53 protein-coding genes are annotated in these 51162 nt (G+C 54.9%); 33 read left to right on the top strand and 20 right to left on the bottom strand.

Annotation, left to right across the window (positions count from 1 at the left end):
• From HMPREF2796_RS11345 to HMPREF2796_RS03920, 6 genes are all read right to left on the bottom strand, one after another.
• On the bottom strand, nucleotides 1-536 hold a 536-nt coding region (locus HMPREF2796_RS11345; RefSeq protein WP_070631157.1), incomplete at its 3' end, for a phage baseplate protein.
• Between the two features lie 2 nt (nucleotides 537-538).
• Nucleotides 539-1711, bottom strand: a complete 1173-nt coding sequence (locus HMPREF2796_RS03935; protein WP_070631156.1) for a tape measure protein — start codon at nucleotides 1709-1711, stop codon at nucleotides 539-541.
• Nucleotides 1708-1839 (bottom strand): hypothetical protein, encoded by a 132-nt coding sequence (locus tag HMPREF2796_RS11755; protein WP_256374339.1) that lies wholly within the window; start codon nucleotides 1837-1839, stop codon nucleotides 1708-1710. Before HMPREF2796_RS11755 ends, HMPREF2796_RS03935 begins: the two co-directional genes overlap by 4 nt.
• A gap of 29 nt (nucleotides 1840-1868) precedes the next feature.
• Nucleotides 1869-2318, bottom strand: coding sequence for a phage tail assembly chaperone (locus HMPREF2796_RS03930; RefSeq protein ID WP_070631153.1), 450 nt, complete (start codon nucleotides 2316-2318; stop codon nucleotides 1869-1871).
• Nucleotides 2318-2746, bottom strand: a complete 429-nt coding sequence (locus tag HMPREF2796_RS03925) for a phage structural protein (RefSeq protein WP_070631151.1) — start codon at nucleotides 2744-2746, stop codon at nucleotides 2318-2320. Before HMPREF2796_RS03925 ends, HMPREF2796_RS03930 begins: the two co-directional genes overlap by 1 nt.
• Before the next feature lie 60 nt (nucleotides 2747-2806).
• Nucleotides 2807-3346, bottom strand: coding sequence for a DUF3383 family protein (locus HMPREF2796_RS03920; RefSeq protein WP_141757565.1), 540 nt, complete (start codon nucleotides 3344-3346; stop codon nucleotides 2807-2809).
• A 230-nt stretch (nucleotides 3347-3576) separates the two neighbouring features.
• Here HMPREF2796_RS03920 and gyrA point away from each other — a divergent pair, with 230 nt between their 5' ends.
• The 3 genes from gyrA to HMPREF2796_RS03905 all read left to right on the top strand — a co-directional run bounded on the left by gyrA (nucleotide 3577) and on the right by HMPREF2796_RS03905 (nucleotide 7619).
• Nucleotides 3577-6324 carry a DNA gyrase subunit A gene (gene gyrA / locus HMPREF2796_RS03915; RefSeq protein ID WP_070631146.1) on the top strand — a complete coding sequence of 916 codons (2748 nt, stop codon included), beginning with the start codon at nucleotides 3577-3579 and terminating at the stop codon, nucleotides 6322-6324.
• Nucleotides 6325-6612: 288 nt separating this feature from the next.
• Nucleotides 6613-7071, top strand: coding sequence for a D-aminoacyl-tRNA deacylase (gene dtd / locus HMPREF2796_RS03910; RefSeq protein ID WP_064088848.1), 459 nt, complete (start codon nucleotides 6613-6615; stop codon nucleotides 7069-7071).
• 203 nt (nucleotides 7072-7274) lie between these two features.
• Nucleotides 7275-7619 carry a hypothetical protein gene (locus tag HMPREF2796_RS03905; RefSeq protein ID WP_070631145.1) on the top strand — a complete coding sequence of 115 codons (345 nt, stop codon included), beginning with the start codon at nucleotides 7275-7277 and terminating at the stop codon, nucleotides 7617-7619.
• Nucleotides 7620-7790: 171 nt separating this feature from the next.
• On the opposite strand, the gene HMPREF2796_RS03900 is transcribed toward HMPREF2796_RS03905, so the two are convergent.
• Nucleotides 7791-8426, bottom strand: coding sequence for a hypothetical protein (locus HMPREF2796_RS03900; protein ID WP_070631142.1), 636 nt, complete (start codon nucleotides 8424-8426; stop codon nucleotides 7791-7793).
• Nucleotides 8427-8537: 111 nt separating this feature from the next.
• Between HMPREF2796_RS03900 and HMPREF2796_RS03895 the strand changes: the two genes are divergently transcribed.
• From HMPREF2796_RS03895 to secF, 5 genes are all read left to right on the top strand, one after another.
• Nucleotides 8538-8885: an arsenate reductase gene (locus HMPREF2796_RS03895; RefSeq protein ID WP_070631141.1), complete on the top strand. Its 348-nt coding sequence runs from the start codon at nucleotides 8538-8540 to the stop codon at nucleotides 8883-8885.
• Between the two features lie 3 nt (nucleotides 8886-8888).
• Nucleotides 8889-9623 carry a UDP-2,3-diacylglucosamine diphosphatase gene (locus tag HMPREF2796_RS03890; protein WP_070631139.1) on the top strand — a complete coding sequence of 245 codons (735 nt, stop codon included), beginning with the start codon at nucleotides 8889-8891 and terminating at the stop codon, nucleotides 9621-9623.
• 309 nt (nucleotides 9624-9932) lie between these two features.
• Complete coding sequence (gene yajC, locus HMPREF2796_RS03885) at nucleotides 9933-10235, top strand: preprotein translocase subunit YajC (protein ID WP_070631137.1); 303 nt, start codon at nucleotides 9933-9935, stop codon at nucleotides 10233-10235.
• A 67-nt stretch (nucleotides 10236-10302) separates the two neighbouring features.
• The gene (gene secD / locus HMPREF2796_RS03880; protein WP_070631135.1) at nucleotides 10303-12135 is read left to right on the top strand and encodes a protein translocase subunit SecD; all 1833 of its coding nucleotides are present in this window, start codon (nucleotides 10303-10305) and stop codon (nucleotides 12133-12135) included.
• A gap of 1 nt (nucleotide 12136) precedes the next feature.
• Nucleotides 12137-13078, top strand: a complete 942-nt coding sequence (secF, locus tag HMPREF2796_RS03875) for a protein translocase subunit SecF (protein WP_070631132.1) — start codon at nucleotides 12137-12139, stop codon at nucleotides 13076-13078.
• A 389-nt stretch (nucleotides 13079-13467) separates the two neighbouring features.
• On the opposite strand, the gene HMPREF2796_RS03870 is transcribed toward secF, so the two are convergent.
• Complete coding sequence (locus HMPREF2796_RS03870) at nucleotides 13468-13953, bottom strand: diacylglyceryl transferase (protein ID WP_246826860.1); 486 nt, start codon at nucleotides 13951-13953, stop codon at nucleotides 13468-13470.
• Nucleotides 13954-14148: 195 nt separating this feature from the next.
• Here HMPREF2796_RS03870 and HMPREF2796_RS03865 point away from each other — a divergent pair, with 195 nt between their 5' ends.
• The 4 genes from HMPREF2796_RS03865 to HMPREF2796_RS03850 all read left to right on the top strand — a co-directional run bounded on the left by HMPREF2796_RS03865 (nucleotide 14149) and on the right by HMPREF2796_RS03850 (nucleotide 17700).
• Nucleotides 14149-14748: a CDP-alcohol phosphatidyltransferase family protein gene (locus HMPREF2796_RS03865; protein WP_070631131.1), complete on the top strand. Its 600-nt coding sequence runs from the start codon at nucleotides 14149-14151 to the stop codon at nucleotides 14746-14748.
• Nucleotides 14749-14758: 10 nt separating this feature from the next.
• Nucleotides 14759-15166 (top strand): hypothetical protein, encoded by a 408-nt coding sequence (locus tag HMPREF2796_RS03860; protein WP_070631129.1) that lies wholly within the window; start codon nucleotides 14759-14761, stop codon nucleotides 15164-15166.
• An 87-nt stretch (nucleotides 15167-15253) separates the two neighbouring features.
• Entirely contained in the window at nucleotides 15254-15877 is a 624-nt protein-coding gene (locus HMPREF2796_RS03855) for a DUF2238 domain-containing protein (protein WP_070631127.1), read from the top strand.
• A gap of 80 nt (nucleotides 15878-15957) precedes the next feature.
• The gene (locus HMPREF2796_RS03850; protein WP_070631126.1) at nucleotides 15958-17700 is read left to right on the top strand and encodes a bifunctional alpha/beta hydrolase/class I SAM-dependent methyltransferase; all 1743 of its coding nucleotides are present in this window, start codon (nucleotides 15958-15960) and stop codon (nucleotides 17698-17700) included.
• Nucleotides 17701-17748: 48 nt separating this feature from the next.
• Here HMPREF2796_RS03850 and HMPREF2796_RS03845 read toward each other — a convergent pair whose 3' ends face one another.
• Nucleotides 17749-18117: an ACP-like domain-containing protein gene (locus HMPREF2796_RS03845; protein ID WP_070631124.1), complete on the bottom strand. Its 369-nt coding sequence runs from the start codon at nucleotides 18115-18117 to the stop codon at nucleotides 17749-17751.
• Between the two features lie 262 nt (nucleotides 18118-18379).
• Between HMPREF2796_RS03845 and HMPREF2796_RS03840 the strand changes: the two genes are divergently transcribed.
• The 5 genes from HMPREF2796_RS03840 to HMPREF2796_RS03820 all read left to right on the top strand — a co-directional run bounded on the left by HMPREF2796_RS03840 (nucleotide 18380) and on the right by HMPREF2796_RS03820 (nucleotide 23358).
• Nucleotides 18380-19786 (top strand): phosphatase PAP2/dual specificity phosphatase family protein, encoded by a 1407-nt coding sequence (locus tag HMPREF2796_RS03840; RefSeq protein ID WP_070631122.1) that lies wholly within the window; start codon nucleotides 18380-18382, stop codon nucleotides 19784-19786.
• Entirely contained in the window at nucleotides 19783-20163 is a 381-nt protein-coding gene (locus tag HMPREF2796_RS03835) for a hypothetical protein (RefSeq protein ID WP_070631121.1), read from the top strand. Before HMPREF2796_RS03840 ends, HMPREF2796_RS03835 begins: the two co-directional genes overlap by 4 nt.
• 4 nt (nucleotides 20164-20167) lie before the next feature.
• Entirely contained in the window at nucleotides 20168-20902 is a 735-nt protein-coding gene (locus HMPREF2796_RS03830) for a lysophospholipid acyltransferase family protein (RefSeq protein WP_070631119.1), read from the top strand.
• Entirely contained in the window at nucleotides 20899-21888 is a 990-nt protein-coding gene (locus HMPREF2796_RS03825; RefSeq protein ID WP_070631117.1) for a phosphatidate cytidylyltransferase, read from the top strand. The genes HMPREF2796_RS03830 and HMPREF2796_RS03825 overlap by 4 nt, the downstream gene beginning before the upstream one ends.
• A 201-nt stretch (nucleotides 21889-22089) precedes the next feature.
• Complete coding sequence (locus HMPREF2796_RS03820) at nucleotides 22090-23358, top strand: NRAMP family divalent metal transporter (protein WP_003824858.1); 1269 nt, start codon at nucleotides 22090-22092, stop codon at nucleotides 23356-23358.
• A 111-nt stretch (nucleotides 23359-23469) separates the two neighbouring features.
• Here the strand turns inward: HMPREF2796_RS03820 and HMPREF2796_RS03815 are convergent, their stop codons facing one another.
• Nucleotides 23470-23805, bottom strand: coding sequence for an NADH dehydrogenase (locus HMPREF2796_RS03815; RefSeq protein WP_070631115.1), 336 nt, complete (start codon nucleotides 23803-23805; stop codon nucleotides 23470-23472).
• Between the two features lie 166 nt (nucleotides 23806-23971).
• Nucleotides 23972-25603, bottom strand: a complete 1632-nt coding sequence (locus HMPREF2796_RS03810; RefSeq protein ID WP_070631113.1) for a CTP synthase — start codon at nucleotides 25601-25603, stop codon at nucleotides 23972-23974.
• Between the two features lie 210 nt (nucleotides 25604-25813).
• On the opposite strand from HMPREF2796_RS03810, the gene gmk reads away from it, so the two are divergent.
• The 4 genes from gmk (at nucleotide 25814) to HMPREF2796_RS03790 (ending at nucleotide 29644) form a co-directional block, all read left to right on the top strand.
• Entirely contained in the window at nucleotides 25814-26428 is a 615-nt protein-coding gene (gene gmk, locus HMPREF2796_RS03805; RefSeq protein ID WP_246826859.1) for a guanylate kinase, read from the top strand.
• A gap of 85 nt (nucleotides 26429-26513) precedes the next feature.
• Nucleotides 26514-26720 carry a DNA-directed RNA polymerase subunit omega gene (gene rpoZ / locus HMPREF2796_RS03800; RefSeq protein WP_003824851.1) on the top strand — a complete coding sequence of 69 codons (207 nt, stop codon included), beginning with the start codon at nucleotides 26514-26516 and terminating at the stop codon, nucleotides 26718-26720.
• 2 nt (nucleotides 26721-26722) lie between these two features.
• Nucleotides 26723-29251: a RelA/SpoT family protein gene (locus tag HMPREF2796_RS03795; protein WP_246826858.1), complete on the top strand. Its 2529-nt coding sequence runs from the start codon at nucleotides 26723-26725 to the stop codon at nucleotides 29249-29251.
• A 108-nt stretch (nucleotides 29252-29359) separates the two neighbouring features.
• Nucleotides 29360-29644 carry a DUF3079 domain-containing protein gene (locus tag HMPREF2796_RS03790; RefSeq protein WP_070631110.1) on the top strand — a complete coding sequence of 95 codons (285 nt, stop codon included), beginning with the start codon at nucleotides 29360-29362 and terminating at the stop codon, nucleotides 29642-29644.
• A 129-nt stretch (nucleotides 29645-29773) separates the two neighbouring features.
• On the opposite strand, the gene HMPREF2796_RS11495 is transcribed toward HMPREF2796_RS03790, so the two are convergent.
• Together HMPREF2796_RS11495 and cls are read right to left on the bottom strand one after the other, a co-directional pair.
• On the bottom strand, nucleotides 29774-30202 hold the full coding sequence (locus HMPREF2796_RS11495; RefSeq protein ID WP_070631108.1) for a hypothetical protein: 429 nt from the start codon (nucleotides 30200-30202) through the stop codon (nucleotides 29774-29776).
• A 278-nt stretch (nucleotides 30203-30480) separates the two neighbouring features.
• Nucleotides 30481-31938, bottom strand: coding sequence for a cardiolipin synthase (cls, locus tag HMPREF2796_RS03780; protein ID WP_070631106.1), 1458 nt, complete (start codon nucleotides 31936-31938; stop codon nucleotides 30481-30483).
• 312 nt (nucleotides 31939-32250) lie between these two features.
• On the opposite strand from cls, the gene HMPREF2796_RS03775 reads away from it, so the two are divergent.
• Complete coding sequence (locus tag HMPREF2796_RS03775; RefSeq protein WP_070631104.1) at nucleotides 32251-33189, top strand: D-2-hydroxyacid dehydrogenase; 939 nt, start codon at nucleotides 32251-32253, stop codon at nucleotides 33187-33189.
• 124 nt (nucleotides 33190-33313) lie between these two features.
• On the opposite strand, the gene HMPREF2796_RS03770 is transcribed toward HMPREF2796_RS03775, so the two are convergent.
• On the bottom strand, nucleotides 33314-34477 hold the full coding sequence (locus HMPREF2796_RS03770) for a 5-(carboxyamino)imidazole ribonucleotide synthase (protein ID WP_070631102.1): 1164 nt from the start codon (nucleotides 34475-34477) through the stop codon (nucleotides 33314-33316).
• Between the two features lie 415 nt (nucleotides 34478-34892).
• Here HMPREF2796_RS03770 and kdsA point away from each other — a divergent pair, with 415 nt between their 5' ends.
• From kdsA to HMPREF2796_RS10720, 11 genes are all read left to right on the top strand, one after another.
• Nucleotides 34893-35744: a 3-deoxy-8-phosphooctulonate synthase gene (gene kdsA / locus HMPREF2796_RS03765; RefSeq protein WP_070631101.1), complete on the top strand. Its 852-nt coding sequence runs from the start codon at nucleotides 34893-34895 to the stop codon at nucleotides 35742-35744.
• Nucleotides 35745-35789: 45 nt separating this feature from the next.
• A complete protein-coding gene (locus HMPREF2796_RS03760; RefSeq protein WP_003824837.1) occupies nucleotides 35790-36215 on the top strand; it encodes a DUF4870 family protein in 426 nt (141 codons plus the stop codon).
• 102 nt (nucleotides 36216-36317) lie between these two features.
• Nucleotides 36318-36977, top strand: coding sequence for a uracil-DNA glycosylase (gene ung, locus HMPREF2796_RS03755; protein ID WP_070631098.1), 660 nt, complete (start codon nucleotides 36318-36320; stop codon nucleotides 36975-36977).
• A gap of 12 nt (nucleotides 36978-36989) precedes the next feature.
• Entirely contained in the window at nucleotides 36990-37679 is a 690-nt protein-coding gene (locus tag HMPREF2796_RS03750) for an energy-coupling factor ABC transporter permease (protein ID WP_070631096.1), read from the top strand.
• A gap of 344 nt (nucleotides 37680-38023) precedes the next feature.
• Complete coding sequence (locus HMPREF2796_RS03745; RefSeq protein ID WP_070631167.1) at nucleotides 38024-39424, top strand: DEAD/DEAH box helicase; 1401 nt, start codon at nucleotides 38024-38026, stop codon at nucleotides 39422-39424.
• Between the two features lie 395 nt (nucleotides 39425-39819).
• A complete protein-coding gene (dnaB, locus tag HMPREF2796_RS03740; protein WP_070631093.1) occupies nucleotides 39820-41208 on the top strand; it encodes a replicative DNA helicase in 1389 nt (462 codons plus the stop codon).
• Between the two features lie 60 nt (nucleotides 41209-41268).
• Nucleotides 41269-41925 (top strand): GspH/FimT family pseudopilin, encoded by a 657-nt coding sequence (locus HMPREF2796_RS10730; protein ID WP_240070318.1) that lies wholly within the window; start codon nucleotides 41269-41271, stop codon nucleotides 41923-41925.
• 19 nt (nucleotides 41926-41944) lie between these two features.
• Nucleotides 41945-42508 carry a type IV pilus modification protein PilV gene (pilV, locus tag HMPREF2796_RS03735; RefSeq protein WP_070631091.1) on the top strand — a complete coding sequence of 188 codons (564 nt, stop codon included), beginning with the start codon at nucleotides 41945-41947 and terminating at the stop codon, nucleotides 42506-42508.
• A 6-nt stretch (nucleotides 42509-42514) separates the two neighbouring features.
• Nucleotides 42515-43606 carry a PilW family protein gene (locus HMPREF2796_RS10725; protein ID WP_083308637.1) on the top strand — a complete coding sequence of 364 codons (1092 nt, stop codon included), beginning with the start codon at nucleotides 42515-42517 and terminating at the stop codon, nucleotides 43604-43606.
• Nucleotides 43588-44109 (top strand): pilus assembly PilX family protein, encoded by a 522-nt coding sequence (locus HMPREF2796_RS03730; RefSeq protein ID WP_070631089.1) that lies wholly within the window; start codon nucleotides 43588-43590, stop codon nucleotides 44107-44109. The genes HMPREF2796_RS10725 and HMPREF2796_RS03730 overlap by 19 nt, the downstream gene beginning before the upstream one ends.
• A gap of 12 nt (nucleotides 44110-44121) precedes the next feature.
• A complete protein-coding gene (locus HMPREF2796_RS10720; protein WP_083308636.1) occupies nucleotides 44122-44556 on the top strand; it encodes a type IV pilin protein in 435 nt (144 codons plus the stop codon).
• Between the two features lie 66 nt (nucleotides 44557-44622).
• Here HMPREF2796_RS10720 and pheT read toward each other — a convergent pair whose 3' ends face one another.
• From pheT to HMPREF2796_RS03700, 6 genes are all read right to left on the bottom strand, one after another.
• Nucleotides 44623-46983, bottom strand: a complete 2361-nt coding sequence (gene pheT / locus HMPREF2796_RS03725) for a phenylalanine--tRNA ligase subunit beta (RefSeq protein ID WP_070631087.1) — start codon at nucleotides 46981-46983, stop codon at nucleotides 44623-44625.
• 134 nt (nucleotides 46984-47117) lie between these two features.
• On the bottom strand, nucleotides 47118-47423 hold the full coding sequence (locus tag HMPREF2796_RS03720) for a hypothetical protein (RefSeq protein WP_070631085.1): 306 nt from the start codon (nucleotides 47421-47423) through the stop codon (nucleotides 47118-47120).
• A 52-nt stretch (nucleotides 47424-47475) separates the two neighbouring features.
• Nucleotides 47476-48468, bottom strand: a complete 993-nt coding sequence (gene pheS, locus HMPREF2796_RS03715; RefSeq protein WP_070631084.1) for a phenylalanine--tRNA ligase subunit alpha — start codon at nucleotides 48466-48468, stop codon at nucleotides 47476-47478.
• Nucleotides 48469-48619: 151 nt separating this feature from the next.
• Nucleotides 48620-49063: a DNA polymerase III subunit chi gene (locus tag HMPREF2796_RS03710; protein WP_070631165.1), complete on the bottom strand. Its 444-nt coding sequence runs from the start codon at nucleotides 49061-49063 to the stop codon at nucleotides 48620-48622.
• A 313-nt stretch (nucleotides 49064-49376) separates the two neighbouring features.
• Entirely contained in the window at nucleotides 49377-50324 is a 948-nt protein-coding gene (gene trxB, locus HMPREF2796_RS03705) for a thioredoxin-disulfide reductase (protein WP_023887948.1), read from the bottom strand.
• 97 nt (nucleotides 50325-50421) lie between these two features.
• Nucleotides 50422-50898, bottom strand: coding sequence for a ComEA family DNA-binding protein (locus HMPREF2796_RS03700; RefSeq protein WP_246826857.1), 477 nt, complete (start codon nucleotides 50896-50898; stop codon nucleotides 50422-50424).
• Nucleotides 50899-51162: the final 264 nt, after the last annotated feature.

Here is a 51162-nt window from a genome sequence, read left to right as displayed (position 1 = left end):
GCCTGCCGCCCGGCAGCCTGCCTACTGGTAACACGGCCTGCCGGTTTTCGCGTTTCCCCCGCCTTGCCTGCCGCATTCTGCCGCACCTTACCAGGCGGAATATCTGCCTCTCGGGTTTTGGCCTTGCGGATTTTGGTCAGGCTGATGCTGATATGCAGTTTCTCGCCGTCGTCCGCGCTGCGCGAAATATCGCAGCTCTCCATTGCAAAGTTCGGGTAAACGTCCAAGCCGGTAACGACGGTAATCGGCTGCCGCTGCTCGTTAATCACACGCAAGGCCTCCTTAGCTTCAATCATTTTGCTGCGGCCATGCACTCCGAACAGGCTCACGCTTGCGCCGGTTACCACTCCTTCAATCGTCAGCTTTTCTGCTTCGCTTGAGATGTGGTCGCTGACCGGCGCCCCTTCCTCCACCGCGTATTGCGTTACTCCGTTGGACAGAGAGGTTTGCTCGCTGATTAGCGCATCCAACTGCAACGCGCCAATCATGGTTTGCGGCGCATCTTTCAGGCGGAACACCATGTCGATTAATGCCATTTTTACTTTCCTAAATATGGATTGGACAGGTTGAATCGAGCGTTGATATTAGCCGCCGTCCTACCGGGGTCTCTTGCACCGTGAACCGTGGTGTTAAAGGTTTGGGTTACATTACCGCCACCGTTCGGCATGGGGGCTTTGCCGCCGAAGCCGGAGAATGAGAACCCGCCGGATACCAGGTTTTTCAGGTTGTTCCAGCTTTGCACGATGTTGTCAATCCAGCCGGTAACCGCCTTGATAGCACCTTCCCAAGCTGTACGGACAAAATCCGTTACCGCCTGCACCGCCGTCTTGATGCCGTCCCAAGCGGCGCGACCTCTACTTAGCACCCAATCCCACGCCGCAGCAGCCGCAGCCTTGATGCTGTTCCATGCGGAAAGCGCCTTGGCTTTAATCCAATCCCAAGCCGCCGCCCCTGCTGCTTTGATGTCGTCCCAGTAGTACCAAATCAGCAGTAGCAGGCCGATGATAATCATCAGAATAGCAACAATCGGATTGGCTATCATTAGGGCATTGATAACTGCCACCATCATTCTGATGCCGCGTAAAACCGCAAACACCACACCGAACGCATCGGCAATCGCCTGCGCCAAACGCGGGGATTGTTCGAGAATAGAGTTCAGCTCATCGCCGCGCAGCGTGCCTGAGCTCAAAGCCTGCCCCAATTGCAGCAAGGCCGCCTGTTGCGCTCCGGCATCGCCGCCACCGATAACCATCGATTTGCCGATAACGTCCGTCAGTTGCAGCGTTTGGTCGGTGGACAAACCCAAGTCGTCTTTGTTGCGGGCTACTTTTTGGAACAGGTCGGCGGTAGCGGTAAATTCCTGCCGGTTGCGTTGTGCGGACTTGAACAGCTCGTCCATCACATACTTCTGCTCTTCCACGCTCTTAGTGGTCAGCGACACACGGCCTTCCACGCTCGCCCAGTCGTCGGCCATGCCCATCAGCATACTCAAGCCGATGCCGCCCAATACCGCCCGCACGATGCCGCCCAGGCGCGAATAGGCCGCCGCCGCTTGGTTTGCCCCGCGAACGGCGGTATTGTTGCTTTTCTGTATTGCCTCGCCGTAGCTCTGTGCCGATTTGCGCACCTGTTGTACAGCGGCGCGATAGCGCCCGATGCCGGACTGTTCCAGCTTGAAACGCAGCAGCGTTACCAGTTCTTGTGCAATCATGATTTGTGCCTTGCCATTGCCGCCGCTTCTGCGGCTTCCTGTGCATCCATTACCGCGTTAATCTTCATCAGGTCAATCAGGCTCGCCGTCCCGTTTTTGACTTCCGAGAGTGTGATATGGCCTGCCATCACAGGCCGCCATATCACAAACTCCGCCGTCAGGTCTTCGCGGAAGCTGCCGACTGGATTTTGTCTTTCAGCTGTGCTTCCAGTCCAGAACGGGCGAGCCATTGCATCAAAGGGTCGGCGAAATTCTCCCGAATCACGGCCACCATCAGTTCCAAAATTTCCACCGCATTGTCGAACACCATTTCGCGGCGGTCGGCAGTCAGTTTTTCCAACACGCCGTCTTCGTTTTCCACCGAAATGTAGTCCGGGTCTAGCAACCGGTTTGCCCACTTGGTCAGCGATTTGCCGGACAGGCTACCTGAAAGGGCAGACAACGCCTGAGCGGTGCCGTCCTGTTCGCCTTCCGGCTTCATCAGGCCGCCGAGAGCCGGAAGCAGTTCTTTTTGCAAATCGCCGAACACTTCCAGCGCAGAAAAAGCATCCATGCGGGCAATGCCGAATTGATAGCCGCCGATGGCTACGATTTTTGGTTTACGCATCAGTTACCCCCTACGGTGTAAGTGGCTGAAGCCGTTTCAAATACCCATTCGCGGCTGCCGACTTCCTTGCCGAATTCGCTGTTGGGTTTTTTCACAATCCACGCTGCCCCGGCCATGAACAGCGTATCGCCGCGCAGGTCTTTAATCATCAGCGGCAACGGCATCGCGCCGCCGGAAGCAATGTCCGCATCGTGGAACGAGCTCAATGCAGAATTGGACGAACTGGTTTGTTGCAGGGTAATGGTTACCTTGCAACGTTTGTCCGCACTCATGGAGCGGGCTACTTCGCCGTCCGCGCCCGCCTGGCTGGTAATGCCGTCCGCCATCTGCTCAATCGAAACGAACGTGCCGTCTGTCATGCCCTTGACGCTGTGCGCGCCGAACGTAACCGCCACGCGGTCGCTTGCATACGTTTTTACGTCTGTCATTTTGATTCTCCAAGTAAATAAGCTACCTGAAAATTTCAGGTAGCCTTGTTTCAGGTAGCGTTACAGCGTATAGCCCAGGCTGAATTTGATTTCCACCAAATGCACTGCCCCGGCCAAGCGGGCGGAGCCGCCAATATCCTGCAAGATGCGGGATGCTTTGCGGTTCGGGCTGATTTCCGAAGCGCGAGGGTAGGTAATGCGGAATGATGGGATAACGGCATTGTTTTCGTCCAATTCCTCTTCCGCAATGCCGCCGCGCCGAACGCCCAGCACCAAACTCTGCTGCATGGCATTGACGATGACTTGGATGCCCTTGTCGGTGTAGGGGATTTTCCCGCCGGCGTTAATCAGCGCATAGGCAACGTCTGCCTGCATGGTGGCCTTCAGCCAATCGCGGAAGCGGATAACGTCTATCCATTCGCCCGCTGCGGTCTTGCCGCCCTGCGAAATAGCGAAACTGCCGAAGGTTTCAAAGGTCGTGCCGTTCTTTTTCTGCACCACCAGCACATCGCCCTCCGGTAGGCGGTCAGCGGTAATGCCGTTGAGCTTCACGTTTGCCCAAGTCTCGCTGCCCGGATAGTAGGTAAAGCGTTCGGCCATCAGCGCCACTTCGGGATATTCCGCCGCCGCTTGGGTGTGATATCCGGCGCGGTAAAATTCTTAAGCCACTGAAATAGCGTTTTGCGGAACGCTTCTGAAAATTGCGGAAATATAATGGCTGCCAAAAGATGAATTCTATTTATGCAGTATGTATTTATCTATGGCAGCCGTCTTGATGATTGATTATGTGATAAAATAACGCGTTTTAATCGATTGGGCTTTAAATCTCCATGAGCAGCACCCACGACCACCGGTTTGCCAAAGAAACCATCCCCGTCAGCCTCGAAGAGGAAATGCGCAAAAGCTATCTCGATTACGCCATGTCGGTAATCGTCGGCCGCGCGCTGCCCGATGTGCGCGACGGCCTAAAACCCGTGCACCGCCGCGTGCTCTACGCCATGCACGAGTTGAAAAACAATTGGAACTCGTCTTATAAAAAATCCGCCCGTATCGTGGGCGACGTTATCGGTAAATACCACCCGCACGGCGACAGCGCGGTGTACGACACCATCGTGCGCATGGCGCAGCCCTTCTCCATGCGCTATATGCTGGTAGACGGCCAGGGCAACTTCGGCTCGGTGGACGGCGACGGCGCGGCAGCCATGCGTTACACCGAAATCCGCATGGCGAAAATCGCCCACGAAATGCTGGCCGATATTGAAGAAGACACCGTAAACTTCGGCCCGAACTACGACGGCAGCGAACAAGAGCCGCTGGTGATGCCCACCCGCTTCCCCGCCCTGCTGACCAACGGCTCGGCCGGTATTGCCGTGGGCATGGCCACCAACATCCCGCCGCACAACTTGGGCGACACGGTGGATGCCTGCCTGCAACTCTTGGCCGACCCCGATACATCTATCGACGCGCTCATCGACACCATCAAAGCCCCCGACTTCCCCACCGGCGCCACCATTTACGGCCTCACCGGCGTGCGCGAAGGCTACCGCACCGGCCGCGGCCGCGTGGTAATGCGCGGTAAAACCCATATCGAGCCCATCGGCAAACACGGCGAGCGCGAAGCCATCATCATCGATGAGATCCCCTATCAGGTAAACAAAGCCAAGCTAGTGGAAAAAATCGGCGAGCTGGTGCGCGAGAAAACGCTGGAAGGCATTTCCGATTTGCGCGACGAATCCGACAAATCCGGTATGCGCGTGGCGATCGAACTGAAGCGCAACGAAAACGCCGAAGTCGTGCTCAATCAGCTCTACAAACTCACCCAGCTGCAAGACAGCTTCGGCATCAACATGGTGGCTCTGGTCGACGGTCAGCCGCGCCTGTTGAATTTGAAGCAGATTCTGGCCGAATTCCTGCGCCACCGCCGCGAAGTGGTTACCCGCCGCACCCTGTTCCGCCTGAAAAAAGCGCGTCATGAAGGCCACATCGCCGAAGGCAAAGCCGTGGCGCTTTCCAATATCGACCCGATGATTCAGCTCATCAAAGAATCAGCCGATGCCGCCGAAGCCAAAGCCAAACTGCTGGTGCGGCCGTGGCAATCGGGCCTAGTGGGCGACATGCTCAGCCGCACCGATTTGGATTTGAATATGGCGCGCCCCGAAGGGCTACCTGAAAACCTCGGCCTGCGCGAAGACGGCTATTATTTGAGCGACTTGCAAGCCGACGCCATCTTGCGCATGAGCCTGCGCAACCTCACCGGCCTCGACCAAGACACCATCCTCGCCGACTACAAAGCCATCATGGCGCAGATTATCGATTTCCTGGATATTTTGGCCAAGCCCGAGCGCATCACCCAAATCATCCGCGACGAGCTCATCGAAATCAAAACCAACTTCGGCGATCCGCGCCGCAGCGAAATCAACCCGTTCGGCGGCGATATTGCCGACGAAGACCTGATCCCGCCGCGCGAAATGGTGGTTACCCTCACCCACGGCGGTTACATCAAAACCCAGCCCACCACCGACTACCAAGCCCAGCGGCGCGGCGGACGCGGCAAACAGGCCGCCGCCACCAAAGACGAAGACTTCATCGAAACCCTGTTTGTGGCCAACACCCACGACTACCTGATGTGCTTCACCAACCACGGCCGCTGCCACTGGATTAAAGTTTATAAATTGCCAGAAGGCGGGCGCAACTCTCGCGGCCGCCCGATCAACAACGTTATCCAGCTGGACGAAAACGAAAAAGTCTCCGCCATCCTGCCCGTGCGCGACTTCCCCGAAGACGAATACGTTTTCTTCGCCACCGCCATGGGCGTGGTGAAAAAAGTGCAACTTTCCGCGTTTAAAAACGTGAGCAAAGTCGGCATCAAAGCCATCGCCCTCAAAGAAGGCGACAGCCTGGTGGGCGTGGCACGCACCTCCGGCAGCAACGACATCATGCTCTTCTCCAACCTCGGCAAAGCCATCCGCTTCAACGAATATTGGGAACGCAGCAGCGACGACGAAGAAACCGGCGACGACAACGACACCGAAATTTCAGGTAGCCAGGAAGATGACAACGCCGAAAGCGCCCCCATCAGCGGCAAACACGGCGTGCGCCCCAGCGGCCGCGGCAGCGGCGGCCTGCGCGGCATGAGACTGCCCGAAAACGGCCGCATCGTCAGCCTCATCACCTTCGCCCCCGAGTGCGAGCAGAGCGAACTGCAAGTGCTCACCGCCACCGCCAACGGCTACGGCAAACGCACCCCGATTGCCAGCTACAGCCGCAAAAACAAAGGCGGCCAAGGCAATATCGCCATCAACACCGGCGAGCGCAACGGCGACCTAGTGGCCGCCACCCTGGTGAGCGAAAGCGACGACCTGATGCTGATCACCAGCGGCGGCGTACTCATCCGCACCAAGGTGGAACAAATCCGCGAAACCGGCCGCGCCGCCGCCGGCGTGAAGCTGATTAACCTGGACGAAGGCGAAACCCTCGTCAGCCTCGAGCGCGTAGCCGAAGAAGAGGACGACGAAGCACAAGCCGCCGAAACCCAAACCTCAGCCGAAAGTCCGAGCCAAGAACAAGGCGAGGCTTAAGCGCCCGCCAAGAAAAGGCTACCTGAAAGCAAAGTGCCAACGAAGTTAAACCCGGCTCTGCACTATTTTCAGGTAGCCTTTTGTTTATCCATCCACTCTAAACCATCATCCCAGCAATAGCAGGCGACTAAGCGGCAAGCCGTAGGCAGCATACCCGTATAGTGAATTAAATTTAAATCAGGACAAGGCGGCGAGCCAACGCTGTACTGGTTTAAATTTAATTCACTATACAACAAGGCCAAGCCGCACCCTACTCCTTGGGAACAACCAGAAAGGCTACCTGAAACCATGCGTGCCGTTATTCAAAAAGTCAGCCATGCCCACATCGCCGCCGCCGATGCGCCCGATGCACCGTTCAGCCAAATCCCCCACGGCCTGTGCGTGCTGCTCGGTGTGGGCGGCGAAGACAGCGAGGCCGACGCCCGCTATATCGCCGACAAAATCGCCCACCTGCGCATCTTTGAAGACGAAGCCGGCAAACTCAATCTGTCGGTGAAAGATACCGGCGGCGAAGTGCTGCTGGTATCGCAATTCACCCTCTACGGCGACGCCCGCAACGGCCGCCGCCCCTCCTTCAGCCAAGCCGCCCGCCCCGAACAGGCCGAAGCGCTGTATCAGCAAGTAGCCGCCCTCTTGCGCGGCCACGGCGTGAACGTGGCCGAAGGCCGCTTCCGCACCCATATGCTGGTCAGCCTGTGCAACGACGGGCCGGTAACCATTTTGCTGGATTCGCAAAAAACGTTTTAAATCGGCACGATAAAGGCTACCTGAAAACTACGGCTGCTTTTCGGCGGTTTCCAAACTCTAAACAGCCTGTAGTTTTCAGGTAGCCTTTATTAGAGTTAATGCCGGGCCTCAATTCAGCCTACGTTTGCCGACATGATTGAGGTATCATTTATTATTGCTCATAATCGAGCAAGGAAATTTTTAAATGAATATGGAGATGTGAAATGATTCACGAACAGACCAAGATATTAAATCAATTAGCAAGTTATTTGCATAATGGGACTAGTTTAGAATATGACACAGCATATTTGGAATATAGATTCAATCCAGAAGAGAAATGGTATTCAGTTATTTCATGGTATGAAAAAGATGGGAAAAACTTCCCAGCCGAAGAGAGTGAGTTTGATTTTATCTGCAGCAATTCTATAAAGTTATGCCAAGATTTACATGAAATTATGTTTAATAAAACTGGTGGAGACTGGCGAAAGTTTGTTTTAACGCTTAATAGCGAAGGAGAGTCCAATACCCAGTTTATATATGACAAACAATCTCGACTTGATAGTTTTTAGTAAGCATCGGGCGTGTGCAGTACGAGCACAGTTTCAGGCTACCTGAAAAACTGCATGACAGCCGCATATCGAATTCTTGAATCCGACATCTCACTTAGAAAAACACACGGCGGCATTTCCATGCCGCCGTTTTAATATGCCATTCTGTTTTCAGGTAGCCTGAAACCTGTGCTACTGCGCAGTCTGCGCCACGCCTTCCACAGGCGGCAATTCGCGCATATCGCGCCAGCCGTCGTTGGTTTTCACCAACGTGGCCTGCTCCACCCGCTTCAGCGGCAGGCGTTCTTGCCAGGCTTCGCTGCCGTGGCGTATCAGGCGCTTGCCCCAGCCGTCCATCGTGATGCTGCCTTCATACACCACGCGGGATACAGTAAGCCCGGCGGCGTTGGTGGCCGGCTCGGTGTAGTACTGCACTTTGTCCACATGCTCGCGCCCCAGGCAGAACAGCGGCCCGTTTAGGCCGGCGCGAGTGTGTTTGCGCCCGTTTTCGGTGAGTGCGAACACCAGCGCCACATCGTCATCACCCTCTTTCAAGCGCTCATACAAACCGGCGCTCTCCAAAGCCCGCATCTGCTTGACGGCTGCTTCATTGATGCGTTTATCTTCCACATCACGGCGCGGCAGCACAATCCGCTCCGAGCCCAGCAGCGGCGCAGCTCCATCGGCATCCAAAGCCAGCGGCAGGCACACTTCATTTGCCGCCGCATAGCGCGCCAGCACATCCCGAAACTGCCCTTTGCCTGCTTCCTGCGCGCCGCAACCGGCCAGCAGCCCGGCAGCCAAGGCCGCCCACATCCAATGTTTCATAAATTCTCCACAATCAAATATATCCCGGCACAGCCCATGCCATGCCATGACAAAAAAACATCCTACCCGTACAATGGCGGGCGTTTCAATCGGCAAGGATTATACACAATAATGACCACCCTCTACGGCATCCCCAACTGCGCCACCGTGAAAAAAGCCCGCGCCTGGCTAGACGAAAAACAAGTGCCCCACGCCTTCGTTAATTTCAAAACCGAAGCCCCCGCGCCCGAGCAGCTCTCCCGCTGGCTCGATGCCGTTGGCGCAGACATTCTCATCAACCGCAAAGGCACCACCTGGCGCAAACTCAGCCCGGCCGAGCAAGCTGCCGCCGACAGCCGCGAAGGTGCCATCGACCTGATGCAGGCACAGCCCTCCGTGATCAAACGCCCCGTGCTCGAACACCAAGGCCGCGTCCACATCGGCTTTTCCCCCGAACGCTATTCCGAAATCTTCGCCTAAACCATGAACCAAACCATTTTTATCGCCGATCTCCATCTCTCCGAGCACAGCCCCGAGCTCACCGAACTCTTCCTGCGCCAGCTGCACCACTGGCAAAACACCGCCGATGCCCTCTACATCCTAGGCGACCTGTTCGACGCCTGGGTGGGCGACGACGACCGCACCCCCTTCACCGACCACATCGCCGACGAATTAAAAGCTTTCGCCCAACACAAACCCGTATATTTCATCCCCGGCAACCGCGATTTCCTGCTCGGCCAAGATTTTGCCCGCCGCAGCGGTATGACTCTGCTGCCCGAGCAGCATCCGCTTACCCTCTACGGCCGCCGATACCTCATCACCCACGGCGACGAACTCTGCACCGCCGACCTACCCTATATGCAGTTCCGCGCCCAATCGCGCCAGCCCCAATGGCAGGCCGCCATCCTCGCCAAACCTCTGGCCGAACGCCGCCTGCTGGCACAGCAAATCCGCCAGATGAGCGAACGCGGCAAAGCCGAAAACGGCAAAAGCGCCGTTTCCGACGTAACCGAAGAAGCAGTATCCGCCCTGATGGCGCAACACCCCGGCGCCGACCTCATCCACGGCCACACCCACCGCCCGGCTACCCACCAACACACCCTGCCTGGCGGCCAAAACTTCACCCGCTTCGTGCTGCAAGACTGGTATGGCAAAGAAGGCGGCTGCCTCATCGTATCGCCCGAAGGCGTGAGTACACAGCATCTGGCCTTAGATTAGCCAAGCTTGTTCAATAACATTTTCAGGTAACCTTTCCACCGATTAGGAAGGCTACCTGAAAATCTAACAGGCTACCTGAAACCCCTATCCGCAATGTCGCAGATTATTTCAGGTAGCCTGTGTTAATACCGCTGATAGGGATGGGATAAAACCCAACCCAACAAAATTTCAGTCCACCGCACACCCATCTTCCACAAAATCCTCCAGCTCCATGGCAACCTCGCTTAAATTTCTGTTGCACGGGTTGGAAAAACCCCGCCGCCCGTTTACAATGGCACACTCTCATTTTTCTTTTTGGAGTCTTGCCCCATGTTGCATTTCCCACTCGCCGCCGCGGCCCAGCCCGACCTGATGAGTACCATTCAGAGCTTCCTCCCGCTGATTTTCCTCTTCGCCATGCTCTACTTCATGATTCTCCGGCCGAAACAGCGTGACGAGAAGCGCCGCCGCGAGATGCTCAGCGAACTGAAAAAAGGCGACAAAGTGATGACCGGCGCCGGCATGCTCGGCAGAGTTTCCAAAATCGGCGAAGAAATCATCGGCCTAGAAGTTGCCCCCGACACCGTGGTCGATTTCCACCGCGACGCCATCATCAAAAAGCTCGACAACTAACCTTTTCCTACGGCGCAGCAGCCGCATTCCGGCCAGGCTGCCCGTTTTCCGTTTCTGAAAGCCCGTTATGAACCGTTATCCGCTTTGGAAATACCTGCTGATTGGGCTGGTTATCGTTGTATCTGCCATCTACGCCCTGCCCAACCTCTACGGCGAAACCCCGGCCGTGCAGGTTTCCACCAACCGCCAGTCGATCCACATCGACCAAACCACCGAACAAGCCGTGGCAGAGGCGCTGAAGGCAGCCAACATCCAGCACAACGGCATATTTATTGCCGACGGCAGCCTGCGTGTGCGCCTGCCCAATGAAGAGTTGCAGAGCAAAGCCCGCGACGTGATCGAGCAGAAATTGGGCGACAACTACATCATCGCCCTCAACCTGATTGCCAATACGCCCGACTGGATGACCAAACTCGGCGCCAACCCGATGTTCCTCGGCCTCGACCTGCGCGGCGGCGTGCACTTTACCATGCGCGTGGACATGCACGCGGCAGTGGACAAAACCTTCGACCGCATCTCCGGCGACTTCCGCCGCCAGCTGCGTAAAGACAAAATCCGTACCGGCAATATGCACCGCAGCGGCGACACGCTGATTGTGCCCTTCCAAGATGCGGCCACCCTGCAGGCTGCCCTGCCCAAGCTGAAAGAAACCGCACCAGATGCGGAATTGAAGGCTGACGGCAACAACTTAGTGGTGAGCCTGCCCGAGACCACCCAAACCCAAATCCGCGATGCCGCCGTGAAGCAGAATATTAATACCCTGCACAACCGCGTGAACGAATTGGGCGTAGCCGAGCCGATTATTCAGCAGGCCGGCCCCGACCGCATCGTGGTGCAACTGCCCGGTGTGCAAGATACCGCCAAAGCCAAAGACATCATCGGCCGCACCGCCACGCTGGAAGTACGCATGGTGGCCGACGACCCCGCGCTGCTGCAACAGGCCGAAGCCGGTACCGTACCGGCCGGCTATGAATTGCTGCCCACTGCCGAAGGCGGCCAGCTGTTGGTAAGCAAACAGGTGGAATTCACCGGCGACAACATCAACGATGCCCAAGCCGGCTTTACCCACGACAACCGCCCATCGGTAAACCTGAAGCTCGACAACGCCGGCACCAGCATTTTCGCCGACCTGACCCGCAACAACGTCGGCCGCCGCACCGCCATGATCCTGATCGACCAAGGCAAAGCCGAAATCGTTACCGCGCCGACCATCAACGAACCGATTCCCGGCGGCAATGTGCAGATTTCAGGTAGCATGAACGTAGCCGAAGCCAACGACACCGCGCTGCTGCTGCGCGCCGGCTCGCTGGCCGCGCCGATGGAAATCATCGAAGAGCGCACCATCGGCCCGTCTATGGGTAAGGAAAATATCCAAAAAGGTTTCCACTCCACGCTGTGGGGCTTCTTGGTTGTGGCTGCCTTTATGGTGGTGTACTACCGCCTGTTCGGCGTCTTCTCCGTGCTGGCGCTCACGGCCAACCTGTTGTTCCTGGTTGCGATTTTATCGCTGCTGCAAGCCACGCTCACCCTGCCCGGCATTGCGGCTATTGCGCTTACGCTCGGTATGGCCATCGACTCCAACGTGCTGATTAACGAGCGTATCCGCGAAGAGCTACGCGACGGCATCAGCCCGCAACAGGCCATCAGCGAAGGCTACCGCCACGCTTGGGACACCATTGTCGATTCCAACATCACCTCGCTGATTGCCGGTATTGCCCTCTTGGTGTTCGGTTCCGGCGCGGTGCGCGGTTTTGCCGTGGTGCACTGTATCGGCATTCTCACTTCCATGTTCTCATCCGTGGTGGTTTCCCGTACCTTCGTCAACTTATGGTATGGCCGCCGCCGCAAACTGAGTAATTTGTCCATCGGCATCACCCTGCCTACCGCCAAGGAGCAATAAGATGGATTTCTTCCACCGTTTGAAACACGACATCCCGTTCATGAGCTACGGCAAAATCACCACCCTGATTTCGCTGATTACCTTTATCGCCGCCGTGTTCTTCCTCGTCACCAAAGGGCTCAACTACTCGGTTGAATTCACCGGCGGCACCGTTATCGAAGTGCAATACGCCAAAGAAGGCGCCGATCCCAACCAAGTGCGCACGCGCCTGAACGAACTCAAAATGGGCGAAGCCCAAGTGCAAAGCTTGGGCACCAACAAGCAGCTGATGATCCGCCTGCCCAACCGCCAAGACATGACCTCCGCCCAGCTCTCCAACAACGTATTGGAACTGCTGCGCAAAGACCATGCCGACGCCAGCCTGCGCAAGGTTGAATTCATCGGCCCGCAGGTGGGCGAAGAGCTGGTTACCCACGGCCTGTTGGCCTTGGGCATGGTAGTAGTCGGCATCATCATCTACCTCTCCGTGCGCTTCGAATGGCGCTTCGCCGTATCCGCCATCATCGCCAATATGCACGACGTGGTGGTGATTCTCGGCTGCTTTGCCCTGTTTCAATGGGAATTTTCGCTCACCGTGCTGGCCGGCATCCTGGCCGTGCTCGGCTATTCGGTGAACGAATCGGTGGTGGTGTTCGACCGTATCCGCGAAAACATCCACAAACCCGCCATGCGCGGCAAAACCATCCCGCAGATTATAGACAACGCCATCACCGCCACCATGAGTCGTACCATCATCACCCACGGCTCTACCGAAGCCATGGTGGTGTCTATGTTGGTATTTGGCGGCGCCGCCCTGCACGGCTTTGCCATCGCGCTCACCATCGGTATCGTGTTCGGCATCTACTCCTCTGTACTGGTGGCCAGCCCGCTGCTCCTCTTCTTCGGCCTCACCCGCGAAAACATCCACAAGCCGCAAAAGCAGAAAGAAGAAGCCGTGGTATAAGTAGCTGCTCATTCCGACAGGCATCAAAACGGCATAGGCTACCTGAAAACGCCTATGCCGTTTTATATGGACTGTTTTTGTGCTGCCTTGCCCTGATGCAGATTCAAACTATAGTAAATTGGCAGCGATAACCAACCGAATCACAGCACATACGTACTTCCTCGGCATAACAAAAGGCTACCTGAAACCCCAGTAGATTTTCAGGTAGCCTTTGCTGCAAATAGCATCTGGTAGTGACAGCATATGGCTCATCCAAAGCAGTAAACCACCAAAGCTATCGCAATAATGCCAATGCAATACAAAAGGCTACCGAAGAATGCAACGCAGCGTGGTTTCTGCGAAGCTAAACTTTCAGGTAGCCTTCATTCAAACTAATGTGACTATAGTATTTATTTGAATTGCGAAGCAGTAGCTGCATGTTGCACACATTCAGCCTGTGCTCCCAACCAGCCGGCAGCCAAAGAACAACCATTCTGTTCCAGCCAAAAATAGCCACCACCAGCCACCAAAGCCACAGCCAGACGCACCCCGAGGTTGGTACCGAATGTATCTACCAAATACATCATCACTGCGGCCCACACCCATACTAAACCCCATTGCAGAGCCCAAACTGTATCCGGATCTGGAACTTTCCATTGCATAAAGCCATTCCCCACAATAGCGATAATGGCAAAAAACAGCCCTTCCAGCAAAACGCTCGGCTCGCGCTCGCCCATCCAAAGGCACCAAAACCCCAATACAAACGCCATCAACATCTTTGTTTTCCCTTTCCAGCGGTGTTGCTTCCAAATTTCACTATTTATCGATGCCCCAACAATCTGCCAACTGGCAAACCATCGGGTTAAATTATCCGCGTATTTTACCCTTATATACAAATTCCTGACAATTCCTAAATTCCATTATCCATCGGCTTACAAACCACATTGTGCCATTTCAGGCAAACACATCGGTTTCGCCTCCGGCATTTGCCGAAAGTACGGACAAATAATTCATTTGGATACCCAATAAACAGCAACCATTTACTTCTTTCATCTATAATACAACCACACTCACCATTGAGACCGCCCACCATGAGCATCTACGCCCTCAAACCCAAATTCCAAAATCTGCTGCGCCCGTTGGTGCAGCGGCTGTATCAGAAAGGCGTAACAGCCAATCAGGTAACCGTGTTCGCTTGTGCGGTATCGATTGCGCTTGGGTTGTTGTTATCCTGCTTGGCGAACCTTCCGGCGTTATTTTGGCTGATGCCCGTGTGGCTGTTTCTGCGCATGGCGCTGAACGCGGTGGACGGTATGTTGGCACGTGAGTTTGGCCAACAATCAGCCTTGGGCGGCTACCTAAACGAGATCACCGACGTAGCCGCCGATGCCGCGCTGTATCTGCCTTTTGCCTTTATCGCCCCTTTCGGCGGCGTGCAAATCGCCCTGTTTATTTGGCTGGCGGCCATGACGGAATTTTGCGGCGTGCTGGGGCAGGTGCATGGCAACGGGCGGCGTTACGACGGCCCGTTCGGCAAGAGCGACCGCGCGTTCTTCATCGGCGCGCTGGCGGTGTGGTATGCGGCAGTAGGCAGTTTTCATATCGCTTTCTACGCCCTGATGTGGCTGGCCTGTGCGGCACTGGCTTACACCTGCTATCGGCGCATCATCAACGGCCTAAAGGCTACCTGAAAATCCAATCATGAAAAAAGTATTCAATGCGTGGACGGTGTTTTTGCTGCTACTTATCGCTATCTACACTTATCGCTTCGCCGGGATAACCGGTTGGCACAGCAAAGGGTTGTGGTTGGGCGCCGCCATCTGCGTGGGCTTGGTCTTCTTAGATGCCTATTTAGAAGCCGTGCGGGAAAGCGGGCAACACAGCCGCTTTGAACGCTGCGTTACCAAAATCTGGGCTTGGTTTGCCGTGGCTTTTTTCAGCACCGCCGCACTCGCCTTTGCCGGGGCAACCGTTTGGTTGCTGGTGATGGCCGTGCAGTCTATCCCGCGTTCGATTCCGGCCGCCGTGCTGATGTTTATGCTATCCTTCGCAACCGCCCTGTTTGTGATGGTGATGCTGAAACATCTTCAAAGGAATTTGAATTATTGATTTTTCAGGTAGCCTCCCATACGGGCTACCTGAAAGCCACCCAATAAAATTAAAATCGGTCAACATTTATCCCCACACATCAACCCTATGCAAAAATCCTTCCCCATCATCCCCCTCTTCCTCGCCGTTTTCATTGCCGCACTCATCGTCTGGTCGGGCATCAACCCGTCCGACCGCGCCGTTTGGTATGCCGAAATCATCCCCGTGTCCGCCGTATTTATCGCGCTCATTGCCACTTACCGCCTGTTCCGCTTTAGCAACCTGGCCTATGTGTTCATGAGCTTCTGGCTGATTATGCACACCATCGGCGCACACTACACCTTCGCCGACGTGCCCTTCGATTGGGCCAACCGCCTGCTTGCTCCATTTTTAGGCGAAGGGCGCAACCATTTCGACCGCGTCGGCCACTACATTATCGGCTTCTACGCCTATCCGATGGCCGAATGGCTGCTGCGTCGCAAACTCTGCCGTGTGCCGATTGCCTTGTTCTTTTCCCTGTTCTTCATCATGAGCGTGGCAGCGGCTTACGAAATCATCGAATGGCAATATGCCGTGATTGACGGCGGCCAGGCCGGCATAGAAGTGCTCGGCTCACAAGGCGATATTTGGGACGCGCAAAAAGATATGCTCTCCGACACGCTGGGCGCGCTCACTTCCTTATTCATTTTCCTGTTTACCCGCCCGGACAAACGTTTGGGCAGCCAATCTTAACTGTTAAAGGCTACCTGAAAACGCACCCAACCAATTTTCAGGTAGCCTCTTTAAAATGTATCTCACCGAGGAGTACACATATGCAGGAACAGCAAAAACACTTCACCACCCAAGACGGCACTTCGCTTTTCTACCGCTACCGCCCCGCTGCCGACGGTTCGGCCGATAAAGCCATCGTGCTGTTCCATCGCGGCCACGAGCATTCCGGCCGGATGATGTTTGTTGCCGACGAACTCGGTTTCGACGATTTTGCCTATTTCGCATGGGATGCGCGCGGTCATGGCCACAGCCCCGGCGAACGCGGCGACAGCCCCAGTATCGGCACTTCCGTTGCCGATGTGGACGACTTTATCCGCCACATCCAAAGCGAATACGGCATCAAGCCTGAAAACATCTGCGTGATCGCGCAAAGCGTCGGCGCGGTATTGGTGTCCACTTGGCTGCACGACTACGCGCCGAAAATCCGTTGCGCCGTATTGGCATCGCCCGCATTCAAAGTCAAACTCTACGTTCCTTTTGCCCGCACCGGCCTGAAAATCATGCAGAAATGGCGCGGCAATTTCTTTGTAAACAGCTACGTCAAAGCGCACTACCTGACCCACAATAAAGAACGCCAAGACAGCTTCAATCAAGACCCGCTGATTACCCGCGCCATTTCCGTGCGCATCCTGCTCGGCCTGTACGAAGCCGCCGAACGCGTGGTCGCCGACGCGCAAGCCATTACCACGCCCGTACAGCTTCTGATTTCCGGCAGCGACTGGGTGGTTTGGCACAAACCGCAACACGATTTCTACAACCGCTTGGGCAGCCGCATCAAAGAACGCCATATCCTGCCCGGCTTCTATCACGACACCTTGGGCGAGCAAAACCGTGAAATCGCCTTTGTTGAAATGCGCCGCTTTATCCGCCAGCGTTTCGACAACCCACCCCTACCGGTTGATCTGACCCAAGAGCACCTACACGGCGACAGCCGCCGTGAAGCCGACGAACTGGCCACACCTTTACCCATCTGGTCGCCGCGCAGCGCATTTTGGGCGGTTTACCGTGCCTCCCTCGACCTTGGCGCGCGCTGGAGCGAAGGTTTGAAAATCGGCAAGGAAACCGGCTATGACTCCGGCAGTACGCTGGATTATGTGTACCGCAACCAGCCGCAGGGCAGCAACGCCTTTGGTGTGGCGGTGGACAAACATTATCTCAACGCCATCGGCTGGCGCGGTATCCGCCAGCGTAAAATCAATATCGGCAAAGCGATTCAGACGGCCTCTGCCAAGCTGCACGAAGCGAGCAAACCGGTACACGTTCTCGATATTGCCTCGGGGCACGGCCGCTATGTGCTTGACGCGCTGACTGCCGACACGTTGCCCGATTCCGTGCGCCTGCGCGATTACAGCCCGATTAACGTCAAAGCCGGACGTAAGCTGATTGCCGAACGCGGCCTGCAAGACACGGTTACCTTCGACGAAGTCAATGCCTACGACCGCGCCAATTATCAGGATTTGCAGCCCCGTCCTACGCTGGGCATCGTTTCCGGCCTGCACGAATTGTTTGCCGACAACGATTTGATTTTGAACTCGCTCTACGGCTTCGGCGATGCGATTGAAACGGGCGGCTACCTGATTTACACCGGACAGCCGTGGCATCCGCAGCTCGAAATGATTGCACGCGCGCTGACCAGCCACAAAGCGGGCAGCCCGAACTGGGTGATGCGCCGCCGCAGCCAGCGGGAAATGGATCAATTGGTTGAGCAAGCCGGTTTTGAAAAAATCCGCCAATGGATAGACGAATACGGTATTTTCACCGTGAGCCTGGCGGTGAAGAAATAAAATAAGAAAAGGCCGCCTGAAAATCAGACGGCCTTTTATCAAAAAATCTTAGTTGTTGGCGTTCACAGGTGAGCAGTTTTTCACCACGAAACGGCCGCCAGGAGCGGTCAAGCCCACTACGTCGGAAGTGGTGTGGGTGTTTTTGTCGATGTAGCCGGCAGACAGAGAGTAGCCGCGACGGTTGGTAAAGGTAGTACCGGTGCTGTCGGACTGTCTTCTGTTATAAGCCAGGTTTACCTGCGTACCGGCGGCGTTAACCGCAGCGCTTACCGGCTTGCCTTGGCGGTTGAACTCATACAGCACGTTCAACTGTTTGCCGTTGTCGCAAGAATAAGAAACCATGCCGGCGGGTGCAGCCGCAGCACTCAGGGAAACGGCAGCCAGCGCAGCCGCAGTAACAACAGATAATAGTTTCATAATGGTTATGACTCCTAATTGAGCATCAAGAAATTTTTCAGGTAGCCTCAAAGCTGCCCGAGCTGCTCTGATGCAAATGAATAATCTGCCTGGCAGCGGGCGCTATTGTATTCCTCCGGCAAGAATATGCAACTAACATCATAGTAAAATAATATTATACTTCCGATATGGAAATTTAACTTACTTTCTGCCACCACATCAGCATGCCTTGTATTGAAAGCGGATTTTATCTGATTTGCACCGAACGTTTACAATTCCCGCCATGAAACCCACCCTGCAAACCTCACTGTTCAAGCTTGCTTTGGTCGGCGCGCTGTTCTACACCAGCTACGGCCTGTCCAACCATTACGCGGCATCGCTGGCCTATGTGCCGGAAGTCGCTTTCGCGTGGGAACATAGCATCCCCTTTTGGGCGTGGACGATTGTGCCGTATTGGTCGTTGAATCTGATGTATGCGGCGGCATTTTTTCTTTGCCGAGATGCGGGCGAACAAAACCGCTACATCGCAAGGCTGGTGGCGGCACAAATCGTCGCCACTGTTTGCTTCATGCTGTTTCCGCTGCATTTCAGCTGGCTGAAACCGCCCACCAGCGGGCTGTCGGGCTGGCTGTTTGATTCGTTGGTAGCGTTTGATTTGCCGTACAACCAAGCACCGTCGCTGCATATTGCATTGGCGGTTATCATTGGTGCGTTTTATTGGACGCGCTTCCCCAAAATCCGTGTGCCGCTGTTGTTGTGGCAAAGCCTGATTGCCTTGTCGGTGCTGACGACTTACCAACACCATTTTATCGACGTGCCGACCGGTGCTCTGCTGGGCTGGCTGGTGCTATGGGCCATACCACAACACGGCGTATCGCCGTTCAAGAGACGAGATTTGTTTGTAGTACCGCCAGCTGAGCAAACAGGCTACCTGAAAACGGCATCTTGCGAAGTAAGACTAAGTTCCGGTAAAGCTAAAACTTCCCCTGAAACACGTTCTCGCGAAATCCAAATCACCATGCTGTATCTGGCGGGCGCGGTATTGTCGGCACTGCCATCCTTGTTCGGCGGCGCGTGGTTGTGGACTTTGTGGGTTAGCGTATCGCTATCGGTAGGCGCCTTCGCCTATCTGACCGGCAATGTGGCGGTATTCCAAAAACAGGCAGACGGCAGGCTGTCGGCGGCGGCAACGATTTTGCTGCTGCCTTATCTGGTGGGTGTGCGGTTGAACATGGCGTACTGGCTGCACGGCAAGGCGAAGACGGCGCGGGTTCGTGATGATGTGTGGATTGGCAGCGTATCAGCAATTTCAGACGGCCTCCCCGCCGTATTGGACGTATGCGCCGAGTACCCCCGCCCACGCTATCGCGGCGCATACCGTGTTCTGCCGCTATTGGATATGGTTGCGCCGTCTGAAAACGATTTGGTGCAGGCGGCTTTGCTGCTGGAAGCATTGCGCCGGCAACACGGCAAGGTTCTGACCTGTTGCGCGCTGGGCTACGGGCGCAGCGCAGCGGTGGTGCTTACTTGGCTGCTGGTTTACGGCGGTTGCCGGGATTTGGCGCAAGCAACGGCGGAGTTGAAACAGGCCCGCCCGCAGATGGTGCTGCCGCCGGAAACGGCCAAGGCAGTAGAAGCTGCAGCAGGCTACCTGAAAAACTTCGGTGCAGATCAAAAGGGAAACCCATGAACACGACACCAGCAACCGACAGCCTGATTACCGCCCGCCTGCTCGCCACCGCCCGCTATATCGCCGTATTCAATGCCTTGCTGCTGGTTTTGTCCGCACAACGTGGCGGCGCGTGGGCGGCAGTGCAGCTGATTTTGGCTGTAGCGCTGTTATACTGCCACATCCGCATCGAGTTCGACCGCCGCGTGTTCCAAGATTTCGCCGAAGGGCGCTACACGCCCGAAGCCTTCGACCAAACTTTGCGGCAAACCAGCTTGCGCCGCGTTGCAGACAGCCGCGATATGCCGCAACGTGTATCGGGCGCACTCGCCTTATGGCGCAAAAGCTTGTATCTAACCGCTGCACAATCATCAATATTCCTGACCCAACTCCTCTGATGCCATGAAAAACTTTCTTAAAAAACAACTTGCCTGGCTAACCGACCAAGCATTGTATCTGTCGGTATCCTTCCTCACCGGCGTCCAACCCAAAAGCTCGCGCGAGTTGGCGTTCAACCCGCAGCAGAAAGTGTATTACGCCAATCACGGCAGCCACGGTGATTTTTTGTTGGTGTGGATTTCCCTGCCGCGCCGCTGGCGGCTTTCGACGCGCCCCGTTGCCGGTTCGGATTACTGGCTGACCAACAAACTCAAACGCTTCATCATCCAAAACGTCTTCAACGCGCTGTTGATTCCGCGCCACAGCGACAATCCGCAGGCGATTACCGAGCAGATGAACCACGCACTTCAAGCGGGTGATTCGCTGATTATCTTCCCCGAAGGTACACGCAACACGGACGAAAACGAAATTCTGCTTCCGTTCAAATCAGGCATTTACCACCTAGCCAAAAGCAAACCGGATACCGAATTTGTGCCGATATGGATAGACAACATCAACCGCGTCCTGCCCAAAGGCAAAGTGCTGCCCGTGCCGTTGTTGTGCGAAGTCCACATCGGCGAACCGCTGACTCTGCGCGAAGATGAAGACAAAGAAGCCTTCCTCGTCCGCACTCGCGAAGCCCTGCTGGCTTTGAGGCCGTCTGAAAGCGAACGGAGCGAACTTCGTCAAATCAAGGGCAACGAGGTTCGCCCAACCGGACACGCTGAACCGCACCAGAACACAGGAGAAGCATCATGAGCTTTGCCAACACATCCAGCCAAATCATTACCGAACAAACCGCCGCCCATCTCACCCCGCAGGCGAGCTATATCTTTACCGGCGTATTTGCCGTATTGATTTTTGCCAGCATCATCGGGCAATGGCTGAAACGTAAAAACGGCGCAGGCAATGCCACCATCGCCAACCTCAACGCCCGCATCTACGCTTGGTGGCTGATGACGCTGGTGCTGCTGGCCGCTTTCTGGTTTGGCAAAACCGGCACGGTGGTGTTGTTTTTCCTGATTTCGTTCGCCGCCCTGCGCGAATTCATGACCCTTGTTTATCGCCGCCGCAGCGATTATTACAGCATGGTCACCTGCTTCTACCTGCTGCTGCCGGTGCAATATTATTTTGTTTATGACGGCTGGTACGGCATGTTCAGCATTTTCATTCCCGTTTACGGCTTTCTGGTGTTGCCGATTATCGCCAGCCTGAGCGGCCAAACCGCCCATTTCCTCGAACGCGCCGCCAAAACGCAATGGATGGCGATGATCTGCATCTTCTGCCTGTCCCATGTGCCCGCTCTGATGTTCCTAAACTTAGACGGCTTCGACAGCAGCGGCAATATCCTGCTGCTGATTTTCCTGATCGGCGTGGTACAGGCTTCAGACGTGTTGCAATACGTTTGGGGCAAATTGGTGGGCGGTGCCAAAATCATGCCCTCGCTTTCCCCGTCTAAAACCGTATCCGGCACGGTGGGCGGCATTTTGTCTGCCACCGCGCTTGCCGCATTGATGTCGCCGATTACCCCATTTAGCCACGGCCAGGCTGCCGCCATCGGGTTCACCATTTGCCTGATGGGCTTCTCCGGCGGGCTGGTGATGTCGGCCATCAAGCGCGACTACGGCGTGAAAGACTGGGGCAACATGATCCGTGGCCATGGCGGCATGCTCGACCGCGTGGACTCCATCTGCTTTGCCGCACCGATTTTCTTCCACATCGTCCGCTACTATTGGCACGGCTAACGGCAAGTAAAAAGCGATACCAGGCTACCTGAAAAAAGTTTCATAGCACATTATGCTTGCAATGCACCCATTTCTGCTTGAAATAGAATAATTTTGATTAAATAAAATATAAAATAGCCAAATATTTATTAGGGCGCGTTTTGATTTACGTTAAAATGCGCCTTTTTTTTCGTGAAGGACGCCTCACCAGGCGGGAATTTTATGTCTGAACACCACGCACACGCTTCAACTTGGAAAAGCCGCATCAACGCGCTGGGCCCCGGAATCATGATGGCCTCGGCAGCGGTGGGCGGCTCACACCTGATTGCCTCCACCCAGGCCGGCGCGCTCTACGGCTGGCAGTTGGCGCTGATCATTATCCTCACCAACCTGTTTAAATACCCGTTTTTCCGCTTCAGCGCACACTACACGCTGGACATGGGCAAAAGCCTGATTGAAGGCTATGCCGAGAAAAGCCGCTTTTATTTGTGGGTGTTCCTGATTTTGTGCGTGGCATCGGCCACGATTAACGCCGGCGCAGTGGCCATCGTAACCGCCGCCATCGTCAAAATGGCGATTCCTTCGCTAACGTTGGATGTAGGCGCAATCTCCGCGCTGATTATGGCCTCCTGCCTGATTATCCTCGCCAGCGGGCGCTACAAGGCTTTGGATAATGTTTCCAAAATCATCATCGTGAGCCTTACCATCGCCACCGTGGCCGCAGCCGCCATCGCCATGTCGCGCGGCATGCAGATGAAGCCCGACTTTATCGAGCCTACCCCGTGGACATTCACCGCCTTGGGCTTCCTCATCGCACTGATGGGCTGGATGCCGGCGCCGATTGAAATTTCGGCCATCAATTCGCTGTGGGTAACCGAAAAACAACGGCTTAATCCTTCCAGCTACCGCGACGGCATTTTCGATTTCAACGTCGGCTACATCACCAGCGCGGTGCTGGCCGTGGTGTTCCTCGCCTTGGGTGCATATGTGCAATACGGCAATGGCGAAGAAGTGCAGATGGCGGGCGGCAAATACGTGAGCCAGCTGATCAATATGTATGCTGTTACCATTGGCAGCTGGTCGAAACCGCTGGTGGCCTTCATCGCCTTCGCCTGCATGTATGGCACTACGATTACCGTGGTAGACGGCTATGCACGCGCCATCGCCGAACCCATCCGCCTGCTGCGCGGTAAAGACAAAACCGGTAATATCGAGCTCTTTGCCTGGAATACTTGGGTGGCCGGCTCCGGATTGGCAGTGATTTTCTGGTTCAACAGCGCCATGGCCGAACTACTCAAATTCGCCATGATCACCGCCTTCCTCTCCGCCCCCGTGTTTGCCTGGCTCAACTACCGCCTCGTGAAAGGCGACGAACGCCATAAGCTCACCGCCGGCATGAACTTCCTCGCCATCATCGGCCTCATCTACCTCACCGGGTTTACCCTGCTGTTCCTGCTAAACTTGAGCGGCCTGTTGGATCCGCTGAAGTAAACATCATCCGTCAAGCAAAAGGCTACCTGAAATTTTTCAGGTAGCCTTTTATTCCAATCCATATCCCCATAATGGGTTCTACATTAGAGCGTACACCACCAAGCATACGCCCTACCCCCGCTGCCAGCCCTTACACCTCAAATGCACCATGGCCAACGAACGTATTTCATACAGCGCCTCGGTAGCCGTTTCAAATTCAGTGAGCAGACCATACTCAGCTGCGGAGAACGGCGGGGAATCGTTCCAAGAGCCCATGCCGCCGAACACATGGGTTTGCTCGCACACCAGCTGCAAGCGTTCGCACTCCGGCAGCGATTCGTTTGCCAAGGTCTGCAGTGCCCGATCGAAAAAAGCCTGCTTCCAATGTTGCTCGCCAATCGCTTCGGCAAGTTGGGCAATATCGGTTAATGCTTGGTCAAAACGCCGTAACAACTCTGGCTCGGTCATGTGCTTTTTCCTGATTGCTGCAAATAGTGGCCAGCCGAACAATCATCTGTGCATAGCCAATCATCGGCATAATCGCCCAGCCTGCCGACCAAATAAAAGGCTACCTGAAAAGCTCGGCTGCGTTTGCAACCGGTTTTTCAGGTAGCCTCTGGCATACCAATCTTACTTACTCTTTATGCTGCAAGGCAGCTTTCACAAACGAGGTGAACAGCGGATGCCCTTTACGCGGAGTGGAAGTGAATTCGGGGTGGAACTGGCTGGCGAAGAACCAAGGATGCGCGCCCTGCGGCAACTCGATGGTTTCCACCAAACGTTCGCGCCCGCCGGATACGCCGCTGATGACCAGCCCGGCCTTTTCCAGCGCCGGTACGAAATGGTTGTTTACTTCATAGCGGTGGCGGTGGCGTTCTTTGATGTTGGTGCTGCCGTAGATGGCGGCGGCCAGGCTGCCGTCGGCGAGCGCCACTTCCTGCGCGCCCAAACGCATGGTGCCGCCCAAATCGGCGTGTTCGTCGCGTTTTTCCACCGCGCCGTCAGCGGTTTGCCATTCATCAATCAGCGCCACCACGGGATAGGGCGTTTTCAAATCAAATTCGGTGGAGTTGGCGCCTTCCATACCGGCCATGTGGCGGGCAAACTCGATGAGCGCAATCTGCATACCGAGGCAGATGCCCAAATAGGGCACTTTGTTTTCGCGGGCATAGCGGGCGGCGGCGATTTTGCCTTCCACACCGCGCACGCCGAAACCGCCGGGCACCAGGATGGCATCGAAGTTTTTCAAGCAGTCCGTGCCTTCGGTTTCGATGTTTTCACTGTCGATATAGGTGATGCACACTTTGGTTTCGGTGTGGATGCCGGCGTGCTTCAGGGCTTCGCTGAGCGATTTGTAGGATTCGGTCAGATCCACATATTTGCCCACCATGGCGATGTGTACGGTGTGCTTCGGATGCTCGATGGCATGCACGATTTTGCGCCATTCGGTGAGGTCGGCCTGCTGGATATTGAGCTGGAGCTGCTCGCAAATGGCATCGTCGATGCCCTGGCCGTGCAGCATTTCGGGGATTTTATAGATGCTGTCGGCATCATAGCAGCCGATTACGGCGCGCTCTTCCACGTTGCAGAACAAGGCGATTTTGCGCCGCTCTTCTTCAGGCAGCAGCCTGTCCATACGGCAAATAAGCACGTCGGGCTGGATGCCGATTTCGCGCAATTCTTTCACCGAATGCTGAGTGGGCTTGGTTTTGATTTCGCCGGCGGCGGCGATGTAGGGGACGTAGCTTAAGTGGACGAACAGGGTGTTGGCGCGGCCGAGCTGGCTGCGCATCTGGCGGATGGCTTCCAAAAACGGCAGCGATTCGATGTCGCCCACCGTGCCGCCGATTTCCACAATGGCCACGTCTTTATTGGCCGCGCCTTCGTGGATGCGGCGTTTGATTTCGTCGGTGATGTGCGGAATCACCTGCACCGTGCCGCCCAGATAGTCGCCGCGGCGCTCTTTGGCAATCACGTTTTCATACACCTGCCCGGCGCTGAAGCTGTTGGCACGGGTGAGCTTGGCGTCGATGAAACGTTCGTAGTGGCCGAGGTCGAGGTCGGTTTCCGCGCCGTCTTCGGTCACAAATACCTCGCCATGCTGGAAAGGGCTCATCGTGCCGGGATCCACGTTGATATACGGATCCAGCTTAAGCATGGTTACATTCAGCCCGCGCGATTCGAGGATGGCGGCAATAGAAGCGGCGGCGATACCTTTCCCTAAGGAAGATACCACGCCGCCGGTTACGAAAATAAATTTGGTCATGATGCAATGCCCGATTTGGAAAGCGTAATTTTACCCCGTTTCCCGCAAAAGCAAAAGCGCGGGGATTTTCGGTTTTCAGGTAGCCTTTACTCGGGCAGGCTACCTGAAAACCGCACACCAACAAAGTGCAAAGCCTGATCCGCCGCCCTTTCAAAGCCCTGAATGCTATGCGATAATACGCCCGAATTTCAACTAAAAAATTTCCGCACCATGCAAGGCAATATTTTTGTTATTTCCGCCGCCTCAGGCACAGGCAAAACCACGCTGATCGCCCGGCTGCTGCAGCACCATTCCGACATCCGCGTATCCGTTTCCCATACCACCCGCGCCCCGCGCCGCGGCGAGGAAAACGGCAAACACTACCACTTCGTCAGCGTGCCCGAATTCGAACGCATGATTGAAGAAGGCCAATTCGTGGAATACGCCAAAGTGTACGGCAACTACTACGGCACCAGCACCCAAAGCCTGGAAAGCCTCACCCGCCAAGGCGTCGACGTTATCCTCGAAATTGACACCCAAGGCGCGGAACAAATCCGCCGCCTGCTGCCGCAGGCCTACAGCATCTTCATCGCCCCGCCCTCCTTGGCCACTTTGGAGCAGCGCCTGCGCCAGCGCGCCGCCGACGCCCCGCAAGTGATTGCCGTGCGGCTGGCCGAAGCACGCAACGAAATCGAGCAGGCCCGCCTGTTCGACTATTTGGTGGTGAACGACGACCTCACTGCCGCCGAAGCCGCCTTGTTGTACATCATCAAATCCCAGCGTTGCCGTTTGGAAAACCAAATTCCCTTCCTCACCGAACTGCTCGGCAGCGGCAACAACGCTTAATTTTATTTTTCAGGTAGCCTCCGGCTGCCCGCAGGCCACCTGAAAACATTTATCCCATTAATTCACCACATATAAGGAACACATCATGGCACGTATTACCGTAGAAGACTGCATCACCCGCATCCCCAACCACTTCAATCTCACCCTGGCCGCCGCCTACCGCGCCCGCCAGCTGGCCAACGGTTCTATGCCGCTGGTGGACGACATCCGCAACAACAAACCCACCGTAACCGCCCTGCGCGAAATCGCCGCCGGCCAAATCGGCGAAGAAATCCTCTCCCGCAGCAAGTAACCATGATTGCCCCCAGCGCCGATTATGCCGCCCCCGTTGCCGCCTGGCGTGAGCACCTGTTTGCCCAAACAGGCTACCTGAAAAAAATGGAACGCTGGGCCTTGCTCGAAGCCGCCTGCGTTTACATTCACGACACCGCCGCCAAGCAGGGGCAGCCCGAGCGGCTCGAACGCGCCTTCCGCCTCACCGCCGCGCTGGCTGAGGAAAAACAGCGCGTGCACGCCCTGTGCGCGGTGCTGGTGCAAATTGCCATGGAAGACCTCGGCACACAGGCCGACCCTGCCTTTTTGCAGCCCACGTTCGGCGAAGTGTGCACTGAAATCGTCGCCCATATCCACACAGATACCGAAGCCGGCCAAGAAGCCCAGCTCACCCAGTGCCGCCGGCAAATCAACGAGGTATACCACCTCATCATCGAACGCAGCCGCCAATCCCTGCTGCGCGCCGCAGGCTACCTGAAAACCGAAGACCAAAGCCTGCTCAACCGCGCCTGCGATTTCGGCATCCGCGCCCACCAAAACCAATTCCGCAACAGCGGCGTACCCTACATCACCCACCCCATGGCCGTGGCCCAGCAGCTGGCCGAATGGCATATCGACGCCCAAGGCCTGTGCGCCGGCGTGCTGCACGACGTGCTTGAAGACACCGGCACGAGCAAAGAAGAGCTGGCCGCCGAATTCGGTCAGGCCATTGCCGATATGGTGGACGGCCTCTCCAAGCTGGAAAAACTCGAATACGACAGCCAGGCCGAGCATCAGGCCGAGAGCTTCCGCAAGCTCATCATGGCGATGACCAAAGACATCCGCGTCATCATCGTCAAGCTCTCCGACCGCCTGCACAATATGCGCACGCTGGATGCCAAAAAGCCCGACAGCCGCCGCCGCATCGCCCGCGAAACGTTGGAAATCTACGCCCAGCTCGCCAACCGCATCGGCCTCAACCATGCCTACCGCGAGCTGCAAGACCTCTCTTTCAAATACCTGCTGCCCAACCGCTACGCCGTGCTCGAGCGCGCCCGCCAAGCCAGCCGCCGCAACCGCCGCGACGTGGTGGGCAAAGTATTGAGTGCCTTCAGCCAGCGGCTGGTAAGCGCCAACATCGAAGCCAAAATCCGCGGCCGCGAAAAAAACCTCTACAGCATCTACAAGAAAATGCAGGACAAAAAACTGCATTTCTCCGAAGTGATGGATATTTACGGCTTCCGCGTCATCGTTAACAACATCCCCGCCTGCTACGCCGCCCTCGGCGCGCTGCACAGCCTCTATAAGCCCAAGCCCGGCCACATCAAAGACTACATCGCCATCCCCAAGGCCAACGGCTACCAAAGCCTGCATACCACCCTGGTCGGTCCCTTCGGCCTGCCCATCGAAGTGCAAATCCGCACCCGCGAAATGGATAAGGTGGCCGAAGAAGGTGTAGCCAGCCACCTGCTCTACAAAAACCCCGCCACCGACCCGGCCGCCCAACGCACCCACCAATGGTTGCAAAACATCCTCGATTTCCAAGCCCAGGGCGATAACGCCATCGAATTCCTTGAGCATGTGAAGGTGGATTTGTTCCCGCGAGAAGTGTATGTATTCACGCCGAAAGGTAAAATCCTCGTGCTGCCCGAAGGCGCCACGCCCGTGGATTTCGCCTATGCCGTGCACACCGACATCGGCCACCGCTGCATTGCCGCCCGTGTCAACAACAACATGGTTGCCCTGCGCACCCGCCTGCGCACCGGCGACAGCGTGGAAATCATCACTTCCAACACCGCCCGCCCCAATCCGGCCTGGCTCAACTTCGTGATTTCCGGCCGCGCCCGCAGTGCCATCCGCAACAAACTCAAAAACATCGACCGCGGCGATGCCGTGTGCCTGGGCGAGCAGCTGCTGCAACGCGCCCTCACCGCCCTGCTGCCCCAAGAACTCCTGCTCTCCGAAGACCTCAAGCAAAGCTATCTCGACGACCTCAGCCGCAAAAACACCAGCTTCGAAGACATCCTCTACGACGTGGGCATGGGCAGGCTTGCCCCCGTATCCGTGGCCATGCACATTGCCGAAATCGCCGGCCGCCAGCCCGAGAGCAACGGCGTGAAAATAGCCCCCATCAGCGTGGGCAGCAGCGACAGCGGCCGCGTCCAACTCGCTTCCTGCTGCCACCCCATCCCCGGCGACAGCATCAAAGCCCTGCTCGTGAAAGACCACGGCCTCATCATCCACCGCGACACCTGCCCCAACACCCTCAAAGCCCCGCCCGAGCAACAACTGGATGCCAACTGGGAAGGTATCGAGCAAAAGAAAACCTACCACACCAGCATCACCGTATCCGCCAAACGCGCCCACGGCCTGCTCGCCGCCATGGCACAAGCCGTATCCGGGCATGGCGCCGACATCGAATCGGTCGACACCCTCAGCTCCGCCCAGGAAAACAGCGAAGGCTTCATCGAATTCAGCTTCCGCCTGCAAATATCCAACCTCGAGCAGCTGGAGCAAATCATCAGCGCCCTATATGCCATTTCGCAGGTGCGCAAAGTGCAGCGCCAATGAAAACGGGATTTCTGTTCCTGTAGCAGCGAGCAACGCAGCAGCTGCAGGGCATCCCGCTTTCAGCCCACGCCGCCATGCTTTAAACCATATCAATAAACGACACACATCATGGCCAAAAAATTTCCCATTTTCCCCAAACACCCCGAACGCATCTGCTGGGGCTGCGACAAATACTGCCGCACCGAAGATCTGCAATGCGGCAACGGCTGCGAGCGCATCCAACACCCCATCGAAACCGACGGCCCCGAATGGTATAAACACGGCGACTGGAGCAACCTGCTCAGCGACGAGCAGCAAATCGAACTCGGCCTCAAAACCGCCCCTGAGCCCCCCCCGGAAGCGCCGGCCAAACCTGCCAAACCTCATATCAAACTGCCGCTCAAGCAGCATTAGCCCACATGTTTTCAGGTAGCCTTTCCAGAACAACAAAGGCTACCTGAAACTTGTCTCCATCAACCGATCCACCCAACAAAAATACCGCCGGGCTTTCCGGCGGTATTTTCAATACAGCTGCAATCGTGCTTATTCACTTTTAGCGTCTTCGATATCTTCAGCAATATCTTTTTCCAGCTGGCTGATCAAAGCATCGCACTCCTGTTTACGCTGTTCGGGAGTGGTCTTCATCATGTTTTCCTGGATGTTGCGCATGTTCTGGCGCAGGGGAGCGTAGATATCGGCAAATTCTTTGCGACGTTGCTCGTCTTTCACGCTAGCCAGGTATTCTTCGATTTTGTTTTCCCAAGGCTGGCACCAGTGGTCGCCAGCAGCTGCAGCGGCAGAAGCATCAGATGCAGCGGCAGCCGGAGCAGAAGCAGCAGGTGCGGAAGCAGCCGGAGCAGAAGCGGCGGAAGCGGCAGAGGCATCAGATGCAGCAGCCGGAGCGGGGTTGTCACCGCAAGCGGTCAAAGCGAAGGCGGCGATCAAAGCGGCGAATACGGATGTTTTCTTCATGGTTGGATCCTTATATAAAGTTGAAGGGAAGTGTCTACTATAGTAAATGAACAAAAAACGACACTGCGTTGATCCGCCGTGCTAGCACTGCTTAGCACTACCTCGGCGCACCGCTTTGTCTCGGTTTTCATTCATTCACTATAAAAGAATGTGTTTATCTTAACATAAATGTTTTTCCGCCCCAAGCCCAATGATATGAAATAGTTTTCAGGCAGCCTTCGGTTTTGGTAAAGATGCCAACTTATAATTATTTCACACCATGGCTTGGCCGGCTGCTTCTACAGCAACGGGCTGGCCAGCCGCACGCAGCGTTCGACAAAGCGGCGGATGCGCGGGCGCTGCTGCCATTTTTTCAGCTCCACTTCTTCGCAGTCTTTCAGGTAGCCTTGTAGCAGTGTGGCCACGGCAGTCACAGTGTCGGGCGAATAAAGGGCGAGACTTACTTCGAGGTTGAGGTAGAAACTGCGCATATCCATGTTTACCGTGCCGAACAAGGCAAAGCAGTTGTCCACCACCACCGCCTTGGTGTGCAGCAAGCCGCCGCCATACATTTTCAGCCTCACGCCCGCATCCAAAAGCGGCTGGTAGTAGGCGCTGCTGGCGTAGCGCACCAGACGCGAATCGTTGCGCCGCGGCAGGATTAAGGTTACTTTCACGCCGCGCTGGGCGGTCATGGTAAGCGTGTTGAGCAGAGCTTCATCCGGCACGAAATAGGGCGTGCTGATGATCACGGATTCCTGCGCCACGTTCAGCGCGTTCACCAACACATCGTACACCAGCGAAGTATCGCCGCCCGGGTGTGAGGGCAGCACTTGCAGGGTTTCGCTGCCGCTGCCGGCAAAGCGTTCGTGTGTACCGGTGAGGTAGCCGCTCAGGTATTCCAAGGTGGCATTGAGGTTGTGTGAGTTTTCCACCGCCCAATCGCCGTAGAACACCGCCGCCAATTCCTGCGCTGCCACACCTTCACAGCGCAGCACCGCGTCCACCCATTCACCCACGCCCGCGCCCTGCTTGAAGAGTTTGGGATCCACCAGGTTGTAGCTGCCGGTGTAGGCAATGCGGTAGTCCACCACCAGGATTTTGCGGTGGTTGCGCACATCAGCTCGCACCCACAGCGAGCTGATCAGCCCGAAGGGCAGCGCAGGAGTAACCTCCACCCCGGCTTCGCGCAGCCAATCCGGCCAGTCCGACAGCCAAAACCCTTGGCTGCCCAGCGAATCGGCCAACAGCTGGCAGCGCACGCCGCGATCCGCCGCGCGCATCAGCGCCTCCAGCACTGCTTCCACCCGCCCGCTGCCGTCCACAATATAAAACTCCAGCAGGCAGCAATGCTGTGCCGCATCGATGTCGTCCACAAAGGCCTGCAAAATCTCGTCCGTATCGGCCAGCAGGCGCACGCCGTTATCGCCGGTGGGCGCGTAGCCCGCCCTGCCCTGCACGAAACGCGCCAACTGCCTGAAGCGGATATCCGCCACCGGCGCGGCCTCGGGCGGCAGGAAACGGTCGGCAAATTCATCGTGGAAAGCATGCAGTTCCGCCCGGCGCGCCGCACGCAACCGCCCCAGCTTCGGCTCGCCAATCAGCAGATAAGCCGCTACGCCTACAAACGGGAAGGCAAACAGGAGCGTGAGCCAAGCCAGCGCCGCACTGCCCGAGCGGCGGGCGTAAATCACCCGCAGGGCAATGCCCAGCGTGAGCAAAAAGTGCGTGCTCAGGAAAATATTCGACCAACTCATATGTTTTGAAACTGAAAACCGGGAAAAGCGACAGTATAGCCGCAGTAAGGGCTACCTGAAAGCGCAGCTTCAACAAAGTGGAAACACGCGCAGCAGAGTTTCTGCACAGCTAAAACGCAGCTGCAACGCAATCCAACTATGGCGCCGCCGAGCTTCCAAGCAGCCGAACCGGCAGGCCGCCGAAAATCCAATTTAAGGCTACCTGAAAGCAAGCAGTGCCGATTTTCAGGTAGCCTTCCCGCCCACCTCCAGTTTCGCGCTATACTCCCTGCAGGCCATATCGTCTTCCATCCCTGTTCCAAGGAGCCGCCCATGCACATCGTCTTCCTCGACCGCGACACCCTTCCTGCCCGCCCGCTCTCTTTCAACTTCCCCCACACCCTGCACGAATTTCCTGCCACCGCGCCCGAGCAAACCAACGCCCACCTCGCCGGCGCACAAATCGCCATCACCAACAAAGTTGCCATCCGCGCCGAACACCTCGCCGCCAATCCCCAGCTCAAACTCATCGCCGTGGCCGCCACCGGCTACGACCACATCGACCTGGCCGCCGCCAAAGCCGCCGGCGTTACCGTGTGCAACGTGCGCAACTACAGCAGCGAAAGCGTGGCCCAACACGCCTTCATGATGCTGCTCGCCCTCATCCGCCACTTGCCCGCCTGCATGCGCGACATCGCTGCCGGCGCCTGGCAGCAATCCCCCCAATTCGTCCATTTCAACACCCCCATGCACGACCTCGGCGGCAAAACCCTCGCCATCTTCGGTCGCGGCAACATCGGCCGCACCCTCGCCGGCTACGCCCAGGCCTTCGGCATGAAAGTCATCTGGGGCGAACACAAACACGCAGCCGCCGTGCGCGAAGGCTACACCCCGTTTCAGGTAGCCTTGCAGCAGGCCGATGCCGTTTCCCTGCACTGCCCGCTCAACGAGCACACCCGCCACATGATCGGCGAGGCCGAGCTGCGTCTGATGAAACCGACCGCCATCCTTATCAACACCGGCCGCGGCGGCCTCGCCGACGAACAAGCCGTATTCGCCGCCCTGCAACAAGGCCGGCTCGGCGGCGCCGGTTTCGACGTGCTCAGCCAAGAGCCGCCGCGCCAAGACAACCCCCTGCTCGCCCCGCTGCCCAACCTCATCGTTACCCCGCACATCGCCTGGACCAGCCAGGAAGCCCTGCTCAATATGACCGAAATTCTCGAAGCCAATATCACCGCCTTCGCCGAAGGCAGGCCGCAAAACGCGTTGTAAACGGATTGGGCAAGATACAGGCTACCTGAAGATTTCAGGTAGCCTGTATCTTGCCCAATCCTATTTCCACTCTCCGTCAAAACAAGGCTGCTGTTTCCGATAGCCCTGCTTAGGATGGCGTGTGCTACTTCCCTTTTCGCTGCAGCTGCCGCTGCAATTTGTGCGCAAGCATAAACGCGATGTCGGCAGACTGGGAAGAAAGCACGGTGAAGTGGCCCATCTTGCGCTTCGGGCGGGCATCTTTTTTGCCATAGAGATGCAGGCACACATCGGGGCGTTGCAGGAGCGGCAGCCAGTTTACCTTGCCTGAGGGCAGCCAAATATCGCCCAAAAGGTTGGCCATACTGCAGCAGGAGAGCAACCGGGTGTCGGCAGGCGGCAGGCCGCACATGAGGCGCACTTGTTGCTCGAATTGGTTGCTGGCGCAGGCATCCAAAGTGTAGTGGCCGGAATTGTGCGGGCGCGGGGCGATTTCGTTTACAATCAATTTGTGATCGTTGCCGATGACGAAAATTTCCACGGCCAGCACGCCGACATAATTCATGGCTTCGGCCAGCTGGCAGGCCATTTCCTGCGCCTGCTTCTGCACTTCGTCGGGCAGGCGGGCGGGCACGATGGAGTAGGCCAGGATGCCGTCTTCGTGGCGATTTTCGGCGGGCGGGAAGCATTTCACCTGCTGGCTGTTGAGCCGGCACACGATTACAGAAATTTCGGAATGCAGGTTGAGCATTTTTTCCAGCACGCAGGGCACGCCGCCGAGCTGTTTGAAGGCGGCGCGGGCTTCTTCCGGGCTGGACACGCGCACCTGGCCTTTGCCGTCGTAGCCGAGCATGGCGGTTTTGACGATGCCGGGCAGGAGCGGCTCGACGGCTTCGTCGGTGAGGTCAGCTTCTTGGGTAACGGGCAGATAAGGCGCAGTTTCGAGGCCGGCCTTGGCTATCCAGGCTTTTTCCTGAATACGGTTTTGGGCAATTTCCACGCTGTCGCCGCTGGGGCACACGCGGGTTTCCAATGCCAAGGCGCGCATGGCCTGAGCATTGACGTTTTCAAATTCGGTGGTAACGGCGGCGCAAGTGGACAGGTCGGCCAGCGCGCCGAGGTCGTCATACGGGGCACAAATGTGTTTGTCAGCCAGGGCTGCGGCGGGAGAGTTGGGATCGGGATCGAGCACGGTTACGCTGTAGCCCATTTGTTTGGCGGCCACGGTAAACATCCGGCCCAACTGGCCTCCGCCCAAAATGCCCAGCATGGCGGGCGGTAAAATCGGCGTTGTTTTTGCTTTGGTCATGTTCCACTTTCTGCACCCTACGGGGGCGCGCTGTCGGCCGGGCTGAAGCAAACGCCAGCCTCTGTTTGCTTGTGGTTCCGGCGGCGGCTGGCGGTTGGTTTGCTTGCAGCAAACACATTTCTTTAAGTGATGTATTGTACTCAAATCTCGGCACCAAGCCTAGTGCAAGCAGGCTGCACATCAGGCAATTCATTGGTTTGCCTGCCTTTCCCAAGTGGGCTACCTGAAAAGGTATAACTATCTCCCCCACTTTAGCTTGGTAGGAAACTGCGGATGCCTTCGGCGACCTCGGTCCGCCTCGCAGAAACTCATCCGCCTTCGGCGAGCTCGTTTTCAGGTAGCCTTCCGTTTCATACCGTCCTTTTCCGTTATAATCGGGTCATCTTTTAACCCATCCAAACAACGGACACGCGCCATGCAAACTGCCCTTCCGCAAATCCCGCTTCACGGCTTCACCATTGCCAACAACCGCCCCTTCGTTTTGTTTGGCGGCATGAACGTGCTGGAAAGCCGCGATTTGGCCATGGAAATTGCCGAAACCTATATAGAAATCTGCCGTAAGCTGGATATTCCCTATGTGTTCAAAGCCAGCTTCGACAAGGCCAACCGCTCCAGCCTGCATTCTTTCCGCGGTCCGGGTTTGGAAAAGGGTTTGCAATGGCTCGCCGATATTAAGGCAGCCTATAACGTGCCGGTGATTACCGACATCCACGAGCCTTACCAAGCCGCGCCAGCAGCGGAGGTGGTCGATATTTTGCAGCTACCGGCCTTTTTGAGCCGCCAAACCGATCTGGTGCACGCCATGGCGCGCACCGGCGCGATTATCAACGTGAAGAAGGCGCAATTCCTCGCTCCGCACGAAATGCGCCACATCATCAATAAATGCCTGGAAGCGGGCAACGATAAAATCATCTTGTGCGAGCGCGGCTCTGCCTTTGGCTACAACAACTTGGTGGTGGACATGCTCGGCTTCGACACCATGAAGCAGATGAACGTGCCGGTGTTTTTCGACGTAACCCACAGCCTGCAGCAGCCCGGCGCACGCAGCGATTCGGCCGGCGGGCGGCGCGAGCAGATTGTTACCTTGGCGCGCGCCGGCATGGCGGTGGGGCTGGCCGGGCTGTTTTTGGAAGCTCACCCCGATCCCGAGCAGGCCAAGTGCGACGGCCCCTGCGCCCTGCGCTTAAGCCAGCTCGAGCCTTTCTTGAGCCAGCTCAAGCAGATTGATAATCTGGTAAAAGGTTTTGCCGAGCTGGATACGCATTAACCCGTATAACTAAATACACAGCATAATCAAAATATTAAGGAATGAATGATGGATAATAAACAGTCGGAACGTGGCGGCAAGCCGTTTGATCCCATTGCGGAGCTCGCTGTACCCGATTTGGCAAATATGTCGCGAGAAGAGCGCAATGTGTCCTATCTTTACGTTATCTACGCATTGTATGCGTTGGGTATGTTCGGCTTTGGCATTGTGCCCACTTTGGGCGGTGTCATTATGGCTTACGCTAAACGCAATGAGCTGCGCGGTACGATTTATTTCGATCACATTCAATTTTTGTTGAAGACTTTTTGGATAACGGTCATTGGCAGTGCTATTGGCTACGTTTTGCTATTTGTGCTTGTTGGCTTCCTAATTTTGCCTTTAGTGGGGGCTTGGTATGTGTTCCGTGTTATCGCTGGCTTCCTACGTCTGCGTGAAAACCGATCTGTTACCCCAACAGGCTGGCTGATGTAAATAAAGGCTACCTGAAAATAGCGTTTTCTGTTTTCAGGTAGCCTTTCCCAAGGCATCCCGCTTATTTTCAGGTAGCCTCTTTCCATCTCATAAGGAAACCCCATGCAAACTTGGCACGAAGCCATCGGTGCGGAAAAACAGCAACCCTATTTCCAACACATTATCCATAGCGTGCACAACGAGCGCGAAGCCGGGCAAATTGTGTACCCGCCCGCCGCCGACGTGTTCAACGCCTTCCGCGCCACCGAGTTCGGCCAAGTGCGTGTGGTCATTCTCGGGCAAGACCCATACCATGGCGCCAACCAAGCACACGGGCTGGCCTTTTCCGTGCGCGAAGGCGTGGCCGTTCCGCCATCCCTAGTGAATATTTACAAAGAGTTGGCGCAAGACATTCCCGGCTTTCAAATCCCCAAACACGGCTATCTGCAAAGCTGGGCGGAGCAGGGCGTGCTGCTGCTCAACACCGTGCTCACCGTGCGCGCTGGACAGGCTCATTCCCACGCCGCGCTGGGCTGGGAAACCTTCACCGACCACGTGATTGCCGTGCTCAACGAAGGGCGCGAACACTTAGTATTCATGCTGTGGGGCAGCCATGCCCAGAAAAAAGGCGCCATTATCGACCGCACCCGCCATCTGGTGCTCACTGCGCCGCACCCCTCGCCGCTTTCCGCCCACCGCGGCTTCTTCGGTTGCCGCCATTTCTCGCAAGCCAACGCCTATTTGCAACAGCACGGCCTGCCGCCGATTGATTGGCAAATCTGAGCTGCTAACCCCATGAATTTCCCCGCTCACTGGTTCCCCCTGCCTTGGTTGCTGGCCGCCGATGTGCTGTGCCTGCTATTGTTTGCCGCTGCCCTGCGCCCGGCTTTGGCAACATGGCGCGCACACCGCCAAGCGGCATGGGTTGGGCTGCTGATCATGGCGCTGTGCTGGAGCCTGCGCGCCGCGCCGGCCGGCGGGATGCTGGGCGGGTTGAGCTACCATTTGCTGGGTATCGGCCTGCTGGCCTTGATGGTGGACATTCCGGCAGCATTCTGCTTGGCCGTATTGCTGCTATTGCCATATATCTGGCTGTGGCAGGGCGTGGGCGATTTGAGCGTGGCGGGGCTAACGGTTTTGGCCGGCATTGTGCCGCCGCTGGCCGGCGTGGCGCTGGCACGGCAAATCGTGCGTCGGCTGCCGCGCAATCTGTTTATCTACATCTTCCTCAACGGCTTTTTCGCCGCTGCGGCCGGCATCCTGCTCAGCGCAGCGGCCAACGGAGTGTTGCTATATCTGGTCGGAACTTTTCCCACCGCCATCCTGCTGGGCTCGGTGCTGCCGGTGTTCTTTCTGATTGCCTGGGGTGAAGCCTTCCTCACCGGCCTGTTATCCGCTATCTTCATCGCCCTCAAACCGCATCTGATCACCACTTTCTCCGACGCCGACTACCTGCGCCAGAATGCTCGGCAAATCTGGAAATAGGCCGCGATAGAGGCTACCTGAAAACCAGTTTTTCAGGCACAATACGGCTTGTTCGGCATCTTGCATTGCCGGTCTTTTATTTGAATTTCGTTGAAGCCCACGCTTTCAGGTAGCCTCTGACCGGGTTTCCTGGCAACCGCTACTCCTGAAACACTTCTCGTGGCATTTTATCGTGCCGGTTTGCGCACAATTTTCAAGCGTATCACCGGCCTGCTTTAACTTCGCTACCGCCTATATTTTCAGGTAGCCTTCATCCTTTGCCGGCCAAATTCATCCAAACTGCCGCCAAAGCCTATCCCCATTCCCTGCAGCCGCCCACCGCGCAGCTGCCACACGGAGCAAATATGAACAACCCCTTTACCAATCTCGGCCTTAGCGCCGAAATCACCGCCGCACTGGCCGACCAGGGTTATGAGCAGCCCACCGCCATCCAAACTGCCGCCATCCCCAAAGTATTGGCCGGCCACGATCTGTTGGCAGCCGCCCAAACCGGTACCGGCAAAACCGCCGCCTTCATGCTGCCCAGCCTGGAGCGCCTGCGCCGCTACGCCACCACCAGCACATCGCCTGCCATGCATCCGGTGCGCATGCTGGTGCTCACCCCCACCCGCGAGCTGGCCGACCAAATCGACCAAAATACCGCTGCCTACATCAAAAACCTGCCGCTGCGCCACACCGTGCTGTTCGGCGGCATGAATATGGACAAACAAACTGCCGACCTGCGCGCCGGCTGCGAGATCGTGGTGGCCACCGTAGGCCGCCTGCTGGATCACGTGCAACAGAAAAACATCCGGCTGGATAAAGTGGAAATCGTGGTGCTCGACGAAGCCGACCGCATGCTCGACATGGGCTTTATCGACGACATCCGCCGCATCATGCAGCTGCTGCCCAAACAGCGCCAAACCCTGCTGTTTTCCGCCACTTTCTCGCCGCCCATCCGCAAGCTGGCGCAGGATTTTATGAACCGACCCGAGCAGGTGCAGACCGCGCCGCAGAATACGGCCAGCGCCAGCGTCGAGCAGCACATCATCGCCATCGACACCGCCCAGAAGCGCAACCTGCTGGAGCGGCTGATTGTAGATTTGCACATCAATCAGGTAATCGTGTTCTGCAAAACCAAGCAGAGCGTCGATCAAGTAGCCCGCGACCTGAAACGGCGCGGCCTCAGCGTGGCGCCGATTCACGGCGATAAATCGCAGCAAACCCGTTTGGAAACGCTCAACGCCTTCAAGGCCGGCGAACTGCGCGTACTGGTGGCCACCGACGTAGCCGCGCGCGGGTTGGATATTGCCGAGCTGCCCTTCGTGATCAATTATGAAATGCCCACCCAGGCCGAAGATTATGTGCACCGTATCGGCCGCACCGGCCGCGCCGGCGCCGAGGGTGTAGCCATCTCGCTGATGGACGAAGACGAACAGAAAATGTTTGAGGCCATTAAAGAACTCATCGGCAAAGAATTGCCGGTGGAGCGGATTGAAGGCTTCGAACCGCGCTGGTGGCAACATCAACAGGAAGGTAGCCGCCCTGCCGCCGAGCACTCCTCACGCGATACACGTGAACCGCGTGAAGCACGCAACGGCCGCCGTGGCCGTAATGCAGACAGCCGCAGTAAAGCCTCTGCACGCAGCGGCAGCTCCGAAAGCCCCGCACAAGAATGCGGTCGCATCCCAGGCCGACGCCACCGCAGCCGCCGCCACCGCCCGGTTTGCGCATTGGTACAGCCGAACTATGGCGCCGACAGCTGAACATTTTGCCTGCCCTCAGCGCATGCGCCTGCCTTAGCGTGACAGAGCAGCACAATCCGCTCTCTGTACACTCGCAACAAAAGTGACGGAATTTGTCAGTATGCTGGCTCACCCAGGGCATACTTTGTAGGCTACCTGAAAAATAAACGGTCACCGGCTTTCAAGTAGCCTCAAACCTTTACAAAGCACATGACCCAAGCACAGCTCAAAGCAAGCAGAGACGAAATGTGCGGGTAATATTTCAATCTTTTCCAAGCGTTCGAGAAGCGTGGCGTGCAGAAACGTACCTACAATAGGCTTGTAAAGGTTTCGGCCTTTTTCAGGTAGCCTCAAGCTGCATATTCAGTAATGATATTTTTCAGGTAGCCCCTATTCTCCTGCCGCAACAAACTATTATGGATATTCAAGACCAAAGTAACGAAAGCCTTGCCCTGCCGCCGCACTCCATGGAAGCCGAGCAGTCGGTATTGGGCGGGCTGATGGTGGATTCCTCCGCCTGGGACCGCATTGCCGGCACCATCTCGGAAGAAGACTTCTACCGCTACGAACACCGCCTGATTTTCCGCGCCATCGCCCACCTGGCCGAACGCAATCGCCCGGCCGACACCATTACCGTGGAAGAGGTATTGCAGCGCGAAGAGGTGCTGGAAGAGGCCGGCGGTTTCGGCTATCTGGTGGATTTGGCACAAAATACTGCCTCTGCCATCAACATCTCCCGCTACGCCGAAATCGTGCGCGGCCGTTCCATCATGCGCCAGCTCGCACAAGCTGGCACAGAGATTGCTAGGAATGCTTACAATCCGCAAGGTAGGGACGTCAAACAAATGTTGGACGAGGCGGAAGCCAAAATCTTTAAAATTGCCGAAAGCACCAGCAGAGTGCAACACGAATTCTTAGAGATGCCTGCCATGCTGAAAGAAGCCGTCGCCAAAATCGACAAGGCTTACTCAAGGGAAAATAAAGACGATGTAACCGGCATTCCAACCGGATTCATCGATCTAGATAAAAAAATAGCCGGTTTGCACGGTGGTGATCTCATCATCGTTGCTGGAAGGCCGGCAATGGGGAAAACCGCTTTTTCATTGAATATCGCGGAAAACGTCGCTATCAGTACGCACCTGCCCGTTGCCATCTTCTCGATGGAGATGGGCGGGGTGCAGCTGGTAATGCGTATGCTCGGTTCGGTTGGGAGGCTGGATCAGGGCTTACTCAAAACCGGTCAATTGCAAGACGAACATTGGGCTAGGCTCAATGACGCTCTACACAAACTGTCAGACGCCCCCATCTTTATCGACGAAACCCCTGCCTTAAATTCGCTGGAAGTCCGCGCTCGCGTGCGCCGCTTGGCCAGAAGAAAAGGTAAATTGGGGCTAGTGGTTATCGACTACTTACAGCTGATGAGCGGCACCGGCCACAACAGTAACAACCGCGCAGCAGAATTGGGGGAAATCTCCCGTTCACTCAAATCGCTGGCCAGAGAATTGGATATCCCGATTATCGCCCTCTCTCAACTGTCGCGTACTGTTGAATCCCGCACCGATAAACGCCCCATGATGTCCGACTTGCGAGAATCCGGTGCCATCGAGCAGGATGCCGACCTGATTATGTTCATGTATCGTGATGAATACTACCACCCCGATACTGACAAAAAAGGCATGGCCGAATGCATCATCGGCAAACACCGTAACGGCCCCACCGGCAAAATCCCGCTGGTCTTTACCGGCGAATTCAGCAAATTTGACAATGCAGTACATACTGGGCATACTTACTTTACTGAAGAATAAGAACAATCTTACTCAATCCGCCTATTTTTGTGCCCCATTTCCCATTTTAAAGTGATGGCCATGAAGACACGACAACATACACAGGGCTTTACCCTGATAGAGCTGATGATTACCCTGACCCTGATCGGGATTATGGCTACAATTGCCATGCCAAGCATGAGTAACTTTATCGCTACACAAAAGTTAGGTAATCGAATCAGCCAAATTACAACTATTTTCCGATTTGCCAGAACTGAGGCCGTACGCAGAAACAGTCCTGTTATCATCTGTGGCGGCATTAAACTTAAATCTGATGCCAAGCCCAATAATGGCTGCGATAAAGGAGGTAACTCCTTATTGGCGTTCATTGATAAAAATAGCAATAATGACTACGACAGTGGCATCGTCAATTCTAGTAATGACACAGATTTACGCTCAGTATTAATTAATAATGAGTCAATAACAATTAGTAGCCTTGATATTGCGCTTAGCAATCCAACGACTGATAAAACTCGCTTTATTTATATGCCAAATGGCACTTTTGGTGTTGGTAAATCTAATGGCCAATACACATACTCTTCTAACTACATCAGAATAGCAGCGAGTGATGGAAAGCATGTCCGCATGGCTTTAATTGCACCGAGTGGTCGAGTGATAACCTGCAACGGGAATATGACCCCTTCTGAATTCAATTCATTAACTGCAAGTAGCTATGCAACCTATTGTGCTTTATCTTAAAGCTTGAAGGAATAACAGCATGTCTAATCATAAATTCTTATTAAAGCCGATACATCTTAATCGGGGTAGTACTCTATTAGAAGTGCTCATTTCTGTATTTATTATGGCATTTGGCATTATGGCTCTTATGCTTGCACAATTAAAATCTGTGGGTAACGTCCGTGAAGCAGAAATGCAAACTCGGGTTGCTCAGGCTGTGCAGAATCTGTCTGCTGGCATGTTAAGCAACCCTGATGTAATCAATAATATTGGCACTCACTCAGCTGCTACAACCAAATTCACCTACACCGACTATAATAAATCAACACAAAATATTACTCCTACATCATCTGCCGTCGATATTCCCGTATGTGGTAATGCAACCGGCATAAAGCGTAAGGCTCTCATCGCCTGCCAACTAAATGCATTTACTGCAGAACTGCAAAATGCATTACCCAATGCGACCGGCATTTCATATGCAATTACTAGTACCTCTGGTGATACGCCCACTACTACAATCGAGGTAAAATGGACAGAAAGTAATGGGGATACTCAAAATTCCGATGACTTTAACTATAGCTATAGTGCGGTTGTAGGAGACTAAATTATTATGAAATATCATCTATGCCGCTCTCCAAAGAGCAAACCACATATTCCAAATTTTCAGGCAAAACCACATGGATTTACTTTGATTGAATTCATGGTTGCTAGCTCGTTGGCATTGGTTGTTTTACTTGCCATTGGTATTACATATGGTATTACCAGTAGAATGCGTACAAACTCTGAAAGCCGCCTAGCTGCACAGCAAGACCTGCGCAATGCCTCAGAGTTGATTCTCCGCGACGCCCAAATGGCCGGCTCCTTTGGTTGTTTTAATATGGGGAATTTAGTACACAAACAGATGCCCACATCGCCCCATTCTACCGATGGCTTTCAATCTAATACTGCAAACTTTAAACTGGTTCTAGATGATCCAGCTTACAGTGGAATTAGTATAATGAATGCTAACACGGCTAAAAATACATTTAATATTTCTGGGTTCGTACCAAGTAACTCCTCTTCAGCACTAATTTTCGTATACGGGCAAAATCTTACTCCCGTCACAGAAGTAACTAATCCTACAGCAAAAGATGCTCCTAAAGAATTAAGGGACGTTGCTAATGCTGGAGGCCCCATCGCCTTATCTTCTTGTGGACGCATGTATATTGGTAATGGCAGCACCCTTACCCAAAATGGGAATGATCTAGTCATTGGTTCTGGTTTCGGTGGTGGATCAATTATTTCTCACTTTAGCGGTCCTGACGTTTTTTACCTCCCGCAAACCACTCTATCCCAAGTATATGGAGTTGCCTACGTTATTGGTCGAATTCCTAATGTTAACACCACAGCTGATGCTTTATATCGATTTACTCTGACTCCAAGTGGTTCATGGGGGAACCCTCAATTGATGGTTTCTAACATCCAAGGAATGGGTATCCAGCAATTATATGCAGGCTGCAACAATACCAATACTTCTGTAACGTTCTCTAGTAACCGTACGACGTTGGGAAATGCACCTGACGTAACTCGTATTTCTATGTTGCCAACTATCCTTGAAATGCGCTTGCGGCTTAATGATGATGCAAACACATATGGTACCGTTAACCAATATTTAATTAGAGCTAATGTTCGTGGAGGAAACGTATGCGCCAATCAATCGTAACTCAAAAACAACAAGGCTATACTCTATTCATCGTACTAATTATGATGCTGGTTATTGCGCTAATTGTTGTTGCCAGCATGCAATCAACCAATACAGAAATGCGTATTAGCTCAAATGATGCAGATAGGAAATATGCCTTCTCTCTCGCTGAACAAGCACTGCGAAATGGTGAACAACGTATTGTAACTGAGCAAAATAAAGCATTTACTGCTGCAGCCAATAGTAACTCTTGCAAGGATGGCATTTGTGGTGGCAAAGCATCTGATTCTACGCCTGTTTGGAAAAGAAGTGATTCCGTCAATCTAAATGAAGCAAACAAAGGTAGACACTGCTTAAAAAATCAGTCATCCAACACTAATAATGCTTGTTATATGGTAGAACGTTTGGGCGAAATTGCTGACCAAAACTATAAAAATGTTTTCCGCGTAACGGCTCGTGCATGGGGGGCTAACAATAATACCGTGGTCACTTTGCAGTCTTACGTTGAATATTCTGGCAAATAACAGGAATGGCCAATGAAAAAGAAAACTAGAGGCTTCACTCTTGTAGAGATGATGGTTGTTGTAGCCATAATCGGTATACTAGCTGCTATTGCGTTGCCATCTTATCAGTCCCATATTGAAAAGACACATTTAGCTGCCGCTAAAAACCATCTATTAGATATAGTTGCTCAAATGAGGCAGAATAAATTGCGTAATAATGGCAATTACTCAACTGCTGGACTCTCTACTTTAGTCAATAGTAAGAATAGTGATCCTGAGCGTAGATATGATTTTGTATCTGCACTAACAGACAATACAAATATCAATACCTATTATGTATACCTTCAACCAAAACCAAATGGCTATACTAAGTCACTATATATTACTGCTGCTGGCACTGTCTACGAATGCAAAACTGTAAGTGAGGCACAAAGCAAATCATCTTCTTGTACGATGATTAACAAATAAATTTTATTTCATATAACTAAGTCGGCTGCTTGATACCAAGCAGCCGACTTCTTGTTCTTATCTATTCTATCGCAAACGTGCACCAACAGTTTCAGCAGCAGCAATCAACTTCTGCACGATCTCTTCAACCGTATCATCCGTCAAAGTACGTTCCGCATCCTGCAAAATCACTTTTACTGCCATGCTCTTCATGTTTTCAGGTAGCCCTACCCCACGATATACGTCGAACAAGGTAATTTCCTGAATCAAATCGGATTTCACGCCGCGCAAAGCAGCCTGCAACTGCTCGAAAGTGGTGGCTTCGGGCACCACAAAAGCCAAATCCCTGCGCACCGGCTGGAATTTCGATACTGCCTGATAACGCGTTTTTTCGCGTTCCAACACCGCTGCCATATCGATTTCAAATACCAGCGGCGCTTGCGGCAAGTCGTATTTTTGCAGCCATTTCGGATGCAATTCGCCAACAAAGCCGATAACTTGGCCGTCTGAAACGATATTGGCGGCGCGGCCGGGATGCAGGGCGGGATGTTCGGTTTTGATGAATTCAACTGCTTTGTTTTTCAACAGATTTTCCACATCCGCCTTGATATCGTAAAAATCCGCGTTGCGCGTTTTCTCGCCCCATTGTTCGGGCATCGCCGCACCGTACCACAGGCCGCCGATGCGTTCATTTTGTACAAACCGGCCGTCTGAACCTTTGCTGAACACGCGGGCGATTTCAAACACGCGCACGCGGCTTTGCTTGCGGTTCAGATTGTTCTGCAGAATTTCCACCAAACCGCCGATGAGCGTGGAACGCATCACGGCATACTGCGCCGCCAGCGGATTTTGCAGGCGGATGGGGTTGGCGTTGGCGGCAAAATCGAGTTCCCACTGCTCGTCAACGAAGGCGTAGCTGACCACTTCGCGGTAGCCGCGCGCCGCCATTTCGTTATAAACGGCAAAACGCGGACGGCGGGTTTCGGGCAGCGCCAGCATTTTCAGACGACCTGACGTGTAATCGTCGGGGATATTTTCATAGCCGTAAACCCGACCGACTTCTTCAATCAAATCGGCTTCGATTTCGATGTCGAAACGGAAGCTCGGCGCGGTAACGCGGAAGCCTTCCGCCGTTTTTTCAGGTTGCAGGCCCAAGTGCTGCAAAATGGTTTCCACCTGTTCGGCAGGAATGTCCACGCCCAATACGGTTTTCAGACGGCCTAAACGCAATTCAACCTGTTTGTTTTCAGGTAGCCTGCCTAACGCTTCCACCATTTCGCCTGCCGCACCGCCGCAGATTTGTAAAACCAATTCGGTAGCGCGCTCGATGGCATCAGCCTGCAAACGGTAATCCACGCCGCGCTCAAAGCGGAACGACGAATCCGAACCAAAACCATATTGGCGCGATTTCCCTGCGATGATTTCAGGCGCAAACCAAGCCGCTTCCAGCACGATATTTTGCGTGTCATCTGAAACCGCGCTTGCCGCGCCGCCCATCAGACCCGCCAAACTCAACGCGCCTTTTTCGTCGGCCACCACCAGCGTATTTTCAGACAGAGAGACGGTTTTCTCATTCAGGCATTCCAGCGTTTCACCTTCACACGCGCGGCGGATGTACAGGCTGCCTGAAAGTTTGTCGGCATCGAAAACATGCATCGGCTGACCAATTTCCAGCATCACATAATTACCAATGTCCACCAGCGCGGAAATACTGCAGATACCGCTGCGCTCCAAACGTTGCTTCATCCAATCCGGCGTAGCGGCGCGCGCATTCACGTTTTCAATCACGCGACTGATAAAACGGCCGCAATCGGCAGGCTCATCAATCTGCACGGGCTGTTTGCGGCTGCCCGTGATGGGCGCGGCATGGATTGCAGGCTGCTTGAACGCGCAACCCGTCAGCGCGGACACTTCACGCGCAATACCTTTGATGCTCAGGCAATCAGCACGGTTCGGCGTAATTTTCAGCGTGAATACCGTATCGTCCAAATCCAGATATTCGCGGATGTTTGCACCGACAGGAGCGTCTTGCGGCAGAATGTGTAAGCCGTTCACGCCGTCGTCAGGCAGACCGAGTTCATCGGTGGAACACAACATCCCGTTCGACACCACGCCGCGCATCTTGGTCGGCTTGATTTTGAAATTGCCCGGCAATACCGCGCCCGACAGCGAACACGGCACTTTGATGCCAGCTTTTACATTCGGCGCACCGCACACAATCTGCACCAACTCACCCGTACCCGCATCGACTTGGGTAACGTTCAAACGGTCAGCATCCGGATGTTTTTCAACGGATTTCACTTCGGCAATCACCACACCCGTAAACGCAGGCGCGGCAGTCTCGGCTTCTTCCACTTCCAAGCCGGACATGGTTAACAGATGTTCCAGCTTATCGGCGGAAAGTTCGGTATCGGCTTGGGTTTTCAGCCATGAGTAGGAGAATTGCATGTTATGTTCTCAATCAACTAATTAACTTTTTATCAGATTTTGTTTTCAGACGACCTGTTTGTTTAGGGGCGCAGGCTGCTTTTTAACTTTGTTGGGGCTGTTGCTTTCAGGTAGCCTTTTAAAACCTTAAGCAATCAAATCAATACGATTGTTACGAACCACGCCAGCAAGGTATAGCCTAAACTGACACTCACTGTAAACGCTACACGCTCCCAGCTTTTAAACCACGGCATCAACCAACTGCCGATCGCGGTGGCAAAACAGGATGCGATAAACGAGGCAGATCCATAATTCGACCACCTTATTGCACCTTCCACATCGTCGCCGGTCAGAGTTTTCAAATCGGCCAACGCCAAAGAGCGATTTTCGCAATAGATGGACAGCAACCACAGTGCGACAGCAAACACATAGCAAACGAATGGGGTAACATAGCGTTTCATGATTCAGCTTTCTGCGGTGCAGGCTGCTTTTCCATTCAAGCAGCCTGCACAATCATTTCGCAAACTGTTTCAAAAAGTTCAAATCGTTATCAAAAAACAGCCGCAAATCGTTCACGTTATAACGCAACATGGCGAAACGGTCGAGGCCGATGCCGAAAGCGAAACCGGTGTATTTTTCTGGGTCGATATTCACGTTTTTCAACACGTTGGGATGCACCATGCCGCAGCCGCCGACTTCCAGCCATTTGCCGTTTTCGCCCATAATATCGATTTCGGCTGACGGTTCTGTAAACGGAAAGAAAGACGGGCGGAAACGTACTTGCAAATCATCGCGTTCGAAAAAGCGGCGGATAAAATCGGTGAACACAGCTTTCAAATCGGCGAAGGTTACGCCCTCTTCCACCCACAGGCCTTCGGCTTGATGGAACATGGGCGAGTGCGTAGCATCGCTGTCCACACGGTAAACGCGGCCAGGGGCAATAATGCGGATGGGCGGTTCTTTTTTATCGAGCATGTAGCGGATTTGAATCGGGGAAGTGTGCGTGCGTAAAACATCGCCGTTTTCAACGTAGAACGTATCCTGCATGGCGCGTGCCGGGTGATTTGCGGGGATGTTCAAAGCCTGAAAGTTGTGGAAATCGTCTTCGATTTCCGGGCCGTCTGCCACTTCAAAGCCCATACCGTGAAAGAGTTCGACTACGCGCTGCAAGGTCAGGGTTACGGGATGCAGACCGCCATTTTCCTGCGCGCGTCCGGGCAAGGTAATATCGAGGGCTTCAGCTGTAAGCTGGGCTTGCAGTTTGGCTTCGGCCAACTCGGCGCGTTTGGCATCGTAGGCGGCTTGGAAACGCTGCTTGCACTCGTTGATGAACGCGCCGACGGTTTTTTTCTCTTCGGGCGGCAGGCTGCCGAGCTGTTTGAGCAAGGCGTTGAGTTCGCCGGTTTTGCCGAGGTACTGGGCTTTGACGAGTTCGAGGGCTTGCTGGTCGGCGGTGTTTTGGATGGCGGCAATGCCGGCGGCGGCAATTTGTTCTGCGTTTTGCATATTTTATTGTGAAATAATGTTGGAAATGGGGGCGGCACACCTGCAGGCTACCTGAAAAATCCGGCAGCAAAACCGAAGGCGGGAAAGGCGGCATTTTAGCCGAAAATGGGCTGTTTTTATAGCAGGCCGGCAAAGCGGACGATGGACAAAACTAGGCTTTACCCTGCATATTGTGGTGTTCGATTTTGAAACCGCCGTTACGGTAGGCAGCAAAGCGGCGGCGGGCAGCGGCAAGCTGGGTTTCACTGTAGCCAACGATTTCCAGCACACGTTCCGGCGTATTCGGAGCATCGCTCCACAAGTCTGCCGATAAATTCAGCACCACCAGGCTGCTTTCCGCCGCGGGCAGAGTTTCCCCCTCGGCCAGCAGTATCGGCGGCTCCGCTGGGCACGGGTTTTCTTCGGGCTGCCAGATTTCGTGCGGCAGGAAGCTTTCGGCCTCAAACGCCCACAATTGGCGGTCGAGGGTTGCCAGCTGCTCCGTGCCGCCGCACCAAGCCAGCACGCGGCAGCCGGCTTCGACCGCGCGTTTGGCCAGGCGGCAGGCGAAGGTTTCTAAATCGGCAACGTGGGTGTAGAAGGTAACGGTGGGCATGGAGGCTACCTGAAAAATGGCGGGGAGGCTGGGGTCGGCAAATCGTTTGCCTGTGCCCTGCGGCCAGATTGGCTGCAAATGGCTTGGGCAGAGTGTTTGGATTTTTCAGGTAGCCTGTATTGTTACCCGCCGTGCTTGTTCCCGCTGGGGAATATTGCGGGCAGGCTACCTAAAATCCGGTTAAGGCTAAAGGCTACCTGAAAACTCAAGTTGCAACCTAGTTAAAACGATGTCTCGACGCAGCCAAGGCCGGGGTTCTGCGGAGTTAAATCGGCTTTCGGAGGTTTCGTTTTTTCAGGTAGCCTGAGTGCATTTAACGTTGCCGGTCGAGCCAGCGTTCGGCATCGAGAGCGGCTTGGCAGCCTGAGGCCGCGCTGGTGATGGCTTGGCGGTAGGTGTGGTCTTTCACGTCGCCCGCCGCCCAAATGCCTTCGATGTTGGTTGCGCCGACGTTGTCGCCGCTGCCGCCTTTGGTTTTCAGGTAGCCTGCGTCGTCCATATCGAGCTGGCCTTTGAAGATGTCGGTATTGGGTTTGTGGCCAATGGCGATGAATACGCCTTTGACGGCGATGTCTTCGCTGCGGCCGTCGTTGAATTTCAACCGCGCGCCGGTTACGCCGCTGTCGTCACCCAATACTTCTTCCAATACGGCTTCGGTTTTCAGGATGATTTTGCCCTCTTCCACGCGGCGCATCAGTTTGTCCACCATGATTTTTTCGGCACGGAAGCTGTCGCGGCGGTGTATCAGGGTTACGGTGTTGGCGATGTTGGCCAGGTAGAGTGCTTCTTCCACGGCGGTGTTGCCGCCGCCGACTACGGCTACATCTTGTTTTTTGTAGAAGAAGCCGTCGCAGGTGGCACAGGCGGACACGCCGCGTCCGGCGAAGGTTTCTTCGCTCGGCAGGCCGAGGTATTTGGCCGATGCGCCGGTGGCGACGATGAGTGCGTCGCAGGTGTATTCGCCCGCATCACCGATGAGTTTGAACGGGCGTTGCTGCAGTTGCGCGGTGTGGATGTGGTCGAAAACGATTTCCGTGCCGAAGCGTTCGGCGTGGGCGAGGAAGCGCGCCATCAGTTCGGGGCCCTGCACGCCGTCGGCATCGGCAGGCCAGTTGTCCACTTCTGTGGTGGTCATGAGTTGGCCGCCTTGTTCCAAACCGGTGATGATGACGGGATTGAGGTTGGCGCGGGCGGCATAAACGGCGGCGGTGTAACCTGCGGGGCCGGAACCGAGGATGATGAGTTTGTGGTGCTTAGGCATAGTCTTCTCCAAATAAAATGACGTTTATTGTACCCGCTTTCGTACATAAAAACACCGCCGGCAATATGGCAGGCGGTGTATAAGCATTTCGTACTTATTAGGGGTTAGCAGCAGCTGGTTTGTTGACAGCCGGACGGGCGGCGGCAGGTTTGCTGGCAGACGGTTTAGCTGCGGAAGTAGCTGGTTTAGCAGCCGGAGTAGCCGGTTTGGCAGCAGCTGGTTGCGGTTGTTGCTGTTGAGTAGCAGGGCGAGCAGCCGGAGTACGGGCAGCCTGGCCATTACCGACGGTAATTTCTGAAGAAATCTTCTGATAAATGCCGTTACCAATGCCACGCACGTTTTTAATGTCTTCAGGAGATTTGAACGGGCCGTTAGCGGTACGATATTCCACGATTGCAGCAGCTTTAGCCGGACCGATACCGTTCAAGGTTTGCAGCTCTTGTGCAGTGGCAGTATTGATATTAACTTGTGCTAATGCCCAAGAAAAACTCAGCAAGCTAACAATGACGAATAAAAACTTCTTCATAATTTTAACTCCTTGAAGTCTAGTGAAAAAAGGTATTACTAATCGCAACTATAAGTTAGTACCATCTATAGCGCAACTAGTTTTACCCTTAAATAACAAATAATTGCATTTTGCACACTTACTTATATAAAGTTGCCGAACCACCCATCTAATCTACCAGTATAACCTTTTAATAACAAATAAAATTAAACAGAAATCTGTATTCTGTACAGAAGTCCAATGTACCCATACATCCCAACAGTTTTTTATAAAATTAGATATAAAGCTTTGCCAAAGCCACAGCCCCGGATATCCAACTCTATACACAGATCA

The sequence above is a fragment of the Eikenella sp. HMSC071B05 genome, assembly GCF_001811325.1.
Classification (GTDB): domain Bacteria; phylum Pseudomonadota; class Gammaproteobacteria; order Burkholderiales; family Neisseriaceae; genus Eikenella; species Eikenella corrodens.
Note: the sequence above shows the minus strand (reverse complement) of the source record. Positions and strands in the feature narration are given on the sequence as shown.

What these genes read in the sequence shown, in the direction of transcription:
- HMPREF2796_RS03935 (WP_070631156.1), bottom strand. Translation starts at nt 1,711, where the DNA reads ATGATTGCACAAGAACTGGTAACGCTGCTGCGTTTCAAGCTGGAACAG.
- HMPREF2796_RS11755 (WP_256374339.1), bottom strand. Translation starts at nt 1,839, where the DNA reads ATGGCAGGCCATATCACACTCTCGGAAGTCAAAAACGGGACGGCGAGC.
- HMPREF2796_RS03930 (WP_070631153.1), bottom strand. Translation starts at nt 2,318, where the DNA reads ATGCGTAAACCAAAAATCGTAGCCATCGGCGGCTATCAATTCGGCATT.
- HMPREF2796_RS03925 (WP_070631151.1), bottom strand. Translation starts at nt 2,746, where the DNA reads ATGACAGACGTAAAAACGTATGCAAGCGACCGCGTGGCGGTTACGTTC.
- HMPREF2796_RS03920 (WP_141757565.1), bottom strand. Translation starts at nt 3,346, where the DNA reads ATGGCCGAACGCTTTACCTACTATCCGGGCAGCGAGACTTGGGCAAAC.
- gyrA (WP_070631146.1), top strand. Translation starts at nt 3,577, where the DNA reads ATGAGCAGCACCCACGACCACCGGTTTGCCAAAGAAACCATCCCCGTC.
- dtd (WP_064088848.1), top strand. Translation starts at nt 6,613, where the DNA reads ATGCGTGCCGTTATTCAAAAAGTCAGCCATGCCCACATCGCCGCCGCC.
- HMPREF2796_RS03905 (WP_070631145.1), top strand. Translation starts at nt 7,275, where the DNA reads ATGATTCACGAACAGACCAAGATATTAAATCAATTAGCAAGTTATTTG.
- HMPREF2796_RS03900 (WP_070631142.1), bottom strand. Translation starts at nt 8,426, where the DNA reads ATGAAACATTGGATGTGGGCGGCCTTGGCTGCCGGGCTGCTGGCCGGT.
- HMPREF2796_RS03895 (WP_070631141.1), top strand. Translation starts at nt 8,538, where the DNA reads ATGACCACCCTCTACGGCATCCCCAACTGCGCCACCGTGAAAAAAGCC.
- HMPREF2796_RS03890 (WP_070631139.1), top strand. Translation starts at nt 8,889, where the DNA reads ATGAACCAAACCATTTTTATCGCCGATCTCCATCTCTCCGAGCACAGC.
- yajC (WP_070631137.1), top strand. Translation starts at nt 9,933, where the DNA reads ATGTTGCATTTCCCACTCGCCGCCGCGGCCCAGCCCGACCTGATGAGT.
- secD (WP_070631135.1), top strand. Translation starts at nt 10,303, where the DNA reads ATGAACCGTTATCCGCTTTGGAAATACCTGCTGATTGGGCTGGTTATC.
- secF (WP_070631132.1), top strand. Translation starts at nt 12,137, where the DNA reads ATGGATTTCTTCCACCGTTTGAAACACGACATCCCGTTCATGAGCTAC.
- HMPREF2796_RS03865 (WP_070631131.1), top strand. Translation starts at nt 14,149, where the DNA reads ATGAGCATCTACGCCCTCAAACCCAAATTCCAAAATCTGCTGCGCCCG.
- HMPREF2796_RS03860 (WP_070631129.1), top strand. Translation starts at nt 14,759, where the DNA reads ATGAAAAAAGTATTCAATGCGTGGACGGTGTTTTTGCTGCTACTTATC.
- HMPREF2796_RS03855 (WP_070631127.1), top strand. Translation starts at nt 15,254, where the DNA reads ATGCAAAAATCCTTCCCCATCATCCCCCTCTTCCTCGCCGTTTTCATT.
- HMPREF2796_RS03850 (WP_070631126.1), top strand. Translation starts at nt 15,958, where the DNA reads ATGCAGGAACAGCAAAAACACTTCACCACCCAAGACGGCACTTCGCTT.
- HMPREF2796_RS03845 (WP_070631124.1), bottom strand. Translation starts at nt 18,117, where the DNA reads ATGAAACTATTATCTGTTGTTACTGCGGCTGCGCTGGCTGCCGTTTCC.
- HMPREF2796_RS03840 (WP_070631122.1), top strand. Translation starts at nt 18,380, where the DNA reads ATGAAACCCACCCTGCAAACCTCACTGTTCAAGCTTGCTTTGGTCGGC.
- HMPREF2796_RS03835 (WP_070631121.1), top strand. Translation starts at nt 19,783, where the DNA reads ATGAACACGACACCAGCAACCGACAGCCTGATTACCGCCCGCCTGCTC.
- HMPREF2796_RS03830 (WP_070631119.1), top strand. Translation starts at nt 20,168, where the DNA reads ATGAAAAACTTTCTTAAAAAACAACTTGCCTGGCTAACCGACCAAGCA.
- HMPREF2796_RS03825 (WP_070631117.1), top strand. Translation starts at nt 20,899, where the DNA reads ATGAGCTTTGCCAACACATCCAGCCAAATCATTACCGAACAAACCGCC.
- HMPREF2796_RS03820 (WP_003824858.1), top strand. Translation starts at nt 22,090, where the DNA reads ATGTCTGAACACCACGCACACGCTTCAACTTGGAAAAGCCGCATCAAC.
- HMPREF2796_RS03815 (WP_070631115.1), bottom strand. Translation starts at nt 23,805, where the DNA reads ATGACCGAGCCAGAGTTGTTACGGCGTTTTGACCAAGCATTAACCGAT.
- HMPREF2796_RS03810 (WP_070631113.1), bottom strand. Translation starts at nt 25,603, where the DNA reads ATGACCAAATTTATTTTCGTAACCGGCGGCGTGGTATCTTCCTTAGGG.
- gmk (WP_246826859.1), top strand. Translation starts at nt 25,814, where the DNA reads ATGCAAGGCAATATTTTTGTTATTTCCGCCGCCTCAGGCACAGGCAAA.
- rpoZ (WP_003824851.1), top strand. Translation starts at nt 26,514, where the DNA reads ATGGCACGTATTACCGTAGAAGACTGCATCACCCGCATCCCCAACCAC.
- HMPREF2796_RS03795 (WP_246826858.1), top strand. Translation starts at nt 26,723, where the DNA reads ATGATTGCCCCCAGCGCCGATTATGCCGCCCCCGTTGCCGCCTGGCGT.
- HMPREF2796_RS03790 (WP_070631110.1), top strand. Translation starts at nt 29,360, where the DNA reads ATGGCCAAAAAATTTCCCATTTTCCCCAAACACCCCGAACGCATCTGC.
- HMPREF2796_RS11495 (WP_070631108.1), bottom strand. Translation starts at nt 30,202, where the DNA reads ATGAAGAAAACATCCGTATTCGCCGCTTTGATCGCCGCCTTCGCTTTG.
- cls (WP_070631106.1), bottom strand. Translation starts at nt 31,938, where the DNA reads ATGAGTTGGTCGAATATTTTCCTGAGCACGCACTTTTTGCTCACGCTG.
- HMPREF2796_RS03775 (WP_070631104.1), top strand. Translation starts at nt 32,251, where the DNA reads ATGCACATCGTCTTCCTCGACCGCGACACCCTTCCTGCCCGCCCGCTC.
- HMPREF2796_RS03770 (WP_070631102.1), bottom strand. Translation starts at nt 34,477, where the DNA reads ATGACCAAAGCAAAAACAACGCCGATTTTACCGCCCGCCATGCTGGGC.
- kdsA (WP_070631101.1), top strand. Translation starts at nt 34,893, where the DNA reads ATGCAAACTGCCCTTCCGCAAATCCCGCTTCACGGCTTCACCATTGCC.
- HMPREF2796_RS03760 (WP_003824837.1), top strand. Translation starts at nt 35,790, where the DNA reads ATGATGGATAATAAACAGTCGGAACGTGGCGGCAAGCCGTTTGATCCC.
- ung (WP_070631098.1), top strand. Translation starts at nt 36,318, where the DNA reads ATGCAAACTTGGCACGAAGCCATCGGTGCGGAAAAACAGCAACCCTAT.
- HMPREF2796_RS03750 (WP_070631096.1), top strand. Translation starts at nt 36,990, where the DNA reads ATGAATTTCCCCGCTCACTGGTTCCCCCTGCCTTGGTTGCTGGCCGCC.
- HMPREF2796_RS03745 (WP_070631167.1), top strand. Translation starts at nt 38,024, where the DNA reads ATGAACAACCCCTTTACCAATCTCGGCCTTAGCGCCGAAATCACCGCC.
- dnaB (WP_070631093.1), top strand. Translation starts at nt 39,820, where the DNA reads ATGGATATTCAAGACCAAAGTAACGAAAGCCTTGCCCTGCCGCCGCAC.
- HMPREF2796_RS10730 (WP_240070318.1), top strand. Translation starts at nt 41,269, where the DNA reads ATGAAGACACGACAACATACACAGGGCTTTACCCTGATAGAGCTGATG.
- pilV (WP_070631091.1), top strand. Translation starts at nt 41,945, where the DNA reads ATGTCTAATCATAAATTCTTATTAAAGCCGATACATCTTAATCGGGGT.
- HMPREF2796_RS10725 (WP_083308637.1), top strand. Translation starts at nt 42,515, where the DNA reads ATGAAATATCATCTATGCCGCTCTCCAAAGAGCAAACCACATATTCCA.
- HMPREF2796_RS03730 (WP_070631089.1), top strand. Translation starts at nt 43,588, where the DNA reads ATGCGCCAATCAATCGTAACTCAAAAACAACAAGGCTATACTCTATTC.
- HMPREF2796_RS10720 (WP_083308636.1), top strand. Translation starts at nt 44,122, where the DNA reads ATGAAAAAGAAAACTAGAGGCTTCACTCTTGTAGAGATGATGGTTGTT.
- pheT (WP_070631087.1), bottom strand. Translation starts at nt 46,983, where the DNA reads ATGCAATTCTCCTACTCATGGCTGAAAACCCAAGCCGATACCGAACTT.
- HMPREF2796_RS03720 (WP_070631085.1), bottom strand. Translation starts at nt 47,423, where the DNA reads ATGAAACGCTATGTTACCCCATTCGTTTGCTATGTGTTTGCTGTCGCA.
- pheS (WP_070631084.1), bottom strand. Translation starts at nt 48,468, where the DNA reads ATGCAAAACGCAGAACAAATTGCCGCCGCCGGCATTGCCGCCATCCAA.
- HMPREF2796_RS03710 (WP_070631165.1), bottom strand. Translation starts at nt 49,063, where the DNA reads ATGCCCACCGTTACCTTCTACACCCACGTTGCCGATTTAGAAACCTTC.
- trxB (WP_023887948.1), bottom strand. Translation starts at nt 50,324, where the DNA reads ATGCCTAAGCACCACAAACTCATCATCCTCGGTTCCGGCCCCGCAGGT.